The organism is Roseibium sp. AWQ4_254 (assembly GCF_056161025.1).
Window position 1 is genome coordinate 1 of sequence record NZ_JBSWYH010000023.1, and the last position, 57,671, is coordinate 57,671.

Annotated in this window: 47 protein-coding genes and 2 tRNA genes (1 of these 49 running past the window's edge); 15 read left to right on the forward strand and 34 right to left on the reverse strand. The window is 60.5% G+C overall.

All coding sequences use genetic code 11. The features are described from left to right. Positions 1–680: 680 nt before the first annotated feature. Positions 681–755 (reverse strand) — tRNA-Gln (locus ACXAIC_RS17380). A gap of 316 nt (positions 756–1,071) precedes the next feature. Here ACXAIC_RS17380 and ACXAIC_RS17385 point away from each other — a divergent pair. Beyond that, positions 1,072–1,148, forward strand: a tRNA-Pro gene (locus ACXAIC_RS17385). Between the two features lie 26 nt (positions 1,149–1,174). Here the strand turns inward: ACXAIC_RS17385 and ACXAIC_RS17390 are convergent. After that, positions 1,175–3,031 (reverse strand): putative bifunctional diguanylate cyclase/phosphodiesterase, encoded by a 1,857-nt coding sequence (locus ACXAIC_RS17390; RefSeq protein WP_475182795.1) that lies wholly within the window; start codon positions 3,029–3,031, stop codon positions 1,175–1,177. 354 nt (positions 3,032–3,385) lie between these two features. Here ACXAIC_RS17390 and ACXAIC_RS17395 point away from each other — a divergent pair, with 354 nt between their 5' ends. Together ACXAIC_RS17395 and ACXAIC_RS17400 are read left to right on the forward strand one after the other, a co-directional pair. Continuing rightward, on the forward strand, positions 3,386–4,876 hold the full coding sequence (locus ACXAIC_RS17395; RefSeq protein WP_475182798.1) for an aldehyde dehydrogenase family protein: 1,491 nt from the start codon (positions 3,386–3,388) through the stop codon (positions 4,874–4,876). Beyond that, on the forward strand, positions 4,876–5,607 hold the full coding sequence (locus tag ACXAIC_RS17400) for a sulfite exporter TauE/SafE family protein (RefSeq protein WP_475182802.1): 732 nt from the start codon (positions 4,876–4,878) through the stop codon (positions 5,605–5,607). The genes ACXAIC_RS17395 and ACXAIC_RS17400 overlap by 1 nt, the downstream gene beginning before the upstream one ends. A gap of 150 nt (positions 5,608–5,757) precedes the next feature. On the opposite strand, the gene ACXAIC_RS17405 is transcribed toward ACXAIC_RS17400, so the two are convergent. From ACXAIC_RS17405 to ACXAIC_RS17415, 3 genes are all read right to left on the reverse strand, one after another. Further along, the gene (locus tag ACXAIC_RS17405; protein WP_475182808.1) at positions 5,758–7,020 is read right to left on the reverse strand and encodes an ABC transporter permease; all 1,263 of its coding nucleotides are present in this window, start codon (positions 7,018–7,020) and stop codon (positions 5,758–5,760) included. A 1-nt stretch (position 7,021) separates the two neighbouring features. After that, the gene (locus ACXAIC_RS17410; protein ID WP_475182812.1) at positions 7,022–7,822 is read right to left on the reverse strand and encodes a taurine ABC transporter ATP-binding protein; all 801 of its coding nucleotides are present in this window, start codon (positions 7,820–7,822) and stop codon (positions 7,022–7,024) included. 64 nt (positions 7,823–7,886) lie between these two features. Beyond that, on the reverse strand, positions 7,887–8,867 hold the full coding sequence (locus ACXAIC_RS17415; RefSeq protein WP_475182817.1) for a taurine ABC transporter substrate-binding protein: 981 nt from the start codon (positions 8,865–8,867) through the stop codon (positions 7,887–7,889). A 285-nt stretch (positions 8,868–9,152) separates the two neighbouring features. On the opposite strand from ACXAIC_RS17415, the gene ACXAIC_RS17420 reads away from it, so the two are divergent. The 3 genes from ACXAIC_RS17420 to ACXAIC_RS17430 all read left to right on the forward strand — a co-directional run bounded on the left by ACXAIC_RS17420 (position 9,153) and on the right by ACXAIC_RS17430 (position 13,942). Continuing rightward, entirely contained in the window at positions 9,153–10,532 is a 1,380-nt protein-coding gene (locus ACXAIC_RS17420; RefSeq protein ID WP_475182821.1) for an aminotransferase family protein, read from the forward strand. Positions 10,533–10,703: 171 nt separating this feature from the next. Continuing rightward, positions 10,704–12,179, forward strand: a complete 1,476-nt coding sequence (gene pdxR / locus ACXAIC_RS17425; protein ID WP_475182825.1) for a MocR-like pyridoxine biosynthesis transcription factor PdxR — start codon at positions 10,704–10,706, stop codon at positions 12,177–12,179. A 143-nt stretch (positions 12,180–12,322) separates the two neighbouring features. Then, entirely contained in the window at positions 12,323–13,942 is a 1,620-nt protein-coding gene (locus tag ACXAIC_RS17430) for a thiamine pyrophosphate-binding protein (protein WP_475182830.1), read from the forward strand. A 32-nt stretch (positions 13,943–13,974) separates the two neighbouring features. Here ACXAIC_RS17430 and ACXAIC_RS17435 read toward each other — a convergent pair whose 3' ends face one another. Continuing rightward, positions 13,975–15,156 (reverse strand): MFS transporter, encoded by a 1,182-nt coding sequence (locus ACXAIC_RS17435; protein WP_475182834.1) that lies wholly within the window; start codon positions 15,154–15,156, stop codon positions 13,975–13,977. Positions 15,157–15,212: 56 nt separating this feature from the next. Beyond that, positions 15,213–15,905, reverse strand: a complete 693-nt coding sequence (locus ACXAIC_RS17440) for a type 1 glutamine amidotransferase (RefSeq protein WP_475182838.1) — start codon at positions 15,903–15,905, stop codon at positions 15,213–15,215. Between the two features lie 370 nt (positions 15,906–16,275). On the opposite strand from ACXAIC_RS17440, the gene ACXAIC_RS17445 reads away from it, so the two are divergent. Continuing rightward, positions 16,276–16,602 carry a hypothetical protein gene (locus tag ACXAIC_RS17445; protein ID WP_475182841.1) on the forward strand — a complete coding sequence of 109 codons (327 nt, stop codon included), beginning with the start codon at positions 16,276–16,278 and terminating at the stop codon, positions 16,600–16,602. A 26-nt stretch (positions 16,603–16,628) separates the two neighbouring features. Here the strand turns inward: ACXAIC_RS17445 and ACXAIC_RS17450 are convergent, their stop codons facing one another. Both ACXAIC_RS17450 and ACXAIC_RS17455 read right to left on the reverse strand, forming a co-directional pair. Then, entirely contained in the window at positions 16,629–17,099 is a 471-nt protein-coding gene (locus ACXAIC_RS17450) for a DM13 domain-containing protein (RefSeq protein ID WP_475182844.1), read from the reverse strand. Positions 17,100–17,260: 161 nt separating this feature from the next. After that, a complete protein-coding gene (locus tag ACXAIC_RS17455; RefSeq protein WP_475182848.1) occupies positions 17,261–18,736 on the reverse strand; it encodes a helicase HerA domain-containing protein in 1,476 nt (491 codons plus the stop codon). A 448-nt stretch (positions 18,737–19,184) separates the two neighbouring features. On the opposite strand from ACXAIC_RS17455, the gene ACXAIC_RS17460 reads away from it, so the two are divergent. Next, the gene (locus tag ACXAIC_RS17460) at positions 19,185–19,841 is read left to right on the forward strand and encodes a cupin domain-containing protein (protein ID WP_475182852.1); all 657 of its coding nucleotides are present in this window, start codon (positions 19,185–19,187) and stop codon (positions 19,839–19,841) included. Here the strand turns inward: ACXAIC_RS17460 and ACXAIC_RS17465 are convergent, their stop codons facing one another. The 3 genes from ACXAIC_RS17465 to ACXAIC_RS17475 all read right to left on the reverse strand — a co-directional run bounded on the left by ACXAIC_RS17465 (position 19,842) and on the right by ACXAIC_RS17475 (position 22,150). Then, positions 19,842–20,384 carry a DUF2867 domain-containing protein gene (locus ACXAIC_RS17465; RefSeq protein WP_475182855.1) on the reverse strand — a complete coding sequence of 181 codons (543 nt, stop codon included), beginning with the start codon at positions 20,382–20,384 and terminating at the stop codon, positions 19,842–19,844. 148 nt (positions 20,385–20,532) lie between these two features. After that, entirely contained in the window at positions 20,533–21,117 is a 585-nt protein-coding gene (locus tag ACXAIC_RS17470) for a nitroreductase family protein (RefSeq protein ID WP_475182859.1), read from the reverse strand. A gap of 100 nt (positions 21,118–21,217) precedes the next feature. Continuing rightward, positions 21,218–22,150: a DMT family transporter gene (locus ACXAIC_RS17475; RefSeq protein ID WP_475182862.1), complete on the reverse strand. Its 933-nt coding sequence runs from the start codon at positions 22,148–22,150 to the stop codon at positions 21,218–21,220. 80 nt (positions 22,151–22,230) lie between these two features. On the opposite strand from ACXAIC_RS17475, the gene ACXAIC_RS17480 reads away from it, so the two are divergent. Then, positions 22,231–23,172, forward strand: a complete 942-nt coding sequence (locus ACXAIC_RS17480) for a LysR family transcriptional regulator (protein WP_475182865.1) — start codon at positions 22,231–22,233, stop codon at positions 23,170–23,172. Positions 23,173–23,198: 26 nt separating this feature from the next. On the opposite strand, the gene ACXAIC_RS17485 is transcribed toward ACXAIC_RS17480, so the two are convergent. Together ACXAIC_RS17485 and ACXAIC_RS17490 are read right to left on the reverse strand one after the other, a co-directional pair. Continuing rightward, on the reverse strand, positions 23,199–25,028 hold the full coding sequence (locus ACXAIC_RS17485) for a tetratricopeptide repeat protein (protein WP_475182868.1): 1,830 nt from the start codon (positions 25,026–25,028) through the stop codon (positions 23,199–23,201). Positions 25,029–25,371: 343 nt separating this feature from the next. After that, a complete protein-coding gene (locus ACXAIC_RS17490; protein ID WP_475182871.1) occupies positions 25,372–26,391 on the reverse strand; it encodes a VWA domain-containing protein in 1,020 nt (339 codons plus the stop codon). Between the two features lie 697 nt (positions 26,392–27,088). Here ACXAIC_RS17490 and trhA point away from each other — a divergent pair. Continuing rightward, positions 27,089–27,733 carry a PAQR family membrane homeostasis protein TrhA gene (gene trhA, locus ACXAIC_RS17495; RefSeq protein ID WP_475182874.1) on the forward strand — a complete coding sequence of 215 codons (645 nt, stop codon included), beginning with the start codon at positions 27,089–27,091 and terminating at the stop codon, positions 27,731–27,733. A gap of 44 nt (positions 27,734–27,777) precedes the next feature. Here trhA and ACXAIC_RS17500 read toward each other — a convergent pair whose 3' ends face one another. Beyond that, positions 27,778–28,509, reverse strand: a complete 732-nt coding sequence (locus ACXAIC_RS17500; RefSeq protein ID WP_475182879.1) for a L,D-transpeptidase — start codon at positions 28,507–28,509, stop codon at positions 27,778–27,780. 157 nt (positions 28,510–28,666) lie between these two features. Between ACXAIC_RS17500 and ACXAIC_RS17505 the strand changes: the two genes are divergently transcribed. Continuing rightward, complete coding sequence (locus ACXAIC_RS17505; protein ID WP_475182885.1) at positions 28,667–29,734, forward strand: dipeptidase; 1,068 nt, start codon at positions 28,667–28,669, stop codon at positions 29,732–29,734. A gap of 398 nt (positions 29,735–30,132) precedes the next feature. Then, positions 30,133–30,861, forward strand: coding sequence for a GntR family transcriptional regulator (locus ACXAIC_RS17510; RefSeq protein ID WP_475182888.1), 729 nt, complete (start codon positions 30,133–30,135; stop codon positions 30,859–30,861). A gap of 157 nt (positions 30,862–31,018) precedes the next feature. Here the strand turns inward: ACXAIC_RS17510 and ACXAIC_RS17515 are convergent, their stop codons facing one another. From ACXAIC_RS17515 to ACXAIC_RS17535, 5 genes are all read right to left on the reverse strand, one after another. Beyond that, positions 31,019–32,644: an ABC transporter ATP-binding protein gene (locus tag ACXAIC_RS17515; protein ID WP_475182893.1), complete on the reverse strand. Its 1,626-nt coding sequence runs from the start codon at positions 32,642–32,644 to the stop codon at positions 31,019–31,021. Positions 32,645–32,654: 10 nt separating this feature from the next. Beyond that, a complete protein-coding gene (locus ACXAIC_RS17520; protein ID WP_475182894.1) occupies positions 32,655–33,779 on the reverse strand; it encodes an ABC transporter permease subunit in 1,125 nt (374 codons plus the stop codon). A gap of 13 nt (positions 33,780–33,792) precedes the next feature. Then, a complete protein-coding gene (gene oppB, locus ACXAIC_RS17525; protein WP_475182899.1) occupies positions 33,793–34,716 on the reverse strand; it encodes an oligopeptide ABC transporter permease OppB in 924 nt (307 codons plus the stop codon). 85 nt (positions 34,717–34,801) lie between these two features. Further along, positions 34,802–36,388 (reverse strand): peptide ABC transporter substrate-binding protein, encoded by a 1,587-nt coding sequence (locus ACXAIC_RS17530; RefSeq protein WP_475182903.1) that lies wholly within the window; start codon positions 36,386–36,388, stop codon positions 34,802–34,804. Between the two features lie 223 nt (positions 36,389–36,611). After that, positions 36,612–37,130: a BA14K family protein gene (locus tag ACXAIC_RS17535; protein WP_475182906.1), complete on the reverse strand. Its 519-nt coding sequence runs from the start codon at positions 37,128–37,130 to the stop codon at positions 36,612–36,614. Between the two features lie 289 nt (positions 37,131–37,419). Here ACXAIC_RS17535 and ACXAIC_RS17540 point away from each other — a divergent pair, with 289 nt between their 5' ends. Next, on the forward strand, positions 37,420–39,228 hold the full coding sequence (locus tag ACXAIC_RS17540; protein ID WP_475182910.1) for an ATP-binding cassette domain-containing protein: 1,809 nt from the start codon (positions 37,420–37,422) through the stop codon (positions 39,226–39,228). Positions 39,229–39,422: 194 nt separating this feature from the next. On the opposite strand, the gene ACXAIC_RS17545 is transcribed toward ACXAIC_RS17540, so the two are convergent. The 4 genes from ACXAIC_RS17545 to ACXAIC_RS17560 all read right to left on the reverse strand — a co-directional run bounded on the left by ACXAIC_RS17545 (position 39,423) and on the right by ACXAIC_RS17560 (position 42,554). After that, positions 39,423–39,965, reverse strand: a complete 543-nt coding sequence (locus ACXAIC_RS17545) for a GNAT family N-acetyltransferase (RefSeq protein WP_475182915.1) — start codon at positions 39,963–39,965, stop codon at positions 39,423–39,425. Continuing rightward, entirely contained in the window at positions 39,962–40,519 is a 558-nt protein-coding gene (locus ACXAIC_RS17550) for a helix-turn-helix domain-containing protein (protein WP_475182919.1), read from the reverse strand. Before ACXAIC_RS17550 ends, ACXAIC_RS17545 begins: the two co-directional genes overlap by 4 nt. Positions 40,520–40,769: 250 nt before the next feature. Continuing rightward, a complete protein-coding gene (fabF, locus tag ACXAIC_RS17555) occupies positions 40,770–42,032 on the reverse strand; it encodes a beta-ketoacyl-ACP synthase II (RefSeq protein ID WP_475182923.1) in 1,263 nt (420 codons plus the stop codon). A 102-nt stretch (positions 42,033–42,134) separates the two neighbouring features. Next, a complete protein-coding gene (locus tag ACXAIC_RS17560; protein WP_475182927.1) occupies positions 42,135–42,554 on the reverse strand; it encodes a MarR family winged helix-turn-helix transcriptional regulator in 420 nt (139 codons plus the stop codon). 139 nt (positions 42,555–42,693) lie between these two features. Here ACXAIC_RS17560 and ACXAIC_RS17565 point away from each other — a divergent pair, with 139 nt between their 5' ends. Then, positions 42,694–43,257, forward strand: coding sequence for an HdeD family acid-resistance protein (locus ACXAIC_RS17565; RefSeq protein ID WP_475182930.1), 564 nt, complete (start codon positions 42,694–42,696; stop codon positions 43,255–43,257). Positions 43,258–43,284: 27 nt separating this feature from the next. Here ACXAIC_RS17565 and ACXAIC_RS17570 read toward each other — a convergent pair whose 3' ends face one another. The 7 genes from ACXAIC_RS17570 to katG form a co-directional block, all read right to left on the reverse strand. Then, the gene (locus ACXAIC_RS17570; protein ID WP_475182934.1) at positions 43,285–43,983 is read right to left on the reverse strand and encodes a pseudouridine synthase; all 699 of its coding nucleotides are present in this window, start codon (positions 43,981–43,983) and stop codon (positions 43,285–43,287) included. Between the two features lies 1 nt (position 43,984). Then, the gene (locus tag ACXAIC_RS17575) at positions 43,985–45,028 is read right to left on the reverse strand and encodes a class I SAM-dependent methyltransferase (protein ID WP_475182937.1); all 1,044 of its coding nucleotides are present in this window, start codon (positions 45,026–45,028) and stop codon (positions 43,985–43,987) included. Positions 45,029–45,087: 59 nt separating this feature from the next. After that, complete coding sequence (locus ACXAIC_RS17580; RefSeq protein WP_475182939.1) at positions 45,088–45,678, reverse strand: GDYXXLXY domain-containing protein; 591 nt, start codon at positions 45,676–45,678, stop codon at positions 45,088–45,090. After that, positions 45,675–47,027 (reverse strand): DUF2157 domain-containing protein, encoded by a 1,353-nt coding sequence (locus ACXAIC_RS17585; protein ID WP_475182942.1) that lies wholly within the window; start codon positions 47,025–47,027, stop codon positions 45,675–45,677. Before ACXAIC_RS17585 ends, ACXAIC_RS17580 begins: the two co-directional genes overlap by 4 nt. A gap of 387 nt (positions 47,028–47,414) precedes the next feature. Further along, complete coding sequence (locus ACXAIC_RS17590; protein WP_475182946.1) at positions 47,415–50,003, reverse strand: DUF3141 domain-containing protein; 2,589 nt, start codon at positions 50,001–50,003, stop codon at positions 47,415–47,417. A 9-nt stretch (positions 50,004–50,012) separates the two neighbouring features. After that, a complete protein-coding gene (gene fabI, locus ACXAIC_RS17595) occupies positions 50,013–50,777 on the reverse strand; it encodes an enoyl-ACP reductase FabI (protein ID WP_475182950.1) in 765 nt (254 codons plus the stop codon). Between the two features lie 447 nt (positions 50,778–51,224). Next, positions 51,225–53,399, reverse strand: a complete 2,175-nt coding sequence (gene katG, locus ACXAIC_RS17600; RefSeq protein ID WP_475182954.1) for a catalase/peroxidase HPI — start codon at positions 53,397–53,399, stop codon at positions 51,225–51,227. A gap of 290 nt (positions 53,400–53,689) precedes the next feature. On the opposite strand from katG, the gene ACXAIC_RS17605 reads away from it, so the two are divergent. Then, the gene (locus tag ACXAIC_RS17605) at positions 53,690–54,592 is read left to right on the forward strand and encodes a LysR substrate-binding domain-containing protein (RefSeq protein WP_475182958.1); all 903 of its coding nucleotides are present in this window, start codon (positions 53,690–53,692) and stop codon (positions 54,590–54,592) included. On the opposite strand, the gene ACXAIC_RS17610 is transcribed toward ACXAIC_RS17605, so the two are convergent. The 3 genes from ACXAIC_RS17610 to ACXAIC_RS17620 form a co-directional block, all read right to left on the reverse strand. Continuing rightward, a complete protein-coding gene (locus tag ACXAIC_RS17610) occupies positions 54,589–55,764 on the reverse strand; it encodes an MFS transporter (protein ID WP_475182962.1) in 1,176 nt (391 codons plus the stop codon). The two genes, ACXAIC_RS17605 and ACXAIC_RS17610, sit on opposite strands and share 4 nt — an antisense overlap. 332 nt (positions 55,765–56,096) lie before the next feature. Continuing rightward, positions 56,097–57,227, reverse strand: coding sequence for a serine hydrolase domain-containing protein (locus ACXAIC_RS17615; protein ID WP_475182966.1), 1,131 nt, complete (start codon positions 57,225–57,227; stop codon positions 56,097–56,099). Positions 57,228–57,400: 173 nt separating this feature from the next. After that, on the reverse strand, positions 57,401–57,671 hold the final stretch of the coding sequence (locus tag ACXAIC_RS17620) for an alpha/beta hydrolase (protein WP_475182970.1). It continues 653 nt past the right edge of the window; the window shows 271 of its 924 coding nt (coding positions 654–924); its start codon lies off the right edge, out of view; its stop codon occupies positions 57,401–57,403.

The window sequence follows — 57,671 nt, forward strand, 5'->3', positions numbered from 1 at the left end:
GCGTCTGCGATAGACGCAGTCACGCCCTCAGAGGCAAGAAACTACTTCGCTGCCGCAGGATATGAGCCGGAGTAAGCGGGAAACGCTCTAGATACACTTTCCGGGAAAATCGAGAATTACATCGAACCTCGTAAACTCACTGAAGAGCAACGAGAAGCGTTGATAGAATACCTATTGCCGCGCCCAAAAGGGACGGTAGCAGTGTGTTGCTTAGTCGGCGATGAAGAAGCGACGGCTTACGGAGTTCAACTACGCTCTGCGCTCATTGAGGGCGGCTGGAAGGCATCTTGGCACCAAAAAGCGGAACGGACCCCACGCGGCCTACAGATAACCGATGGACTTCGTACGCACCACTGGAGGGCCCAAGGCGAAGGCCCACGAAGCCTCTTGGCATCAGCCTTGACAAAAGCAAACATCAGAACAAGTGGCGGCGGTAGCCATCCTACAAACGAAGAGGCCTGTGAGTACGAACTTGTAGTGGGTAGAAGGCATCTAAGGTTGGACAAGATGGACGGCGTTTAAACAAACCCTTTCGCATAAAAACGCGAACTAAAACTGGCGAAAACTGGATGCCAAGTGAAGTTGCGCGTTTTGCCAAATGAAGTTGCGCGCTACAACAGACAGCCCCACCAAAATCACTTGGTTCACCGGCGAAATCAAAACTGACACGAAAAGAAAACTGGCTGGGGTGGCTGGATTCGAACCAGCGCATGGCGGTACCAAAAACCGCTGCCTTACCGCTTGGCTACACCCCAAGGCCGTGGGGATGCTGTATAGCGAGGTCGTTTCGGAAGCGCAAGCCTTGCCGCCCCCATTCTCTCCGGCGCACAGCCTAGTTTTCCCCAGATCTGCCTGACGGCATCATGTCTGTTGTCAAAAGTCCTGTCTTTTCCGGGACAATACGGGCCGCCGGACAAGCTATGCGGCTGGTCTTGTTCACAGTTTCAAAAAAATGGCGGGCGGACCGGCAAATCGCTTGCGGGATGAGATGAGCTTTGCTAAATGACCCTCCACACAGCGAGGCCTTGCCCGCTGTTCCCGATGGATTGAGCTAAAATCCAAACAGCAAGTCGGAGTGTAGCGCAGCCTGGTAGCGCACCTCGTTCGGGACGAGGGGGTCGGAGGTTCGAATCCTCTCACTCCGACCATTTTCTTCTCTTTGACACCCCTACTTTTAATGCGCGTTTGCGGTCTGGCGGACCCAGACCTGCCCCTTTGAGGCGGCCAGCAGACTGCTGAGATCGGACGCAGACATGGGCTGTCCGAAGTGGTGGCCCTGCAGCAGATCGCATCCCATATCCGATGCGAATTGCGCATGGCGTTCGGTTTCAATCCCTTCCGCGACGATGGTCATTCCGAGGCTCTTGCCGATCCCGATGATCGAGGCCACCAGCGCCCGGGCGGTTGTGTCGCCGACAATGGGCTGAATGAACTGGCGGTCGATTTTCAAAACGGACGGGCGGATCTTCAAGAGCCCCTGTACGGACGCGTGCCCCGTTCCGAAATCATCAAGCGCGATGGTCACGCCCAGCTCCCGGAGTTCGCCCAGGGTCCAGTGAACCACGTCGCCAATGCGCTCCAGATAGACCGATTCCAGAATCTCGATGGCGAGCCTCTTCGGAACGATACCCGAATTCTTCAGATCATGGATCAAGGTCGGGTCGGCCAGCCGCCCAGCAGACACATTGATCGAGATATTGGGCAGGTCCACGCCTGAACTGTCCAGAATCTTGAGCCCGTCCGGCAGCGCCCGGAACACGAGTTCATCAATACGCTTCAAGATGCCCACGCTGGCAGCCGTTTCCAGAAACGCACCGGGGGACAGCAGCCCCAGGCGGGGATGGTCCCAGCGCACCAGAACTTCAGCGCCGGTAACACAGCCGGTCTCGGCCTCCACAAAGGGTTGAAAATACGGCACGAACTCGTTCTTCTCGCAGGCGAGCAAAAGCTCGGTCACAAGCCGCTTGCTGGCCAGAGCCTCCGCATGCATGTCTTCGGTGAAAAACGACCACCGCCCCCGCCCATTTGTCTTGGCGTGATAAAGAGCCGTGTCCGCATCCGCGACAACCTGCTCCGGGCTTGCCATATGGGCATTGGCAATCGCAACGCCGACACTTGCACTGCAAAAGGTCGACTTGCCCTCAAAGGCAAAGGGGGCGTGCATTTCCTGCACGATCGCATCGGCCAGCCTGCTGATGTCCAGCGCACTTTTGCTGAGCGGCCTTAAAATGATGAATTCATCGCCGCCGATGCGGGCAACAAAGTCGCCATCCTTGGTCAGGCGCCGGAACATCTGGGCGACCGAGACCAGCAGCCGGTCCCCGGCATCATGGCCAAGCGTATCGTTCACGGATTTGAACCGGTCGAGATCAACATAGAATACAGCAAATTCCGGTCCGCCCTGCTGTAGAGCTCCGATCCAGGACTTCAGCTCGACTTCAAAATGCCGCCGGTTGGACAGCCCCGTCAACGCGTCTTCCTTGGATTCGCGTGTCACCGTTTTTGCAAGCTCATGCAGGCGCGCGTTTTCCCGCTCCAGCTGCTCAATGCGCTCCCTGCAGTCCAGCAGCTCCCGGTCGGCGGCACGGGCTCTGCCGGATGGTGCCACAGAGGCGAGAGGCTCAGCCCCGGGCAATGCTGGCGTCTCGTCCAGTTCAATCAGCGAACACAGCCACCACCGGCTGCCGCTGTCCGGATCCGACAAGGGGGTCCAGCTCATCTTCTGCCAGTATGTTTCGCCCGTCTTGCGGTTGTTGTGGGTCTTGATGGAGAAGCGCTCCCAATTCATCAGCTTTTCGATGATGAGGAGATGGTTGCCCTGCTCCGTGCTTGCGCCGATCAGCAAAGTGCCCCGTGCACCTATGACCTCTTCGCGCTCATATCCGGTGATCTGGGTGAATGTGCTGTTGCACCATTGCAGATACATCACGGCGCCGTCGTCGTCCGACGCCAGAGCCAGTGCCAGGCCTTCAACGCATTTGTCCGAGACCTGGTTCAGGATATGAGGTGGTATCGCGGGTAAGCCCTTCATCTCCCGGCAGTAAAAAGACCCTGCCGAGTTTAGGCAATTGTCAAATTCACCATGCCCAGGCGTTTCAAGGTGGAAATCGGGGACTGTGCGCTAGATCCCAGACCGTGGCCAGCGCGTGTCGGCTTGAACACCTCTCAAAAACTATCCGTTCTCGATCACCAGACCCTAGACGCCCGGTCTTGTTCCGCAAACGCGCCGCCGGAACGTTCAGACAGCGCCCTGCCACCCCTCGCTTTTTCGTCTCCCAGAACCAGCACATTTTGGTCTTATCAAAGCAGATTTCTGGCCCTATAGCCCCTCCCCGCGCGCCGGATAGGGTGCTAGTCTGACCAGTTACGGTGGAGGACCCTTTTCATGATCACCCCTTTGACGCTTCCGGCAACGCCGGACGCCGTGTTCGAAACCTATCGGCAAGTGCATTTGATCGGCGGTGGACGGGTCCGCGCCGAAGCGTCACTCGATGTCAGAAACCCTGCAACCGGCAAGGTCCTTGGACAGGCGGCAGCCGGAACCGAAACAGACGTGGCAGCGGCAGTTGCTTCGGCAAAGGAAGCCCAGCTGTCTTGGGCGCAGATGCCTGCGCGCGCGCGCGGCAAATGCGTTTCCGCCGCAGCCCGGGCCCTCTCCGAGCAGGCCGAGCTGATCGCCCAGGTTCTGGCCCGGGAAACAGGCAAGGCGATCCGCACGGAATGCCGGGGAGAAATCGCCGTTGCTGCCGATATCATCGACTTTTACGGAAATCTTGGCTCCGAGCTGAAGGGTCAGACCATCCCCTATGACCCGCGCATGCTCACCATGACCACCCGAGAGCCATTGGGTGTTGTGGCGGCGATTGTGCCCTGGAATGTGCCTTTGGTGCTGTTTGCCCTGAAGGTCGGCCCGGCCCTTGTGGCGGGCAATGCGGTGGTCGTGAAATCCTCCGAAGAGGCGCCCTTTGCAACCTATCTGCTGGCAGACATCCTGCGTCAGCACCTGCCGGAGGGGGTGCTGAATGTGGTGAACGGCACCGGTTCAGACTGCGGCGCAGCCCTGACCCGGCACAAGGATATTGCCAAGATCACCTTCACGGGCTCGGAGGCCGTTGGCGAGACAATCTACAAAATCGGCGCCAGCCGCATCATTCCTGTCTCCCTGGAACTGGGTGGAAAATCCGCCATGATTGTCTGCGAAGACGCCGATCTGGAAAAATCTGTCGCAGGCGCCATTTCAGGAATGCGTTTCACCCGTCAGGGCCAAAGCTGCACCGCCGCCAGCCGAATCTACGTTCATGACAGCCTGCTGGAGGCTTTTCTGGACCGGCTGGGAGAAGAACTCGACAGGCTGAAAATCGGAGATCCTCTGGACGAGGCAACCGATGTCGGCACCATTATCAATGCGCGGCAGGCCAACACCATCAGGAGCTATATTGCCCAGGCCGAGGCAACAGGCGGAGCGACGGTCAGACGCTTCAGCCGGTTGCCAGACAGTCCGGATCTTTCGCCGGGCCTCTTTCTCCAGCCAACCCTTCTGACCGGCTTGCCCGACGATCACCCCTGTGTTCTGGAGGAAATCTTCGGACCCGTCGCGGTGGTGAAAGGCTGGAGCGACTATGAAACGGTTATCGGCCTTGCCAACAGCACCCATTACGGCCTCGCCGCCTCGGTCTGGACAACAAGCCTGTCGACGGCGCTCGACAGCACGTCCCGGCTGAATGCGGGCTATGTGCAGGTCAATCAGAACCTGACCATTCAGCCCAATGTGTCCTATGGCGGGTTCGGGCGCTCCGGCCTGGGCAAGGAAGCCTCTCTAGAGGCCATGGTGGAGCATTTCACCCGGTCGAAAACCATCGTCATGAATTTCGACTGATGGAGATCTTTGCAGGTTTGGCTGCGGCCACATTCTCGGCCGGGTTTTTGCGCGGGATCACCGGGTTCGGTTTTGCCCTTGCTGCGGTGCCGCTGTTCAGCCTCAGCATCTCGCCGGTCCACGCGGTCATTCTGGCCCAGATCCTGCAAATTGCCGCCGCCCCCCTGGATCTCTACCGCCACCACAACAGCCTGGACCGCAGTGCTCTTATGCCACTGTGCGCGGGCGCGGTCCTGTTGACGCCCATTGGCGCGGTTTGCGCCACGCAGCTTGCGCCGGATGTGATGCGTCTGGCGATTGCCCTTGTGGTGCTGTTTGGTTTGGCGGCGCTTCTGTTCAACCTCCGGATTCCGGTGGGCCGGGGACCTGCGGTGGCCGCAGGTGCGATGGCCGGGCTTTTGGGCGGTCTGGCCGCCATGCCCGGCCCGCCAGCCGTCGCCTATTTTCTCGGTCGCGGCCTTGATAAATCCACCAGCCGCGCGTCGCTGCTGCTGTTTTTTGCCTTTACGGCAGCGCTGGCGCTGCTTTCCATTGCCGCCGGATCCGACCTTCTGGACTGGCCCCTCTTGGTGAAGGGGACGCTCTGCTATCCGGCCCTTCTGGCCGGGACCGCGCTTGGAGGGCTCGTCTTTCAGCGTCTTGGCGAAGGGCATTACAGAATGGCCGCGCTTGGCGTCCTGTTCCTGTCTGCTCTTGTCACCGGCCTCAAGGGACTTACCGGTCTTCTCTGAACGGCCCTCTTCTCAACCCCAAGGTTTTGCGCGAAATGAGGCCCGATTGATTTGGCTTCTGACGTTGCCCACGCAACAAAATAAGACGCCGCCCGAAACGGGCAGCGCCCTTGGACCGGCGCCAGCGGACAGAACAGTCAGCTCACGGGGTCAGGAACGCCCTTGCCAGGGCACCAGCACCTTTTCCAGCTTGCGCATGAGGATATCGATGCCAAAGCCGATCAGGCCAATCAACACAATGCCCATGATCACAATGTCTGTTGCCTGAAATTTGGAGGCGGCCACAATCATCTTTCCGGCGCCCTTTTCTGCAGCCACCAGTTCTGCCGCAACCACTGTCCCCCAACACACGCCCATCGCCACACGTGCGCCTGTGAAGATCTCCGGCAGCGAGTTCGGCACGATGACGTGGCGCAGCACCTGCCATTTGGAAGCGCCAAGCGAATAGGCCGCATGAACCTTGGTGATATTCACCCCTGACACACCCGCCCGGGCCGAGATGATCATGACCCAAAGGGCCGCCAGAAAGAGCAGCACGATCTTGCCGTTCTCACCAATTCCGAACCAGATGATCACAAGTGGAATGAGGGCCAGCGGGGGAACAGGGCGCATGAATTCGACAATGGGGTCGAACCAGCCCCGAGCCCAGCCCCACAGCCCCATGGCATAGCCAAGCGGAATGCCGATCAGCGACCCCAGAACAAACCCGGCCAGCACCCGCCACAAGGACCAGCCGACATGATCCAGCAGCGCGACATTCTGATAGCCTTCGCGCGCGATCTGCACCAGCTGGCTGACAACAGCTTCCGGCGGCGGCATCCAGATCGCTTCCATCTGCAGGCCCTTGTCAGGTGAGAAATTCAACGAGCCCTTTCGTGTCATTGTAACCGATCCGTGGGGAACACTTACCGTCTCGCCGGGAACAATCGGCTTGCCTTCAACGGCAATGACCTTGGCCCCGTCTCCATCATTGCGCTTCGCCCGGATCAGAACCGAGCGCCATGCGGCGACCGTGGCGCTGTCACTTTCAGCAAAGCCAGTTGCAGGCTTCGGCGCCGGCTGCTCGACATCCGCACCCATCTCATGAACCAGAACGGTGACTGTGGCCTCTGCCGTCTTGCCATCGGGAGCCTCTGCCTCATAGATGAAGGACGTTGTGCCCGTGAAAGGGCCCGGAACGTGAAACGGCACCAGTTTGGAGCCCGTGAAAGCCCCCCAAACCAGAAACACCACAATGATCGAGAGCACCGAGGCGGCCCGGTCGGCGGAGACCGCGCTTTCGTCCCCAAACGTGACCGTCTTCAGCGACGTGAAATCCGTCACCTTGTTCATGGACGAGCGGACGAGCCGCAGGGCCAGATAGGCGCCGAAGAACAGGACGGCATAGACCGCGAGAATAACCAGACCCGTCATGTTATGCCTCAGCTCCGCTCATGATTTCCTCTTCCATCTCCCAGATCATGCCGAGAATTTCCTTCTTGGTGTCCCCAAAGGCCGGGTCTTCCTTCACGCTGCGCAGATCAGCGCCGACCGCGCGCTCCGCAAAGGGAAGCCTGTATTCCTTGTGGATGCGCCCGGGCCGCGGCGCCATGACAAGCAGGCGCTCTCCAAGAAGCAGGGCCTCATCCACCGAGTGGGTGATCAGGATGATCGTCTTGCCGGTCTTTTTCCAAAGGTCGAGCACCAGACCCTGCATCTTCTCGCGGGTCAGCGCATCCAGCGCACCAAGCGGCTCGTCCATCAAGATGACATCCGGCTCGTTTGCCAGGCAGCGCGCCAGGGCAACACGCTGTTGCATGCCACCGGACAGCTCGTAAACCGCCTTGTTCCTGAAGGAGCGCAGACCCACCGTGTCGAGAAGGTTCTCAACAATCGTATTGCGATCTGCCTCCGGCACGCCTTTCATGCGCGGCCCAAACTCGACATTCCGGCGCACATTCATCCACTCAAACAGCGCCCCTTTCTGAAACACCATGCCCCGTTCCGCTCCAGGTCCGGTCACCGGGGCCCCGTTCAGCGTGACAGTCCCCTCGGTAGGAGCCAGAAAGCCGGCAAGGATATTTAGCAAGGTCGACTTGCCACAGCCTGACGGACCCAGGACCGACAGCAACTCGCCCTTTTGAATGTCCAGAGAGACATCCTTGAGCGCCTGCACATGCCCACCGTCCGGAAGGTCAAACCGCATGGAAAGGTTTTCAATGCTCAATGAGCCCATGGTGCTGATACCCGTCTGAGTGATGAGAAAAAGGCGGGTTTGCACCCGCCTTTGAAAACCGGTCTCACTGTGCGGCTGCGAGCGGACCTGAGTTCACGCTGTCCTCGTAGCTGTCGAGCGCGCTTTCGATGCTGCCCGCCTCAACGAAGACATCAGCGACACCTTTCATGAATGCCTGTGCATTGCCGCCCAGCCATTTTTCTGACAACTGTTCTTCAATCGTCGGGAACGTGAAGGTTGAAATGGAGGCCTTGGTGGCGTCAAGATCCATGCCGGATTCCTTGGCGATCTTCTCCAGCATCTCAGGCGGCTGACTGGCGGCCCATTCCGCATTTGCCGCAGCCGTCACGGCCAGGAATTTCGAAACCAGCTCCGAGTTCTCAACCGCGAAGTCGGCTGGCGCGGAGGTCACATCAAACACCAGAATACCCAACTCTTCCTTCTCGGCCCCGCTCAAAAGAACATTGCCATGTTCCTTCATCCGCGACAGCCCTCCGCCCCAACCACAGGCAAAATCAACCTCGCCCTGAGCCAAGGCGGCCGCGCCATCCGTCGGCGCCATGTCAACAACAGTCAAGGAAGACACATCGACCCCGAAATGCTCCATCTGACGCAGGAACCCGTAATGGGCGGCCGTCCCGATCGGAACGGCAACCTTCTTGCCAGCAAGCTCCGAAGCGCTGTCCTTGTCGATCTCCAAATCGGCCGCGACGACGCAATTGTCATTTTCAGAATAGCTCACCGCCACATCGAGCACTTGAAGCGCCTGACCGGCAGACGCTGCCACGACAAAGGGAGGCACCCCCTGGGAGACAGAAATCTGCACATCTCCGGACGCCATGGCGGCCGACATGGCAGTGCCGGTCTCAAAACTCACCCACTTAACCGGCATGCCGAGGGCCTTTGCATAGGCGCCGTCGGCTTTGGCTGCCAGAAATGGCATCGGCCATTCCAGGAAGTAGCCGACTGTCAGCTCTTCGGCGGCGGCGGCTTGCGCGCTGAACAAAAGCGCCCCACCGGCCAGAAGTTTCGCAATCATCTTCATCCCATTCTCCTTCGATAATCCCGCCGGACGGGCTGGTCCGATCGGCTCCGCCCATTCGTCAGATCCGTGCAACCTTTTTCTTGAAACGCTGCAGCCCTTGTCATGAAGATCAGTATTTCGCTGGCTTTCAATAGAATTGGAACACTGGTCTTAAGACTTGAGCCGATCTGGCTCTACTCGCGCTGAATTTTTGAGCAGAAAGTTTAGGCAACTGCACCGAAAAGAACCTCTCCTTTCGCGGTTGGATCCTTGTGCCCCTCGAGCACGCCTTACGGAGCGATACCAGTGACTTTCTCTGCCCCAGCCAATCATCTTGACGATGTTATCCGCGCGGACCGCGCCCATGTCTGGCACCATCTGACCCAGCACAAGGCCTATGAGACGAGCGATCCGCGCGTCATGGTCGAGGGCAAGGGGATGCGGGTGTGGGATGCATCCGGCCGGGAGCATCTGGATGCCGTGTCTGGCGGTGTCTGGACGGTAAATGTCGGCTATGGCCGCAAGAGCATCGCGGACGCTGTCAGTGAACAGATCACGCGGCTCAATTATTTTGCCCAAAGCGCCGGGTCCATTCCTGGCGCACTTTTCGCCGAGAAGCTGATCGAACGCATGCCGGGCATGAGCAGGGTTTATTTCGTCAATTCCGGCTCCGAGGCAAACGAGAAAGCCTTCAAGATGGTGCGCCAGATTGCGCATAAGCGCTATGGCGGCAAAAAGCACAAGATCCTGTTTCGCGAACGGGACTATCACGGCTCGACCATCGCAACCATGTCGGCGGGTGGCCAGCCGGAACGCAACGCCCAGTATGGTCCCTATACGCCCGGTTTCGTAGAAGTGCCGCACTGCCTTGAATACCGCGCCCAATGGGACACGGAGACCTATGGCGAGCGGGCGGCCCGGGCGATAGAAGAGGTCATCCTGCGCGAAGGCCCCGACACCATTGGCGCCCTGTGCCTTGAAACGGTGACAGCCGGTGGCGGCGTCATCACTCCGCCCTCAGGATACTGGGACCATGTCCAGCATATCTGCCGCAAATACGACATTCTGCTGCATCTTGATGAGGTTGTCTGCGGTGTCGGCCGGACCGGAACCTGGTTTGGCTACCAGCATTATGGCATCCAGCCGGACATGGTGACCATGGCAAAGGGGGTTGCCTCGGGCTATGCGGCAATTGCCTGTCTGGTGACACGCGAAGAGGTCTTTGACATGTTCAAGGACGATGCATCCGATCCAATGAGCCACTTCCGGGACATCTCAACGTTCGGCGGCTGCACCGCCGGTCCGGCTGCGGCGCTGGAGAACATGAGGATCATCGAGGACGAAGGTCTTCTGGAAAATACGCTGGCCATGGGAGCCCGACTGATGGACAACCTCGGTGCCTTGAAGGAAAAACATGCAGCCGCGGGCGACGTGCGCGGCCTTGGCCTGTTCTGCGGTCTGGAACTGGTTACCGACCGCTCAGACAAAACACCGGCAACGGAAGCCCAGGTTCAGGCTGTGATCGCAGACTGTATGAAACAGGGGGTCATTATTGGCGCGACCGCACGGGCATTGCCGGGGCTGAACAACACGCTGTGTCTCGCCCCCGCCCTTATTGCGACGGCCGATGATATTGACGCGATCACTGAAGCGATTGACGGCGCCCTGACGCGCGTTTTTGGTTGAGGGCCTTAGACAATCTTCAAACAGCCGTCCGGCCGGGAGTGGTGTCGAGAGCGTACGGCCCTGCGCTGGCCAGGGAAGTGAGGGCTGCGGATCTTTCCCGCCTGAAGATTGCGCCAGGAACCGGTTGGACATAGCCTAAGGCAAACGAAATCGGGTGACAGGTTACGGAATTTGGCTATTCCTCCGGAAATCTTTCTGCTTCCCCAAAACAGCAATGCGACCTTACAGCAACAAATTCATCAAATGGTTGCTGAAGCTATTGTGTCCGGCCATTGCGCGGCGAATGAGAAAATGCCGTCGTCCCGCAGGCTGGCCGAGCATCTGAGCCTGTCCCGGACAACCGTGACGCTGGCCTATGCGGAGCTGGTCTCCAATGGCTATCTGGAATCCCGGGACCGGTCCGGCTATTTCGTTGCCAGCTCAGCGCCGACGCTGCCAGTCTTCACCGCCACGCAAATCCCGGAGACAGCCGGTGTTGACTGGGATCTCAAGCTCGCCCAGCGCCCGCAATCGCGCAGCGACATTCTGAGGCCGCCCAACTGGTCCGATTACCGCTTCCCGTTCATCTACGGACAGTCAGACCCGGATCTTTTTGATCATCTGAACTGGAGAACCTGCGCCTTGCGCGCAGTCGGCCGCAAGGATTTCGACACGCTCACCCATGATCATTACCAGAATGATGATCCGATGCTGGTGGAGTACATTCTGCGTTACATTCTTCCGCGCAGGGGCATTCGCGCGCATCCCGATGAACTCCTTATCACCCTGGGCGGGCAAAATGCGCTTTGGATGATCGCGCAACTGCTGCTGTCGGACGGCCAGAACGCCATCGTCGAGAACCCGTGTTATCCGGGGCTTCGCAAGATTTTCGACCAGATGCGCTATGTCGCCACGTCCATCGATGTCGACCAGGACGGCTTGCCGGCGGATCTGATTCCCACCGGTGCGGACGTCGTCTTCACCACGCCCAGCCATCATGCGCCCACAAACGTCACCATGCCACTTGAGCGGCGGCAGGCCGTGCTGAAACGGGCGGAACAGGATGGCTTCGTGATTGTCGAGGACGATTACGAGTTCGAAATGACCTATACGAGCCCGCCCGCCCCTGCCCTGAAATCCATGGATGAGATTGGCCGTGTGATCTATGTCGGTTCCTTTTCCAAATCCATCTTTCCCGGGCTGCGGCTTGGGTATGTTGTCGCCGCAAAGCCCCTGATCCGGGCAATGCGGGAGCTTCGAAGTGTCGTTTTCCGGCATCCCCCCAGTCATATCCAGCGCACCACAGCTTATTTTCTGTCCCTCGGCCACTATGACAGCCAGATCACTCGCATGGCCCGCGTATTCGGGAAACGGCGTGCGATCATGGAACAGTGTATCCGGGACTTCGGCCTGACCCCGGATGTGCGGAACGTGAACGGCGGCTCCTCCTTCTGGATGCGCGCACCCGACGGTGTCGACACCACACAGCTTGCCGTTGACCTTCGGAAAAAGAGCGTTCTCATCGAACCGGGCAATGCCTTCTTCGCCCATCGCTCTCCCGATAAATCTCATTACAGGCTGGCCTATTCCTCCATCCATGCCAATCTCATCCGGGACGGCATTGCCCTGGTCGCCGACGCGATTGAAGAGGCGTGCAAAGCCACCTGACCCGCCGGACCGTCAAACACACTGCACCGCTCCGGCAATCTTGATAGCGCGTGCTGCGGGTTTTGATTGCCAGTTTCTGTTTGCCGTGCAAGGTCTCTCGCCGGGACCGGCCAGCAAAACGATTTTGGAGTGCGGGAAGACAAATGCCAGAGATTGAGACGATGCGCGCGGCGGATTATGTGGCCCGGCGCCTTTATGAAGCCGGGTGCCGGTTTGCATTCGGAATGCCCGGCGGCGAGGTTCTGACGATCGTGGACGCGCTGGAGCGGGCCGGAATCAGGTTTATCCTGTGCAAACATGAAAACAATGCGGGCTTCATGGCCGAGGGCGTGATGCACCGCACCGGCGCTCCGGCCATCCTTGTGGGAACGGTCGGTCCCGGTGTCGTCAATGGGTATAATGTGGTGGCCAACGCCTTTCAGGACCGGGTGCCGCTGATTGTCCTGACCGGCTGCGTTGATGCCCATGAGGCGGAAATGTACACTCATCAGGTGCTGGACCACCGGGCCGCCTTTGCCGAGGTCACCAAAGCCACCTTCACCCTGACAGCCAAAGCCGCCGATGTGATTGCCGACAAGGCGGTCGGCATTGCAAGCGACGGCCGCGCAGGGCCGGTGCTGATTGATGTACCGATTTCCGTTGCCGATGAGAGGATCGCCCTGCCCCCACGGCGGCGCCCGAAGGCGAGCCCGAGCGCTCCGGCCGGGACTGATCTGGAAACCGCCCGGGGCTGGCTGGCGCAGGCAGAACGCCCCGTCATGGTGATCGGGCTGGATGCGGTGGCCGATCAGGCCGGGCCGCAAATCCAGGCGTTTTGCGAAACCTTCCAGGTGCCCTTTGTCACCACCTACAAGGCCAAGGGCCTTGTGCCGGAAACCCACCCACTCTGTCTTGGCGCGGGCGGCCTGTCGCCCAAGGCCGATGCGCTGCTCCTGCCCTTCCTGCAATCTGCAGATCTGATCCTTTGCGCGGGTTATGACCCGATTGAAATGCGCATCGGCTGGCAGGAAATCTGGGACCCGGCCCGGATCAATGTCATCGACATCACCGCCGAGCCCAACAGCCATTACATGCATCAGGCCACGCTGAATTTCGTGGCCCACACGGGCGCTGCCCTTACCGCCCTTGGCGGCGGCCTGACGGGCCGCAAGACCTGGGGGGGGGGTGAGATTGCACAGCTGCAAAAGGCCCTTGGCGAAGCTTTTGCGGATGGCGGCACCTGGGGACCGGCGGCAGTCATAGATGAAGTTCGCAAGGCCTTGCCCGATGCGGCACTGGCAACGGCCGACAGCGGCGCCCACCGGATTCTGCTCTCCCAGCAATGGACCTGCCATGAGCCGAGAGGCCTGATCCAGTCCACCGGCTTGTGCACCATGGGCTGTGCCATCCCCATGGCGATCGGCCTGAAACTCGCCTCCCCGGACCGGCCGGTCGTGTCCTTTTCCGGAGATGCCGGCGCCCTGATGGTGATTGGTGAACTGTCAACCGCCCAGGAACTGGGTGTTGCGCCCATCTTCGTGGTGTTTGTCGATTCGTGCCTCTCCCTGATTGAACTTAAACAGCGCTCGCGCCAGCTGACCCGCAAGGGGGTCGATTTCGGCCGCCATGATTTTGCAGCCCTTGGCCGCGCCTTTGGTGGAGAAGGACATATGGTTGCAAATCGCGCCGAGTTGCGGGCAGCGCTGGATCTGGCCCAGACAGTAGACACATTCACCGTGATTGCCGCCGTGATCGGCGAACACGCCTATGACGGCGTGATCTGAACCGCTACTGGCCAACCTCTGCTTGCCTCCGTTCAGGTGCTGCCGGGGGCTGGTCGGGCCGCACGGGCCCGGCTGAGATTCATCAGGCCAAACAGGGCCCCTAATCTGAGCAGTGACAGGCTCGCCAGCACCATTTTCGGGCCTGCGGCGACCAGCAATCCGGCCAGCGCGGGCGCGGCCAAGGCATTGATCAGATTCATGGGCAAAGCAATGGCAGACATGGCTGCCGCATAATCCGCCTTTCGATAAAACACCAGCGGCATTGTTGCCCGGGCCACTGCAAAGGCCCCGCTGCCAGTACCGAACAGGAACAGAAAAGCCCCCATGGGGGCCCAGCCAGGGCCGAAAAACGCCAGCATGCAAAGCCCCAAGGGAAGTGCGGCCCCTGATACCAGCGCCGTTGACAATCCGTCCCAGCTCCTGCCCCCGGCAAGGTCGATCACCCGGCCGCCCAGTTTGAAGACACCGAGCAAAGACGCAATCGTGACGGCCAAAGCGGTTTCATTGCCAAGCGCCTTGAAAAGCTCAATACCGACCGCTTCAATCCCGAAGGTCACGAAACTGTTCAGCGTGACCACACTCACAATCAGCCAGAACACCTTGTCCTGGCCTAGGGAGGCAGGCGGTGTGGCCGCTTCACCTAGATCCGTGTGATTATGCGTTTCCGGCAGAGCGAACAGCACCAGGGGGCTGACAAAGAAGATCATGGCTGCAGCATAGACCAGCACTGTGCAGCGCCAGCCGGAAAGTTCCTGCAAATTGGCCGTCACGGGCCAGAACACGCTGCCTGCAAGACTGGTGACCAGCATCAAGGTGCCGATCTGTCCCCTGGCCTTGTCTCCGGCAAAATCGGAGAGATAAACATAGGCAGCCGTAGTCAGAAACAGCGCTCCGCCAATGCCGGTCACACTCCAGCTGCCTAGAAAGACAATCAGGCTATTGGACGCTGACACAGCAAAGAGACCGGCGCCGATCAGCGCAGCTCCGGCGGTCATGACTTTGCGGGCGCCAAAACGTCGGAACCCGCGCCCGGCAAACGAGGCAGATAGGGCCATGGCCACGAACAACATTGATGTGCCCAGAAAGACAGATGGCAGGTCACGGTTCAAATCGCGGGCAATGGCTGAAGCCAGCACCGCCAGGCACCCGGTGGCGCCCCAGCCTATAATCTGCGTGATAGCAAGCGTAAGGAAAACAAGAACGGAACGTCTCATTTTCCTTGTCTAATCTTGCGCGATGACGTTTTAGCGACAGTGGACGGATGAGAGGATCAGGATGAAACTCCGGAAGCTGCTTCACTGAGGAAAAACGCACTGATTTCATCGGCCAGACGGGCATTGCCGTTGGCTTTTTCCGGGTTTGCACTGATCCGTGCCTTGACATCTTCCGGCAGGAGCGCGCCGCGCACTTGCAAGAGCCCTTCGATAAAGGACCCGTCATATTCGGGATGGGGCTGCCAGGTCAGGATCTGATCGCCATAGGCAAGGGCGGCGAATTTGCAGCCCTCGGCGGTGGCCAGGACCTCTGCCCCCTCCGGAAGTTCGACAATCTGGTCCTGATGCCAGGCATTCAGCACCACGTCTTCCCCCCCTGTGCGGTAGCGTGTTGCGCCGATCATCCAGCCTTCCTTGGCTTTTGCCACCTTACCGCCAAGCGCCTGGGCGATGATCTGATGACCAAAGCAAATCCCGAGCAGTTTCTGCCCAGCCGCTGAAATCCGGCGGATCAGATCTTCCAGAGGCGCGATCCAGGGGTGGTCTTCATAGACCCCGAATTTGGACCCGGTTATGATCCAGCCGTCCTGTTCGGTGACCGACGCGGGAAACTCCCCGTCCAGGACCCGGTAGGTGGTGAATTCAAATCCGTGCCCGTCCAGCAATACGCGGAATCTTGCATCATAGTCGCTATGGTCAGCCGCAAGCTCTTGCGGGACTTCACCGGTTTGGAGAATTCCGATCTTCAAGGGTCACTCATTCATGTTGGCCCGGGTGCCGGTCTCAGAACCACTGCCCGGGAAAAGACTATCTGGCCGCGTTCAAGATGGCGAGCGCCGACGCCTTGTCAAGCAAAACCGGCGTGCCGCTTGCGCACATATCGCCCGCAGCCGCCCCCACAAGGTCCTCAAGAACCCGTCCCGCACGGCAAACAAGAGCAGTATTTCTGAAATTTTTCACACCCGGGCGACTCCCTTCCAGATCTGATTGATCCGATTGCCAAAAGCCCTGGCCACAAAGGAGCTGAGAGCGCTACAGCGGAAAAATCCGCAGCGACATCTTGATCCTGCGCACCGCTTGCGTTAAATAAGAACAAAATATGAACATTTGAGATCAGCGATGCAGTTTGTCAGCCCGTTACAAGAGCAGCTTTCCGTGATGCGCGCGTCTTTGCCGAAAGCCCCCCGCGCCGTCACGGCGACTGAAGTGACGGCCCAGGATGTGCGTCAGATGATCCTTTATTTGCGCAAGGCCCGCGACCGGGCCGAGGCCATCCGCGAGCGGGCGCCCGCAGGCAGCTATATGGAAAATGTGCTGGCGCGGACCATTGACGGCATCACGCTTGAATTGTCCCAGCTGGACTATCTGCTCGCCCGCACTTCCGCTCCTAAAGCGCAGGGCGCCTCGCACAGTCGGGCGCCCGGCCGCATGCACCCTGCAATCTGACCACCAGCCTTGCAAGAAGCCGTGCTTCAACGGTATTTGGCGGCGGTGATGAATTCCCCGAAAGCCTCGCACCACACAAGCACTGTCGTATAGTCTTCAAGGCGAACGCCCTCCGGAAGATCGACGACGAAGCCGTCGAAAGTCTTGATATCCCCCAGGCGGAGCGCGGTGTCCTTCACCTCTTCAAATCCGGCCTCATCCTCCACAAAGGATTTCAGCAGATAGAGCTTGTAATCCGGGCCCGGCGCAAGCGCGCCCTCATGGGTGATCCGGGTTCGCGAGAGACTGACTTTGCCCTCGCCCCAATGGAGAAAGTCACTGCCTTCAAGATCCCGGCTGAACGTGGCCTGATAGCGCGCCTCCCCCGCCGCGGCGGCCAAAAGGGCTGCATCCGGCCCCTTGGGGGCCGTCAGAATGGGCAGCATATAAACGCCGAGGGCAAAGCCGAAGCCGAGCACTGCCCCATGGGAAAACAGAAGAATGATCAGCCGCCGCATCGGCACCTCTTTTTGCCCAACCAGAGCCGGTCGCATGTCACCGGTTTGAAGCCAGATGAACGCCGCACACTCTTGAGTCCCCAAAAGATACGCAGGCCGAAAGCATGATCAACACATCTTGCATAACATCTGTGTCAGGCTTTGTTGATGGCCTGGCCGCGTCAGGCGGCAGCCTCATCACCGGGGGCGGTCTGCCAGCCAAGATCGGTCAGCGTGACAATCCGGTTGCCGCGCAGATCCGTCGCGCAGACCAGGAAGCCGCGCTCTTCCATATGGCTCAAAAGCCAGCGGGCCCGGCCCGGAGAGCGCGTGCCATAGGCAGTGGCAATCTCGATATTTCCCGGACACGGCGCCTTGGCCAGGGCGGCCTTGGCCAAAAGCAGATAGACACCGCGCATATCTTCCGGCAGTTCGGCCGCAATCAGTTCGGCCTGCGCCCAGGCGCCGTCATCCATCTCGCCCTTTTCCACCCCGGCCCGGGCGACCGAGAGCTTTTCCCGGAAGGTCTGAAGGTCAGGGGTTCCGCCAGCCAGTTTGGCAATCCGGCAGCGCACCTGAAAATCCTGGTAAAGGGTGGCAATCGGCTGAAAGGCCGCTTCGTCATCCTCCAGAATCCCGGCGATGATCTCAGAGATCTTTTCTTCGCGCTCACCGAAATCCAAAAGGCTTTCGGCAGGCGGCTCTGCCGCTTCATTCGCCCGTTCGGCACTTGTGAGCTGATCCAGCACCTCTCCCGTGGAAACAACCGGCTCCACAAACCTCTGGCGCGCCGGCGGCATCTCGTCGGCAGACGGCGTGAAAATGAGATCCTTGGCGTCTTCCTTGGGCTGTTCGGGCAACGGCATCAGTTTCGGGCTGCCACCGCGCCCCATGGTTTCCACCGGTCCGATCTTGATAGGCACGGGACGCCGGAACAGGGCGGGTCCAAGTGCGATGAAATTGCCCCGGTCCAGATTGCGGAAACTCTCCGCCTGACGCCGCTCCATGCCCAGAAGATCGGCAGCGCGGGCCATGTCGATGTCCAGAAAGGTGCGGCCCATGAGAAAATTCGAGGCTTCAGCGGCCACATTCTTGGCCAGCTTTGCCAATCGCTGGGTGGCAATGATCCCGGCCAGTCCGCGCTTGCGGCCCCGGCACATCAGGTTGGTCATGGCCCCAAGGGACCGTCTGCGGGCCTCTTCGGTCACCTCTCCGGCCGCAGCAGGCGCGAACAGCTGGGCTTCGTCGACCACCACAATCATCGGATACCAGAGATCCCGGTCCGCATCGAAAAGGCCGTCCAGAAACGTGGCGGCGGCCTTCATCTGCCTGTCCGCATCCAGTCCCTCAAGATTGAGAATGACCGAAACCCGGTGCTGGCGCACCCGCCCGGCAATCATCTGCAGGTCCTTTTCCGTGCCAACCGCATCGACCACCACATGGCCGAATTTTTCGGCAAGAGAAACAAAATCCCCTTCCGGATCAATGATGGCCTGCTGCACCCAGCTGGCCGATTGTTCCAGAAGGCGGCGCAGCAGGTGGGATTTTCCCGAACCGGAATTGCCCTGAACAAGAAGACGCGTTGCCAGCAACTCTTCCAAGTCGAGTGCGGCGCGCGATCCCCCCGTCATTTCCCCGATATCGATCTCAACCGTCATGCGTTCCTGGCCGACACTTTATGAGCACGTTGCGTTTCATCGGACCTGCCAACTGCTTTTTGAAATCAAAGACTTCACCACAAGCGGCAGATCAAGTTGACCCTTCAGAAACGCGGCACACGCCCGGGCGCCGTGGCAACTCCACCTCATCTTGCATCTTCAGACCCGCAGTCAGCACGATTCCGCAGCCAATGCAAAGTCTGCAGCGCCGTTTGCCGTCGTTTTCCCTGAATTCCACGGGCTTTTCCAGCCCGCTTATATGCGCTTGGCCGTCGCAGTTTCAAGCGCTGCGCACACCGTTCCCAATCCGGCTTTCCGACGCGCCCGTTTCGTTTGGGGCACCGCTTTCGACCATCCGGATGCCGTTTGGGTAAAAAACGCCTTATCCCCTTCAAAACGGGTCCGGCCGCGCCATTTAGTGAAGGAAAGGAGGAGCGGGAGAGACATCATGCAGATTCACGCGGACCTGACAAAAAGAGTCCATGTCGACAGCGCCACTCTGGACTGGGTGCCCTCGCCCATGGCCGGCGTTGAACGGCGCATGCTGGAGCGGGACGGTGCGGAAGTTGCCCGCGCCACCAGTCTGGTGCGCTATGCGCCCGGCTCAGCCTTTTCCGCCCATTCCCACGATATGGGCGAGGAATTTCTGGTGCTTGACGGTGTCTTTTCCGACGAAAGCGGTGACTTTCCCAAGGGCATGTATGTGCGCAACCCGCCCGGCTCCCGCCATGTGCCGTCCAGCGATCCGGGTGCGGTCATCCTGGTGAAGCTGCGCCAGATGCAGCCTGAGGATGACAGTTTCGTGCGGGTCAACACGCTTGACCCGTCCGGCTGGCAATCCGGCCGCCCCGGCGAAACAATCCTGCCTCTTTTTGTGCGTCCAGAGGAGGAAGTCGTCATGCTGGACTGGGAGCGTGGCTCGAAATTCTCAAAACAGACCTTTCCGGGCGGCGCGGAATATTTCGTACTGGAAGGCAGTTTCGAAGACGATGACGGCCGCTATGACCAGGGCACCTGGCTGCGCCTGCCCGCCGGCAGCACACAATCGGTCCGCACCACCCAGGGCACACGCGTCTGGCGCAAGACCGGGCACCTTCTGACCTGATCACGCGGCTTTGGAAAGGTCAAGCTCCTGCCGGACCGCGTTGTCCAGAACGGCAGAGGCAATCAGTTTGTGAAATGGCAGGATCGTGGCCAGATAGGCGCGGCCGAACAGGTTGTGGCGCTTGCAGCAGGTTGACACATAAAGACGCGGCACCGTTCCCCCGGTCCTGAACACCGACAGGCGGAAATCCTGATGCCAGTCATCCTCTCCAAGGATGATTTCGTTCTGATCAATCTGGTAAATCTTGAAGAAACCGACCCGGTCGCCCGGTTGCCTGTCATGAAGCGGCAAGCCGGATTGCTCCTTTGCGAGCGTTGCCGTTGTTTTCAGACCAAGCGGGCCGGTGATCTTGTCACGGAGGCAAAGCAGTGTGTTCATCCAGCCTAAATCCGCCATCAGAATATGGTCGGCCAGCACACTCATATCAGCGCGTTCCAGATCCGGCCGGCCGTCAATCGGTACGGAAAAGACGTCCAAATAATCGCCGGGCGCGTGGTAGCTGTTGAGGCGGCTTGCGGCGGGCAGACTGTCGGACTGGCTCATGGGGCTCCCCTTGTGACCATTGAAGCAACCGAACCCTACCCGCTTTCACCAAGCCCCGCCCTGCGCAGATTGACACAGCCTGCGCCTTGGACGGGCCCTTCAGAACGCGGCCAGCCAAAGCCTCCGCCCCGGCTGGCCAGGTCTCGTATCAGCGCCAGCTGCCCGGAAAGGCGATCTCGTCCAGGGGCATGCGGCCGCTCGGGGCTTCACGCTCCTGCAGGCTTTCCGGCAAGCGGCTGGCCTCTCCGCGAATTCCGATGGCAAAGGCGATTTCCGCCTTGAACCGGGCCGGTACGCCAAGGCGGTCATGAATTTCGTCTTTCAGAATACCGGCCATACCATGGGTGTGATAGCCGAGTTCGGTCGCCTGAAGCGCCGCATTGGCCCAGGCTGCCCCCGCATCGAAAGAATGATAGCTGCTTGGCCGGTTGGGTTTGCCGTCGGTGCCGTCCACTTCGGTATCGGAAAAGAGATAGACCAGCGCGGACGCATGCTGAGCCCAGTCCAGATTGAACGGATTGAGCAGGTTCACCAGCGTTTCCCAGGCTGCGTCGCTGCGGCGGGCATAGACAAAGCGCCAGGGCTGGATATTGAACGCGGAGGGCGCCCAGCGGGCGGCTTCCAAGATGGTCCTAAGGTCGGCTTCCGGCATATCCGACCCGTCAAAGGCACGGGGTGACCAGCGGTCGACAAAAAGTTCTTTCACCGGATGGTCCGGGGTACGGGCTGTCATAAAGTATCTCCAAAGCTCTCCCGGGAGGCCGTCCACCCGGGCGGTTTGGACATAGAAAGGATCGACCCTGATATCCAGATCGTTTTTGGAAAATGACTGTTTATTCAGCAGGAACGGCTTGTCTACCGCTGCGGCGGTCCAGGTCCGCCGGCGGTTTAAGCGCCGGAGCGACCAGGATCGCGGTGACCACCATCAGCGCACAAAGCAGCTCCACCCGTCCGAAGGCTTCCCCAAAGACAAACCATCCCACCAGAAACATGGTCGGCAGCTCAAAACTGCCCGCCGCCGCCGTACGCATAGGGCCGATTTTCTGGCATGAGACCGTATAAAGCACCTGCGGGATCAGAGCCGTGACCAGACCCATCAGGCCAATCACCCAAAGCAGGTCGAGAGATGCTGGCACGATCGATCCGCCCCCCTCTTTGAGGGCGAGCGGCAACAGCCCGATGACGGATCCGGCAAGGGTGCTGACCGTGCGCTCCAAGGAGGACAGGCCACCGGACAGACCTGTCAGAAGAACAATCAGAAATCCGAAGGCAACCGGCGCCGGGATGGCCCAGATCAGGGCGGAAAAGACCTCATGCGCCAGCACCGACGGGTCGAGCAAAAGGAGAGCGGCCCCGAGCACCAGCGCAATGGCTGCCAGACTGCGCGCGCCCGGAGCCTGACGCAACAGGACCCAGGCGAACAGGGCTGCGAAGGCCGGGTAGGACATATATACCACCCCAACGGCCGCCAGCGGAGCTGCCTTGATGGCTTCCAGATACCCGATCAGGCTGAGACCAACAGCGGCCCCGGCCCCGGCAAACAGCAGCGCCCTGCCGCGTTTGTGTTTTTCAATGGGCAGAAACGGCAGCAGGACAATCACCGACAAGCCATAGCGGTAGAGCGCAATTGTAGCCGGACCGGTTCCATAGCCCTGAAGCTCCCGCACAAAAACAGGCGCCAGGCCAAAACAGACCGCAGTCACAACAATCGTGAGCGTGGCTGCGGCAGGTGTGGAGACGAAAGGAAGGAAGGAACGTCTGGACATGCCCCTGAAACTACAGCCCCTGATTTCAGAAATAAAATTCCTAGTTTTCATTCTTTGCATGAAATGTTTTCATACAGCTCATGATCCCGAAACTCGCCCTCCACCACCTGACACTTCTCTGCGCCCTTCAGGAGACCGGAAGCATGACCCTGTCCGCCACCCGGCTCGGCATCAGCCAGTCGGCGGCCTCCCACCGGCTGCGGGAGGCGGAACGACGTCTTGGAGTGCCCCTGGTGTTGAAGGCGGAAACCGGCCTACAGCTGACACCGGAGGGAGAGCGGCTCAAGACATTGGGGGAGCGGTTCATCTCCGAACTGGCCCGCCTTGAGCAGGACCTGGAAGCCAGCGCCCAGAACAAACGCCAGCTGGTCCGGCTGGGCCAGGCCACCTACAGCCGCTATCATTGGCTGCCCGCGTTCCTAAGCTATCTGGAAAACAAAGCCCCGCAGCTCGCCGTAGACCTGTCGGGCAGTGCAACGGCCCGCCCTCTGGCCTCCTTGAGTGACGGTTCGGTGGATCTGTCCCTGGTCTTCGGGCGGCAGCCGGTTCTGTCCCGCTTCAAATCCGTGAAGCTGGGGTCAGACCCCATTGTTGCGGTGATGGCCAAAACCCATCCGCTGGCCGGGGAGGCGGTGGTCAACAGCGTCAACATGGGCGATGAGCGCTTTTTCGTCTATCCGCTGGCCGCCGAACCCGGCTTTGAATGGACCACGCTTTTGGGCAACCCCACGGTCCCGTTCCGCCGCCTCACCGCCATGCCCACACCGGAAGCGGTAATCGACCTCGTCAGGGCCAGTTTCGGCGTTGCCCTGTTCAGCCAATGGGCCATCGAACCGGAACTGGCCGACGGCACGCTGGTGGCCCGCCCCATCAGCGATGAGGGCATTTATCTGGACTGGTGGTGCGTGCGCAGGGCGTCCGATCCAGACGACAGCCCGGCCGCCCGGCTTGCCGCCGCATTGGTCGCCTGGAGCGGCCGCTCCGACCGGGCTCTGTCCACCCTCGCCTTCGGAACGGAGTGAGCCGGGCGAGGCCCGGAACGGTCATTTCAATTTGCGCTCTCAATCTCTGCTTTTTCAGCCAGAGCAGCGATCTGCTCTTTCAAGGGACTTGTGTCCTTTTCGGCATAAAGCGGGCGCAGCGCCGCGCGGGCCTGGTCCCCCTGCCCGGCCTGCAAAGAGACTTCTACAAAATGCAGGACGATTTCCGGCGATCGCCCCTGAGCCGCAGCCACCGCCTGCTTCAACAGATCCAGAGCTTCCTCCAGATCCCCGCGCTTATAGGCGGCCCACCCAAGCGTATCCAGAATGGCGGCGTTGCCAGGTTTCAATTCCAAAGCCGCTGCCGCCAGCTTCCTGCCTTCCGTCAAAGCCGCTGCATCACCGCGGCGGCTGACCAGAAACCAGGCCAGCTGATTCAGGGCAATATAGTTCTTCGGAGCAATCTGCGCGAAGTGCCGCAATGCGGCTTCGGCCGTATCCAGCTCGCCGATCTGTTCTGCCAGAACGCCGGTCCGCAGCAGAGTTTGCGGTTCAGGCAGAATACCAGCCGCCGTACCATAGGATTTCAAGGCCGCCTTGAAGTCCCCCTGCTGCAAAGCGATATCCGCGCGAAGCAAATGCGCCGCCAGAAAGCGCTCGTTGCGGGAGAGCCCATTGTCCAGCGCGTTCAAGGCTCCCGGAACATCTTTCGCCTCGGACAAAAGCGCCTCCGCCTGTAAAAAGCTAATCACTGCTGAAGAAGAGTGGTCTTTCGACAGGTCATCCAACATCTCCGCGATGCGCCCACGGGTAGAGGTCATTTGCAGGAAAAGCGGGATGGCCAGCGCCCGTGCGGCTTGCGGTGGTATGTCTTCGAACAGGTCCTTGTCTGTCAGTCCAACACTCCGGAACCGGTTCAAGGCCCCCTCGCCCTGCGCAAAAGCCTTCCGCACGGCCTCCGGGTCCGGCGCTCCTGCCGCCAGTAGCGATAAACCCTGATAGAGAGCATCCACGTTTTTAAATTTCCCGCCGGAGGCCGGGCCGGCAGCCTGCCTGCCTTGGGAAAGTGCCAGCGCGTAAGCGCCCACTCTGGCAACAGGGTCAGCCGGATTAAGCTCCAAGGCCCGTTGAAGAGCCCCTTCCGCAAGATGACTTTCACCAAGAGCGAGGTTCAGACGTGCTTTTGCCCGTTGCACCTTCAAGCTGTCCTGATTGGCCACAAGGCCAATTTCTCTTTGTACCCGGGCCAGGTCTCCTTCCCGGAGCCCGATTTCGACCGACAGCAGATCTGCGTCTTTGAGCACGGTCCGGTGCCTGTCTACAGCCTGCCTTGCTTCCTCAATCCGGCCGGTCTCCAGAAGCGCATCAACAAGGCCCGTTGCCGCTTCTTCGTTTTCCGGTTCACGCTGCAGACAAGCCTTGTAGCGCTCTGCGGCGGACGCTGGATTGCCTTCACCACTTTCAATGGACGCAAGGGCCAGGAGGGTCGGACAGGCTGGCGGCGCCAGATCAACCGCATGGGCCAGCGCCTTGTGCCCCGCTTGCCTTTGCCCGGTCTCGATCAAAACCGCCGCCAGGTTCGACCAATAAGTTGCTCCTTTCGGACCAGCCTCGGCAGCGGCCGTAAAATAGGGCAAGGCGGCTTCGGCCCCGTTCATCCGGTACGTTATCGTCCCCCTCAAGTTCTGGGCATAGGCGTGATCCGGATCCTTGTTCAGCACACTGTCCACTAGGCCGGCCGCCTCGGACAGCTGCTGGCGCTCCCTGTAGATCAGCGCTTGTGCGATGGCCCTTTCCTGATTGGGCAAATCTGTGCGTCCTGAAGCCAGAAGCGCGCTTTCCGCCTTCAGCAGCTCTCCGTCGAGCGCGTATCTGATGGCTGCAAGCGCAGCGGCCAACGGCCCTTCCCCGGCCCTGAAACCTTCCAATGCGCCGATATGAGCTTGCTGGCGCAAAAGCCTGCTTGCGGCCGGGGCCTCCAAACTGCGCCCCCCTCCGTCACCCGGGCCGCCAAGTTTCGGCGACCAATTCGCCTCCGGAGACAAAACAACAGCCGCTTTGAGAGGGCTGGAAAGAAAAGACAGGCAAATCAGCAGAGCCGGAATGGTGGCCCACCGAGCGCTTGAAACGCTGTAAAACATCATCAAAAACCTGGATTATTCTCTAAAAAGACGGCTCGGGGGTGTCCCCGAGCCGAATGTTTGAACCTCGCGTCTGCCTCATGAGACAGAGCGCCCGGCTTCAGTTCTTTTTACGGCGGAAGCGCGCAGCCCCCAGGCCACCGACTGCGGCAATCAGGAGCAGACCGGACGCTGGAAGCGGAACCGGCGTCGTGCCGCCGCCAGCCGTTCCGTAAAGCGTCAAAGACGCCGTGGCCGTTGAGCTATCAGTAAAGGTTGCCAGGGCAGTCCAGGTGTTCGCACCCGCCTTGAGGTTGAAGCCGGGGACGGTAAAGTTGCCAAGGGCATCCACCACAGCAGCAAACGTGTTTCCGTCCGGATCAGTGATCTGCACATCGGAAACACCGACAAGAACACCGCCGACGGAACCGCTGAAGACATCAACAATGTCCTGCGGATTGTCAGAGAAGTTCACGAATGTGCCCCCGCCGGCATTTGCGATGGCTTCCATGGTGCTTGTAGAGCTGCCCGGGAAGCTGACGGTGTTCACGGTATACCCATCTGCCAGCGCATTTGCGGCAGCTGTTTCAGCAGCAGAAACCGATGACCCCCCATCCGAGATCACAAGAATCTGCTTGGAGGTGCCACTCCGGCCGTTGGCGTCCAGCTGATTGTCAGCAGCGACGATCCCATCACGGATATCCGTTGTGCCTGACGCATCGACACTGTTGATGGCCGCCTCCACAGCAGCGGTGCCGCCTGGAAGGGTTGTGAGCGGCTGGACCACGTTGGCGTTGCTGTCAAATTCGACAATGCTAACCGCCGTTCCAGTCGGAAGGCTCCCGACCAGGCCCAGAGCGGCCTGCTGCTGCACTTCGCGGCGCGTCGGACTACCAAGAATTGGAACGCTGCTCCTCATGGATCCGGACGAATCCATAACGATCACAAGATCCAAGCCGCCTCCGACAGACCCGGACGCATTGGCTTGCCCTGTCGGCGACACCAGTGTTCCAACCGGATAGGCACTCCCGTCAGCCGGGCTCAGCCACGCGACCGAGCCAGCGGCTTGAGCAGCCCCAGCCCAGCCAAGAGCGCCAATAGCAATGACACCCGCCTTGGTTATTTTGGTAAAGTAGGACATGAATAAAAACCCCATTTCAAAACAAAACGCACGTTAGGTTCGTGCGGCGCGATATCGTTAAAAATTCACAAACGACATGTCAAGATACTGAATTCATCAGATTTAATCAAAATTTAATTCAATTTTTTTGATATTATTTTTCAAATAACAAAACTATACACCAACATTGAAATAATCAATCTACAAACTTTAGGTAAATTTAATTTATCCGTCCAAGTGATTGATATTTCGTCCAAAAGTATCTTCAGCCTCTCGCCTTCCTCGACGAATGCCCGAATGCGCTACATCCTGAAAGGGCGCCCGCAAAACCTGTTAGACACTGCTGCAGCGTCGCCCTCGACAGGCAAGAGGGGCACGAAAATTCTGGATGCCAGAGACAGAGTTTAACCTGTGAGACAGCTCATCAACGGCTCACGCAGTCTTGAAGGGCTGCCGCAAAAAGGTCTGAGCGGCACTCAGGAAGGTGACCTATGCTGGGCGGGAAGCAATTTGCCGAATGGGCTCGTAGCAAGCGCGATTGATGATGACCTATTTGACCGCACTCAGGGGACATCGGACGATGTCGCACGTCTGGCCAGATCCCCAGCCGGGCAAAAGCAGCGTGACACAGCCCGGCGGGTCTCATGACCGCCGCAGCTGGCGCCTATGCATCTTTCGCCCTTGAACGGAACGCCCATGCCAGACCGGGAGCAAACATATGGCTGATCTCCGCCCGCAGACGCTTGCCGAACTGATCGCCGATGGTGCCGTGCATGTGACCGGGATCTGTCTTGGCCTGACCGCCTGCATCATCCTCGCTGTCAGTCTTTGGCATGCGGACGATCCGGCCCGGCAGGTGACCGTCATGATTTATGCGGCCTGCTTGATGGCCATGTTGATCTGCTCCGCGCTCTACAACATGCTCGCACGGGACCAGCGCTCGGGTATTTTGCGGCGGCTGGACCACGCGGCCATCTTCCTGATGATCGCCGGAACCTATACGCCGCTGGCCGGAGTGATCATCGGCGGCTGGACCGGTGGAATTCTGCTGGCCGTGGTCTGGACCGGCGCGGTCTCGGGCGCTGTTGTGAAGTTATTCCACCTGACCGGCCTGGACCGGCTGACGGTGCCCATCTATCTGGGGCTCGGCTGGGTGGTTGTCTTTGCCGCAGGCCCGCTGATCGAACGAGCCTCCCCTTTCGGCTTTTTCATGATCCTGGGCGGCGGCCTGCTCTACACGGTGGGCACCGTGTTTTACGCCTGGAAACAGTTGCCGTTCCAGAATGCGATCTGGCACGGCTTTGTGCTGGCGGCCGCCATTTGCCACTTTGGCGCCGTGCTGCATGATGTTGCGATGATCTGACACCATATATCAACCAGCGCTGGCCCGCCGCAGCTGCCGGTGTCTCAGGCTTCCCCGTCAGGGTCCTCGCTGAGTACCACAACCTTGGTGCGCAAGGGCACCCGGTTGAACAGGTCAATCACGTCCTGCTGCCACATGCGGATGCAGCCCGAGGACACGCTTTTGCCGATGGAGGACGGTTTGTTGGTGCCGTGGATGCGGAATAATGTGTCCCTCGAACCTTGCCACAGATCCATGGCCCTGGCCCCGAGCGGGTTTTTGAGCCCGGGCGGATAGCCCTTTTCCCAATAGCGCTCCAGGGACGGTTTGCGGGCAATCATTTCCCGTGGAGGGCGCCAGATCGGGTGTTCCCGTTTCACCCGGATCAACGCCTCGCCGGACCAGGCAAATCCCGCCCGGCCAACACCAATCCCATAACGCAGGGCCTTTTTGTTGCCCAGCGTCCAATACAGGAAGTTGTTATAGGGATCGACAATGATCGTGCCTGGCCGTTCCCGTGTCTTGTAATCCACCACCTGGCGCCAATATGTTCGGTCAAAGGCCTTGTAGTTGATCGCAGGCCAAGTGAAATCCCCGTCCGGCAAGGCGGCATAGGCCGACGCATAATCAAAGGTTTCATCCGGCAGGTCTGCCTGATCCGGCAATCCGACCACGGTCTGGCATCCGGCCAGGGCGCTTCCAACCAGAAACACCCCCCCTGCCAGAAGCACACGCCTGGAGACCGGGGCAGCCTCCTCCGGGTTCACCTTGATCCGGTGCGGCACATCATGCGTCATGGAACCTCCAAAAAACTGGACCTCTTCTTGCGTCAGCTTTTCAGGTGTTGCAAGTCACATTCGCAAAAGCCGCCTTACAATCTCCGTGACAGTGTTTAAATAGAGACGGACCGGTCTGCATCGGCCCATCTCTTCCCCGCTTTGCCAAGGACCCTTTATGCCCACCGCTCCTGCCACCTGCCCCTTCCCTGTCTTTGATGGTCATAACGACACGCTGCTGAAGCTTGAAACCAGTGCCTTGAAAGGGGAGCCGCGCTCCTTCTTCGACCGCTCTGACAACGGCCATATCGATCTGGAGCGCTCTAAGGAAGCCGGGTTTTCCGGGGGGCTTTTTGCCATGTTTGTGCCCTCCAATCCCGAACAGGACTTCGCAAAGCCGTTCGATCCCCGTGATCCGGCCAATTTTCAGGAGGTGCCCCAGGACGCGGCCCACGCCTTCACCTTGCGCCTTCTGGAGCGCGCCGAGCAGATCGAAGCCGAGGCCGGCGGCGATGTCTGCATCTGCCGCACACCGGAGGAAAACACACAGGCTGTGGAGGCGGGCAAGCTGGCCGTCAGCCTTCACATTGAGGGCGCGGAAGCCATCGATGCCAATTTCTATGCCCTTGAGGAGTTCTACAAGCGCGGCCTGCGCTCCCTCGGGCTGGTTTGGAGCCGTCCCAACGCCTTTGCCGAAGGCGTGCCCATGGCCTATCCGGCCTCCCCCGATACCGGCGCGGGCCTGACCGGGGCCGGACGCGATCTGGTGCGGGCCTGCAACAAGCTGGGTGTGCTTCTGGACGTCTCGCATCTGAACGAAAGAGGGTTCTGGGATCTGGCCCGGATTACCGAACGGCCGATTGTCGCCAGCCATTCCAATGCCCATGCGCTGTGCGCCAACAGCCGCAACCTGACCGACAAGCAGCTTGATGCCATCAAGGAGAGCGACGGTCTGGTCGGCATCAATTTTCATGTGGCCTTCCTGCGCCCGGATGGCACCCATAACCGGGACACGCCTTTGGAGGTCATTGCCGATCATGCCGCCTATCTCGCCGACCGCATAGGAGAAGACCGGGTGGCCCTCGGCTCGGACTTTGACGGCTGCCTTGTGCCTAAGGATCTGGGCGATGTCACTGGCCTTTACCGTCTGTTCGAAGTGCTGGAGAGCCGTGGCTTCTCGGAAGCGGCGATGCGCAAACTGGCGCATCAAAACTGGCTTTCGGCGCTCAAAAAGGCTGCCGCCTAAGATCAAAATTGAGCCAGATCCGGCAGAAATGCGCGTCTTTTTTCTGACTACTCGCAATTTTGTGACCAGATCTGTCAATTTCGCGATTGAAATTCAAGCAGATAGACTAGACTATAGTCTGATAAGTTAAATTGGCAGTCGCTAAATTACCAATCCCGGCGCTGCATCTCACGAGTGTTGATTGGCAGGCCAGCTCCGGCAGACCTCAAATTGACGTGGATGAGATGCAAAAGACCGGAAGGCAGCTGCAAAGGATAGGCGTGCCCCATTGACCGTTTTCCCGGTGCTGTCGGAGAATTCGGAACCCTTGCGCTTCATTCGGGCTCCGTATGCGGACGGAACCTTGCGTTGGGGTATTGAGCGCAAGGCCACTTCGATGTCTGGGACGGGGGAAGGACGTGACGTTAAGTTTTGCTGCCGCTGAAACGGCCCAGACCAACGGTCAGGCTGGCGACAAGCGCCCGCGCAAATCCGCGGCCGTTTTTCAGGACCTGAAACGGAAGATCATCACCGGTGAGCTGACCCCTGAATGCCCGATGACCGAACAGGCCCTGGCCGCAGAATATGGCTGTTCGCAAAGCACGATCCGCGAAGCGTTGATGCTGCTTCAGGAAGGCGGCCTTGTGGTCAGGCGGGGCTATCAGGGCACCTATGTCACCGACCCCAGTCTCAATGAGGCCCTTCTGTTGCTGCGCATGCGGATTGACATTGAAACCGCCGGGGCGGCGGAGGCGGCCCGCAACATGACCCCTTGCATGGCGGAAACCTTACGAGATCTGGACACCCATTTCCAGGAAGCCCGTGAAGGCCGGGACCTGTTTGCCTGTGCGGAAATCGACCGGCATTTTCATCTTCAGATTTTCAGACTGGCGGACATGCCCGCCCTGGAGCCGATCCTCGTGCGCACCTCGATGATGCTCCAGCGGGTGCTGCTGCCCAATCCGATTTCCGACTCGACCTGGAGCAGCAAGAACCGGGTCACCCATGCGCAAATGATCTGCGCCCTGGAGGAGAAAGACGGTCAGAAGCTGGCGAAAATGACGCGCTTCCACATTCTGTCCAGCGCTGTTCAGCTCGCGCCGGATTTTTATGGCTCCAGCGTGGAAGGACTGATGGGCGAAGGCTGACACGGCCGCTAAGCTCATGCAACTGCGACACATCCACCTCTCCGCTCCGTCAGATCATCTTTCACCGGATGAGTGTTGCGCTGCCTGAACTCAGAAATGTCAGCGCACAAGGCAAGCCGGTTCGCATCCATATGAACACGGCACGTCCGAATCCTCTTTAGCCGGTCTCCCTCATCTGCCTTTTGGCCAGCATTGCCGCACCGATCAGTTCCCGCGTATAGGCGGACTGCGGGGCTTCGAAGATGTGTTCAGCCGTTCCCGCCTCCACCACCTTGCCACGCTGCATCACCATGACCGTGTCGGAGAGGGCCCGCACCACCGCCAGATCGTGAGAAATGAACAGATAGGTGAGGTCGTGGGCCTTCTGCAGATCGCGCAGAAGCTCGACCACCTGCTTCTGGATCGTACGGTCGAGGGCTGACGTGGGCTCGTCCAGCACCACCAGTTCCGGCTTCAAAACCATGGTCCGGGCAATCGCGATGCGCTGGCGCTGGCCGCCGGAAAACTCGTGCGGGTAGCGGTTGCGCATCACCGGATCCAGTGACACTTCTTCCAGGGCCAGGCAGGCGCGGGCCTCCCGCTCCCGGGCACTCAGGGACGGTTCATGCACCAGAAGGCCCTCCGCTATGATTTGCCCGACGGTCAGGCGCGGGCTGAGCGATCCGAACGGGTCCTGGAAAATCAGCTGCATGTCCTTGCGCAGCCCGCGCATGGCCGCCCGGTCCAGGCCCGAAATCTGCTGTCCCTGAAACACGACCCGGCCGCCGGCAGGCAGAAGGTTCAACACCGCCCGGCCGAGGGTCGACTTGCCCGATCCGCTTTCCCCGACAATGCCGAGCGTCTGGCCCTTGCGCAGGGAGAAGCTGATATCGTCAACGGCCCGCAAGATGTGCTTTGGCTGCAGAAAGCCCGTATCCAGCTGGAATTCCACGTTGACCTTTTGCGCTTCCATCAGCACAGGGGCATCGTCCGGCACCGCAGGTTTGCGGCCCGATGGCTCCGCATCCAGCAGCATGCGCGTATAGGGATGTTCAGGGGCAGCAAAGATCCTGCCCGTGTCGCCGCACTCCACCACCTCACCGGTTTTCATCACATAGACCCGGTCCGAAATCCGGCGCACGATGCCCAGATCATGGGTAATGAAAATTACCGCCATGCCGAGCCGCTGCTGCAGCTCGCGCAGGAGATCCAGAATCTGGGCCTGGGTGGTTACGTCCAGCGCCGTGGTCGGCTCGTCGGCAATGAGCACATCGGGGTCATTGGCCAGCGCCATGGCAATCATCACACGCTGGCGCTGCCCCCCGGACATCTCATACGGATAGGCTTTGATCTTGCGCTCCGGCTCAGGAATATTCACCAGCTTGAGCAGCTCCAGCGCCTTGGCCTGGGCCGCTTTCCATGACAGGCCGCCATGAACAACCATCGGCTCTGCCAGCTGGCGGCCAATGGTGTAAAGCGGATCGAGCGACGTCATCGGCTCCTGGAAGATCATGGTGATCCTGGCGCCGCGCACCCGGTTCAGCTCCCGGACCGGCAGGCCCAGAAGATTGCGCTCTTCATAGACCACGCTGCCTTCGGTGCGGCCATTGGTGGCCAGAAGCCCCATGGCCGCCATCATGGTCTGGCTTTTGCCCGAGCCGCTTTCACCCACAATCGCGACCGTCTCACCGGCCTTGACGGTGATATCAACACCGCGCACGGCCTCCACCGGGCCGGTGGCCGTGTCAAAGGTGACTTTCAATCCGTTGATGGACAGTACGTCCTGGCTGTTGTCCTGCGTCATGCCCGTCTCCTCACCTGTCTTTCGGATCCAGCGCATCGCGCAGCCCGTCGCCAATGAAGTTCAGCGCGAACAAGGTCGATGTCAGGAAAATGGACGGGAAAATCAGCATCCACGGCGCCCCTTGCAGGTTGCGTGCGCCTTCGGAAATCAGAACGCCCCAGCTGGTCATCGGCTCTTGAACCCCAAGGCCCAGAAAGGACAGGAAGCTCTCCAGCAAGATCACCTTGGGCACCAGCAGCGTCATATAGACAACCACTGGCCCGAGCGTGTTGGGAATGATGTGCCGGCGCAAGATGCCGCCATCGCCAACTCCCATGGCTTCGGCGGCCTGCACATATTCCTGCCGCTTGATAGTCAGGGTCTGGCCGCGCACGATCCGGGCCATATCAAGCCACTCCACCGCCCCGACGGCAATGAACATCAGCACAAAGTTGCGGCCGAAAAACACCACTAGCATGATGACAAAGAAGATGAAGGGCAGCGAATAGAGAATGTCCACCACCCGCATCATCATCTGGTCGATGCGCCCGCCGAGATAACCGGAGGCCGCGCCATAAATCACGCCGATGGAAATGGCCACCACCGTTGCCAGCAGCCCGATGGTCAGCGACACCCGCCCGGCAATGAAGGTGCGGGTCATCATGTCCCGGCCATTGGCGTCCGTGCCGAAGTAAAAATGCTTGTAGTCAATCTCAGCCCGCACAACTGCCGATTTTCCGTCTTCGGACAGATCACTCACCTGCGCATTGTGGAACAGGTCGCTGCGGTCAAAATACCGGCCCGTACGCGGATCGATTTTGCGGCGGGAGGTGACCTTGGCCACCACGCTGCCGCCCTCCAGCGCATAGGTTTCCACCGTGACCCGCGCCCGTTTGGCTGCCGCGCGGAAACCCGGCTCAACCTGATCGGGCTTGGGATAGGCCGAGAGGCTTGCCGGGACTTTCACATAGTCCCGGTAGACGGTCTTGAAGCCATGGGGCGACAGCTCCGGCCCCAGGATCGAGATCAGGGTGATCGCCAGGAGAACCGCCATGCTGGCCACCGCCGCCCGGTTGGCCAGAAGACGGTCGCGGGCATCGTCCCAAAGGGACCGCCCCTTGCCGGGTGCGCCATTGCCGGTTGCAGTCACTGTCATGTCCTGCCTCCCCTCAGTCGTAGCGCACACGCGGATCAAGCAGCGCATAGAGAAGATCCACGATGAGGTTGAACAGGATGACAAAACAGGCGACCACCACAACCGTGCCCATCACCAGCGTATAGTCGCGGTTGAGCGCTCCTTGCACGAAATAGCGGCCAATGCCCGGAATGCCGAAGATCGTCTCCACCACCACGGACCCGGTCAAAAGCGCTGCGGCCGCCGGGCCCAGATAGGAGACAACGGGCAGAATCGCGCCGCGCAGCGCATGCACGACGATGACCAGATAGGAGCTCAGGCCATAAGCCCTGGCGGTGCGCACATGGTTGGAGCGCAGGGCCTCGATCATCGAGCCCCGCGTCAGCCGGGCCACCACAGCCACCTGCGGCAGGGCCAGGGTCACCACCGGCAGGATAACATTGACAAAGGCCCCGCCATTCCAGCCGCCGACCGGCAGCCAGCCAAGCCAGACCCCCAGCACCAGTGTGAGGATCGGCGCAACGACAAAATTGGGAATGGTGACACCGAGCGTCGCGGCCGCCATCACCGTATAGTCGGTCGCCTGGTTCTGCCGGAGTGCGGCAATCACCCCCATGGTCCCGCCCACTACCAGGGCAAGGCACAGTGCGGACAGGCCGAGCTGGATGGAGATCGGCAGACTCGCGGCAAACAACTCGTTGATGGTGAAATCGCGGAAATAGAAACTCGGCCCGAAATCCAGCCGGGAAATGCTGTGCAGGTATAGCAGATACTGGTTCCAGAGCGGCTCGTCGAGGTGATAGATCCTGTTCAGGTTCTCCATCACCTTGGCCTCAAGCGGCCGCTCCAGATCGAACGGCCCGCCGGGCGCGATCCGGATCAGAAAAAACGAGAGTGTGACAATCAAAAAGAGGGTCGGGATTGCGCCAAGCAATCGGCCGAGCACATATCGGTGCATGGAGGTCCCCTGTCATCCTTCCGGCGGTCTTTTGCTGGCCACCTTGAGAGATACCGGCAGGAGGGTCCTGCCGGTTCCGGTGCTCTTATTCGGAAATGCTCATCCAGCGGCTCGGATGGACGTTGAGAAGATTGTCCTCAAATCCGGAGACCTTGTCCGACACCAAGTTCATGGACCCGTAATACATGAGCGGAATGAAAGGCAGATCGCGCATGAACAGCTCTTCGGCCTGTTTCAGCACGGCAGCGCGCTTTTCCAGATCGATGGTCTGGGCAGCCTCATCCATCAGCGCGTCATATTCGGGATTTTCATACCGGGCATAGTTGAAGCCGGTATTGTCGCTTTCTACCATGAACAGGAAGTTCTGCGGATCGGAATAATCACCGATCCAGCCGGCCCGGGCGATGTCGAAATCCCCGCGGTCGCGCAGCATGGCGTAGTGGGTCTTGGTGTCCGTGTTGATCATCGAGATTTCGACCCCCAGCGGGGCCCACATGTCGGCAATGGCAACAGCCGTGTTCTTGTGATTTTCGGACGTGTTGTAGTTGATCGTCAGTTTCAGCGGATTGTCCGGGCCATAGCCGGCCTTTTCCAGAAGTTCAAGCGCCTTGTCCTCCCGGTCGATCTGGGACATGTCCTTGTAATCCGCATAGGCGGGCTCGCCGTAATTGCCGATGCCGGGCGGCACAAAGGAATAGCCGGCCACCATGGTGGAGCCCCAGATCTCGTCTGCCAGGAATTCCCGGTCTATGGACATGGACAGCGCCTGACGCACATCCGGATTGGACAGCGCTTCATCCTCATGGTTCAGCGCGTAATAATAGGTACCGAGATAAGGCGCGACGCGGAACTTGTTGCCCAGTTCCTCGCGCATGAAGGCGACCTGCTCGGTCGGCGCATCATCGTTGGTGTCCAGCTCACCGGCCTGGAACCGGCGCAGGGCCGCGCCCCGGTCTTCCGTCGGATAGAAAAAGACCGTGTCGATCTTCACATTGTCCGCATCATGAAAATAGGGGTTCTTGGTGGCTTTCACGTGAGCGTTCGGGATGAACTCTGCCAAGGTGAACGCGCCATTGGTAACAATATGCTCCGGTTTGACGAAATCCTTGCCATAAGCTTCAACCGTGGCTGGATGCACCGGCAAGCCGGTCTGGTGGGCCAGGAGATCGACAAAATAGGGCGTTGCCGCTTCCAGGGTGATTTCGAGCGTCTGGTCATCAAGGGCCTTGACGCCCAGCGTGTCCGGGTCTGCTCCGCCCTTGTTGATCTTTTCCGCGTTTTTGATCGGATAGAGCACAGTTGCATATTTCGCGCCGGTTTCCGGCGTCATGATCCGTTTCAGGGAATAGACAAAATCTCCCGCGACAACCGGATCACCATTCGACCATTTGGCATCATCACGCAGTTTGAAAGTATAGGCCGTGCCGTCGTCCGACACAGTCCATTCGCTGGCAACACCCGGGATGATCTTGCCGTCAGCACTATAGGCCACCAGGCCTTCATAGAGATCGCGCAGGATATGTGCTTCATAAACTGTAGACGTAATGTGCTGATCCAGCGTTTCCGGATCAGCCGTATTGCCGCGATGATACACTACCTCAGCAAAGGCAGTCAGTGAGGTGGCCGCCATCAAGGCTGCCGCAAGCGCCGTTACACGCATCGACTTCAACATTCTCGCTCTCCCCTCTTGGATTATCTTTGGAGCTACGGAAACGATAGAAAAACAGAATTCCACGCTCCATGCGCGCAATCAACCTTGCCCTTAGGGCATGTTCCTATTTTTGTCGAAGAAAGGCGATATTTTTACACACTTCAGCCTAAATCAGGAAAATTATCCCGCATTTAATGACCCCGCCGCATAAAGATCGGCAGCGTCACGAAATAAAATTACCCAATTAGCGGCAAAAACGATATTTTCCACTGTAAGCCAGATAGGTGCCCGTATTGGGGTTGAAAGATTTGTACTTCCGGGCGCAATAGGCTGCCCATTGGGGCGTGAACGGGGCCAGGCCTGTCTTGGTGTAGGGCACGCGCTGCGGCTGTCCCACATAGGCGCGCGGAGCAACATAACGGCGCGGCGCAATATAGCGTGGGGCCACGTACCGGCGGGGCGCAACGTAGACCCTGGACCGGTAAGGATAGGCCCGCCGGTCATACGGATGATAGTAATAGGGCGGCCCATATGGCAGGAAGGGTGGCCCGGTGAAGTCGCGCGCGCCATAAAAGACACCGCTGCGATAGCCGCCCGTGCCGAAACCGAAGGTTATGCCGCCGCCGCCCACATAAAACCCGTCCGCCTGGGCCCGGTCCGGCAGGGCAAGGCCCGACAGAACGGTCACGGCAAGCGCAAGACCTGCCGCAAGACCAAAGACCCGGCAGGCCGAGAGAGACGAAGTCCTGATCAGATCATACATTTCTGGCTCCTCCCGGCCGCCCGGCGCGCGCGCCCGCATCCGGACTGGCCGGTTTGTGTCCACAGCCCACTGACCCAACGGCAAGCCTACACCAGCCCGGCGCAAAAATCCGCCCGGCCCCGATCAATTTTTCTGCGCGGATGGCGTTGCGCTGCTTGACCGAGCCAGCGGGCCGTCCTCCACACCGCGCCTTGCCTGCAAATTGGAAAATACCATCAGACCGGTTTCTATCAGGTGAGATTGGTATTAAGAGGAGCCGTCCAATTCACCGACGCGTTCAAAGGTTTTCATGGCCCCGCCCCTGCTGACACTGCGAGACATTCATCTGACTTTCGGCGGCACGCCGCTTCTGACCGGTGCCGAGCTGTCCGTCTCGGAAGGAGACCGGATCTGCCTGGTGGGCCGCAACGGGTCCGGCAAGTCGACATTGTTGAAAATCGCGGCTGGACTGGTGGAAATGGACCGGGGCGAACGCTTTTTCCAGCCCGGACGCACCGTGCGCTACCTGCCCCAGGACCCGGATCTGAGCGCCTATGGCTCCACCCTCGACTATGTCAATGAGGGCCTGACCGAAGGGGATGATCCCTATCGCGGCGCCTATCTGCTCAACGTGCTCGGCCTGAGCGGCCAGGAAGACCCCAAGGCGCTGTCCGGCGGTGAGGCCCGGCGCGCAGCGCTCGCCCGCACGCTGGCGCCGGAACCGGACATCCTGCTTCTGGACGAACCCACCAACCATCTGGATCTGCCCGCCATCGAGTGGCTGGAAGAGGAGCTGAAAAGCCTGAAATCCGCCCTCGTTCTGATTTCCCATGACCGGCGTTTTCTGGAAAATCTCTCCCGCGCCACGGTCTGGATCGACCGGGGCACCTCCCGGCGCATGGATCGGGGCTTTGCCCATTTTGAAGCCTGGCGCGACGAGGTGTTCGAGCAGGAAGAGATCGACCAGCAGAAACTGGCCCAGAAGATCAAGCGCGAAGAGCACTGGATGACCTATGGGGTGACCGCACGGCGCAAGCGCAACATGCGCCGGGTGCGGGAACTGGCCGCCCTGCGCCAGCAAAAGCGCGAGCACCGGGGGCCACAAGGCACGGCAAAGCTGGCCGCGAGCGACGCAGAGGTCTCCGGCAAGCTGGTGGCCGAGGCCAAGGGTATTTCCAAGTCCTTCGGCGAGCGGGTCATCGTGAAGGACTTTTCCACCCGCATCCAGCGGGGCGACCGGATCGGCCTTGTGGGGCCGAACGGGGCCGGCAAGACCACCCTTTTGAAAATGTTGACCGGAGAGCTCGCCCCCGATGTGGGCACCACACGGCTCGGCACCAATCTGGAAATGGTGACGCTGGATCAGAAGCGGGAAAACCTGGACCTGAATGACAGTCTGGCCATGGTGCTGACCGGCGGGCGCGGCGACATGGTCATGATCGGCGACGAGAGCAAACACGTCATGTCCTATATGAAGGACTTCCTGTTCTCGCCCGAACAGGCCCGCACCCCGGTCGGGGTCCTGTCCGGGGGCGAGCGCGCCCGCGCCATGCTGGCCCGGGCCCTTGCCAACAAGTCCAACATGATGGTGCTCGACGAGCCGACCAACGATCTCGACCTGGAAACCCTCGACCTCTTGCAGGAGCTTCTGGCCGATTATCCGGGCTCCGCCCTGATCGTCTCCCACGACCGCGATTTCCTCGACCGGGTCGCCACCTCCGTCATCGTTCATGAGGGCGACGGCCTGTGGCGCGAATATGCTGGCGGCTATACGGACATGCTGGCCCAGCGGGGAGAAGGCGTCACCGCCCGCGAGGCGAACAAGGCTGCCCCCCCCAAGCGCGGCAAACAGGCCCCGCCAAAGACCGCCGCCGAGACCCCCAAGGCAAAATCAAAGCTTTCCTTCACCCAGCAGCATCTTCTCAAAACCCTGCCGGAGACAATTGAAAAGATAGACGCCCGGCTGGCCAAGCTGCAGGCGGAGATGAACGACCCGCAACTCTACGCCCAGAACCCGGACAAATTCGCAAAACTCTCGCAGACCATCACGGACCTGACCGCGGAAAAGGATGCGGCAGAAGAACAGTGGCTGGAGCTGGAGATGCTGAACGAGGGGTGATTGCGGGTCGTGTGTGCGGGACAGGCGGCTCCCAATCGCCCTTGCCTTGCCGGACTCCATTGCGAGTAGACCCCCATCGGATCGGGGATGACCTTCTGAGGAGCAGCCGCAACGCTTTTTTCTCGCAGAGCCGCCACCCGCACTCCCTCATCCTGAGGAAGGTCTTCGCGTGGCTGGTGCAGGAGCGAAGTCCCTCACCTGAGGTCCTTGTAAAACACCGTGGTCGGGTCCAGAGATCCGTGGCTGTTATAGGCATAGTTGGGGATGATGCCGGTTTTCTGGTAGCCGCAAGTGGGGTAGAGCTGTTCGGCCCGGTCGCCGGTGACCGTGTCGAGAACCAGAAGCCACCGGTCGAGGGACAGGGCCAGGCCGTCAATGGCCGCCATCAGATTGCGGGCAAGGCCCTTGCGGCGGTGGGCCGGGTGGACCATCAGCTTTGCAACCTCGGCCCGGTGACCGCCATTGTCCTGGGGCGCGAGGGCAAGCATCACAACGCCCGCAAGGCCTTCTTGAGACCGCACGGCCATGAGAAAGGCCTCCCCCGCCTCCAGTTTCGGGATTTGAGAGGCCCAGAAGCGGTCCGCCTTGTCCTGTGACAGGGGCAGAACAAAGCCGATCCCGGCCCCCTCTTCCACACAGACGATTAGCAGATTGGAAAGGTCTGTCAGCGCCTTACGTGCGTCCTCGGCGGACAGAAGGGTGACCGGCGGCGCGGGGCAGAAGAGCGTTGTTGTCATGGGGTGATCACCGTCAGCAGGTAGCGGGCCGGGCCCGGGCCCGGTGCATGGTAGGAATTGGGAGTGTTGAGCTGGAAGCGCAGGCAGTCTCCGGGCTGAAGCGTGTGATGCTCGTCCCCAAGGGTCATCTCCAGCGCCCCTTCCAGCAGCACCAGATGGTGCTCCAGATCCGGAAGCGGCGGCGCCGCATAAGAAAGGGTGGCTCCGGCAGGCAGCTGCCCTTCTATGACGCTGCCGCGAAACCCGCTTGCGGCCGGGGATATGGACCGGCGGCGGAACCCGCTCACCGGGTCCTGCCAGACCAGCTGATTTTCCCGGGCGATCCTGGCCTCCCGCACCGGGGCGCCGAAGCCGAAGAGATCGGCCATTGTCACCTGAAACGCCCTTGCGATCTGGCCGAGCACCACTGCTGTCGGGCTGGTGTCTCCCCGTTCGATGCGCGACAAGGTGGCCCGGCTGACACCGGACTTTTCCGCCAAACGCTCCAGCGGCCAGTCTCGTGCGCGCCGCAGACCGGCAATCCGCCGGCCAATCTCTTGATCCAGACCAGACATGAAAATCCCTAATTTGAGATACATCTCATATATGAGATTTCTCGAACTGCCAAGACCTTTCCTTCAGAGCGGCGGTTCTTCCAGTCTTGCCGCCTCTGCCACAAGACCGGTCTCCGTCGATTGAACCGGGAAGACGCTGTCAGAGCTGGAGCATAAAGGCTTCCAGCCTGAGCAGAGAGGGAAACACCGAAGGTGATGGGACGGGTGAGCGAAGCGGTCCGTTCCCCACCCCACTTACGCGCTTACACCCTTACGCCCTCGAGAACACCGCGCTGGCATTGACCCCGCCGAAGCCGAAGCCGTTGGTGAGGATGTGATCCACCTGCCGGGAGATGGCCTTGCCAGGCACCAGATCAAAACGGGTCATGGCCTCATCAGGCCGGTCCAGATTGCGCGAGGGTGGCAACTGGCCGGACAGGAGCGCCTTGATGCAGGCCACAGCCTCCACCGCCCCGGCAGCGCCGAGCAGGTGCCCGAACATGGATTTGGACGAGGAGACCGCCAGATCCTTGCCACGCCCGGCAAACAGCGTTGTCAGCGCTGCGATCTCGGCGGCATCCCCCACCGGTGTGGAGGTGGAATGGGCGTTGACATAGCCGATATCGTCCGCCTTCAGACCGGCTTGGGCAAGAGCATGGCGCATGGCCCGCAAGCCGCCTTCCCCGTCCGGCGCAGAGGACGTGACATGATAGGCGTCGGATGTGGTGCCATAGCCGGTGAGCTCGGCCAGAACCGGCGCGCCCCTGGCCTCTGCATGGTCCTTGTCTTCCAGCACCAGAATACCGGCGCCCTCCCCCATGATGAAACCGTCCCGGTCCTGATCAAACGGGCGGGAGGCTGCTTCCGGCGTGTCATTACTGCCGGAGGACATGGCCTTGGCGGCACAAAAGCCCGCATAGGAGACCCGGTCGATGCAGGCCTCCGCTCCGCCAGCCACCACGACATCCGCTTCGCCGCCCCGGATCAGCCGGGCCGCGTCTCCAAGGGCCTGCAGGCTCGCGGCACAGGCGGTCACAGGGGCGCCGATAGGCCCTTTCAAACCGTAGCGGATGGCGACCTGCCCGGCTGCCAGATTGGCGAGAAAGGACGGCACCAGAAAGGGCGAAGCCCGGCGCGGGCCCTTCGCGTCCACAAGACGGGTGCCCGCCGTCATGGCCGGAAAGCCACCAACACCAGTACCGATTACCGTGCCGGTGCGCTCCTTCTCCCGGTTTGTTTTCGGCGCCCAGCCCGCGTGGGCCAGCGCTTCCTGAACGGCGCCCATGGCATAGTGGATAAACGTGTCCGAGCGGCGCTGTTCGCGCAGCTCTAGCACCGCATCCACATCAAACCCATGCGGGTCTTCTGCCCGGGTCGGCACTTCGCCTGCGACTTTGCAAGACAGCCCCTCCGGATCAAACCGGCTTATGCTGCGAATGCCATTTGCTCCCTCTGTCACCCGTTTCCAGAATGCCTCCAGGCCGGTTCCCACCGGGGAGACCACCCCAAGCCCGGTAATCACGATACGCCGCATGTTTCACCTTTCTGCCGCTGCAAGTTTGCCCCCTTGCCCGGTCTGTGTATGTCCTGCGCTGTCACCGGCCAGGACTTGAGAGAGTGATTCAACACGGTGCGCCTACATCTCAGAAAGGCGCTTCAACGTCTTGATCGTGTTTAGAAAATCGATATCCGCAAGATGCGTCTTCACATCGTTCTGCGCTTGCCGCCACAGGGGCAAGGCCTTCTGCAGCAGCGCGTCGCCCTCTGCCGTCAGCCGGTAGGTCTTGCTTCTGGCGTTGCCTGAGACGGCGGACACCACAAGGCCCTTCTTTTCCAGAAGCGCCATATTGCGCACAAGCGTGGTACGCTCCATGGACAGGCGCCCGGCCAGTTCGCCCGTTGTCTCCTCGCGCCTCTGATAAACCGCGACCAGAACGGAAAACTGGCCCGCCGTCATGCCCGCTTGCCGGGCCAGCCGGTCATAATAGCGGCTCACCGCCCGGGCCGCCTTGCGCGCATTGTCCAGAACGCAGAGAGAAAAGTCATCTTCAACCATACGCTTAAAGTGTGCATATACACACACCATGTCAAGCCTTTCCTGTACGGCCTGCAACATTCCGCAATGTCATCAGTGCTTTGCCTTTTTCTGCGAAGCAGTTACGGTGCATGAATACCCGAAACGTGAGGAGATCAAGATGTCGGATGCGGTTCAGGCAGTCGAAACCATGAAAGCGAAGATCCAGGAGAATTGGGGCTGGTTCCTGGCACTTGGCATCGCGCTTGTGCTGGGCGGGCTCATCCTGATCGCCGCGCCCTATGCAACCTCGATTGCCGTAACAATCCTGATTGCGGCCGTGCTTGTCGTGGGCGGCCTCGTTCAGATCTACAATGCGTTCAAGACCCAGGGCAGCTCCAGTTTCCTCTGGAACCTGATCACCGGTCTTGTGGCGGTGATCGGCGGCATCCTGATCTATGTGAATCCGATGGTCGGGGCCTTCACGCTGACCCTGCTTCTTGCCGCCGTGTTTGCAGCCCAGGGCATCAGCCAGGTGCTGCTTGCCTTCAAGCTGAAACCCCATGAGGGCTGGATCTGGGTGCTGGTGGCCGGCATCGTCTCGCTTATTGCCGGGGTGATGATCTGGATGGAACTGCCGAGTTCCGCCACCTGGGCACTTGGCCTGATTGCCGGGATTTCGGTTCTGATCAATGGCTGGAGCTATATTGCCATTGCTCTGGCCGCCCGTGCCTCCAGGGGCTGATACCAATCTCCCCTGACAGAGGCCTGCCTATTGGAAAATCCGGGCCTTGGCGTCCTCGCTCAGGCAGATCCAGCTGCCTTCCTCAACGTCCTCCAGTCCCAGCTGACCGATCCGGCAGCGGGCCAGGGCCGTCACATGATTGCCCGTGGCCGCAAACATGCGGCGCACCTGATGGTAGCGGCCTTCATGGAGCGTGAGACGCGCGGATTTTTCGCCCAGAACCTCGAGCTCGGCCGGTTTCAACGGCTTGTCCTCGTTCTCCAGCATCATCTCACCGGAGGCAAACAGCGCGTCTTCTTTCCCGCTCAAGGGCCGGTCCAGCTCAACGTCGTAGATTTTCGGCACGTCGGATTTCGGCGAAATGACCTTGTGCAGAAAGGTGCCGTCATCAGTGAAGAGCAGCAGGCCCGATGTGTCCTTGTCCAGCCGTCCGATGGTCGAGAGTGCCGGTTTGCGCAGGCGGAACCGGTCAGGCAGCAGATCATAGACCAGTCGGCCCTGATCCTTGGCTGAACAGGTGTAGCCAACAGGCTTGTTTAAAAGGATCACCACCCCTTGCGCCGGGTCGAGCGGCTCGTCATCGAACAGAATGTCCTCATGGGGCGTCTTGCTGTCAGCCTTCAGCCGTGTGCCACCGGTGTCCGTCGCCCAGCCATTGCGGATCGCGATCTGCATTTCCTTACGGCTGCCATAGCCGAGATTTGCCAGCAGTTTCACCAGCCGCATGTCAGCGCCCTCCCTTGCCCTTGACCGCCCGGATGACCTTGTAGCCGCCCTCATCCGCCAGCTGGGTCACGTCTGCAAACCCTTCAGAGAGCGTATGCTCATAGGGCAGATGCCGGTTGGCGACCATGTAGAAGGTCCCGCCCGGCCGCAATCCGGCGGATGCCGCCCGGATAAAGCCCTGGCCGACATCGGCCCGGTCTGCCTTGCCCGCCTGGTGGAACGGCGGATTGGAGACGATGAAGTCGTAAGGCCCTTCCAGCCCTTTGGTCACATCACTCCAGATGCCGGTCATGGCGCGTTTGCCCTTGAAGGCGGCAAGGTTCTGCTCCGCCAGATCCAGCGCCCTCTTTTCCGCTTCATATAGGTCCATGCCGGTCACCGCCGGGGCGTTTTCAAAGACGGTGCGGGCCAGATAGCCAAAGCCCGCCCCCAGATCCGCGCCCTTGCCTTTCAAGGACGCAGGCAGATGGCTGGCCAGAAGCCGGGAGGCCGGATCAATCCGGTCCCATGCAAACAGGCCCGGACGGCTGACATAGGCCCCGTCCAGAACCGGGCGCGGCGCATCCAGCGCAGTCCAGGTTGTCAGGAGTTCCTGATTGAGCGTCTCTTTGTGGACAGCGCCCCAGACAACCCGGCACTTGTTTTTGGTCAGCCGCTCAGCCGTGCCCAAAAGGGCCTCAACATCGCTTTCAAGGGTTCTGGCGCCTTCTGAATTGGGAGCACAGGCGATCATCTGCCCGCCATCGCGTGTCTTCAACACCGCATCGGCCAATTGCGCCCGTGCCTCGTGCCGCTGGCGGGTGGGCAGCACAAACACTGCATCTGCAGCGCTTTCCTGCGTTTCGGGCACAACGGTCAGTCCGGTTTTGGCGAGAGCGTCCCGGTCCGGGGCAAAACTCTGGACGCAGGTCACCGTGAAACCGTCCAGGGCCGCCAGCGCCCGGCCGGCCCGTGCCCGTAAAAACAGCACTTTGGCGTTTGACGACATTTCCAGCGCCTCCGTTTCCAGAGGCAGAAACAACGTGTCGAGTGCAGGATCAGACATGAAAGACCTTTGCCGGAGCGTTCCAATTGCAGCGCTCATAGCGCCACAACGCTGATCCGTCAAAAGGTCCCGTCGGATTTGAAGGCCTTGCCGTCGACAAGAAGCTGCAAAGGCACCGCACGGCCATCTGCCGCGATGGCGACCTCAATCTGCATCCGGCTGGTGTCAAGTTTCTCGATCACCTTGCCCTGGCCCTCGGGCACATAAAACGCATCTATGCCATAGTCGGCCCGGATGGTCTTTCTTGTCACAGAGCGCACTTCTCCAGCCAGCAGAACACTGCCTGCCCCGCCCCCACTCTCAGCGCGGGCGGCCTCAAGGGATCCGGCGACTGCCACCGGCTTGAGCCCTCCGTCCGCCTGCCGGAGCTGAACGAAAATCCGGTCCCCCCGTTTGAGATCCTGCGCGCCGGGCAGATCCACGGGCAGCCGGTTGATGCTGAGATTCACGATCACATAGTCGCCGCGCAGCAGGTCCCTTGGATCCACGGGGGCAAGCTGCAGGCGTTCCACCTGACCAGTGGCCTGAATGTGCAACCGGTCGGCCAGCGGCATGACGATCAGCGCAAGCTGGATGAGCGCCAGGAGACCCCAGCGCCAAGCCCCTCTCGACGGCTGGGCGGGAGCAAGGGCAGCAGCGCGGGCACTCATTGTCCAGCCTCCTGACGGCGGGGCTCAGCCCCCCCTTTGCGGATCATCCGTCCCAATCCCAGCGCCAGCACGAGCAGCAGCGCGCCTGCGGCAAGGAAAAACACGGACTGGCCAAGCAGTGACCCGATGGTCTCATAGAGCAGCCAAACAGCAACGGCCGTCAGGCCCAGATACGCGCAGACCATCCAGAATCGGTTGTTGACCCATGTCGCCAGCCCGCACAGGCCGACGAGCGCAGCCATGGCAAATACGGCAAGCACAAGATCGTTGCGGGTCAGGACAGGCATCACCACGGCGGCAAGCGCCAGTCCGGTGATCCCAATCATGGCTGCGGCTTTTGCGGTCTTGAAGGACAAGAGCAGGCCCACCACCAGCAAGACAAGGGCCAGGCCAAAGGGAAGCAGCGCGGGAAGCTGAAGCAGACCGGCGGAGACACCAAGGCCCGGAACATGCTGAAAAAAGATCAATCCGGTGGCGGTCAGGCCGGACAGAACCAGAAACCCGGCATTTTGCAGGGAGCGGCCCATGAGCCAGTGGCCAAGCTTGCGGGCGGGAAGATCACTGGACCATTTCACGATCAGATCCGCCACAGGGTCGGCCAGCATCATGACGGCGCCCAGCCCGCCAGCACCGAAAAGCCCCAAGGCAACGATAAGACCGTCGGGCGCGCCGGTTGACGTGACCGTGTCGGCGAACCAGCGGCCATAGCTCACCGCTGTCAGGCTGACCGCGAGCCAGCGGGAGAGACTGGCCGGATAGAGCATGGCATGGGCAAAGACCGCTGCGAGCAGCGCCAGGCCGGTCAGATCCTGCACAAGCGTGGCTTCGCCGGGTTCGGCTCGTGACACCTGCCACACCAAAGCGGCAGCCACCGCAACCACAAGCCCGGCCCGGGCCCCGGTCAACCAGGCTGCTGCCAGCCCTCCCAGACAGACCAGAAAGGCCCCCCCGGGCCAATCCGCCGGAAGATGAAAGATCTGCCCGACCAGGGCCAGCCCTCCGACAAAGACCAGCGTGGCAAACCCGGTCAGAAGATCCGCCACCCCCTGCCGTCCCCTGGATGCGGCATGGGCGGCCGCAAAATGGCTCGCCAGCACCATAACGGCAATACCGCTCAGCTTGACCAGTTTCGGGATCGCGCCCCAATTGGCCGCAATGAAAGCAAACACTGCCAGCGCAACGCAGACCATACCGATCCCCGCCAGGGCCAAGGGCAATCGGGAACGGCCATCGGCGGGATATTGATCCAGGAGGATATTGGCCGCCCCCTCCGCGCTCACCCAACCTCTCTTGACCCAGATCTCCAAGTCTTCTTTCAGTCGCTTTCTATAGGTCCAGTCAAACATCATCTGCTGCCGGCTGCCGCCTTCCCGATCAAAATCATCTTAGCCTGCGAACCGTCGCCCACCTGCAGGCAAAGCGCTAGATATCTTGCAAAAGCGGAGCAACCAAGGCCACCGTGAGATTCTCGAAAGAAACCCGCTACATGGTATTCTGACGCTGCGTTTTCATGCACATATTATGCAATCTAGGCTTGCAGACAGTCGCAATCTTGCTATCTTGATAAGTGTAATTCTGGCAAAGTCAGGATTGCACAGCTCGCAACGGGCTGGTTGGACAATGTTTCGAGGGCACCAGCGGCTTCTGGGGACAGGGCCACACTCAAAATCAATCAATCCCGAGGGGCTCTGACAAAGGGCGTCCGAGAGGCCCGGACGCCCTTTCCTTTGACTGTCTCAGTCTGCCGGACTGTCTGAAGGCCCGGTTGCTGCGCGCGGTTTGCGGCGGGCTGCGGGTTTGCGCGCAGAGGCCTTCTGGGGCGGCTTGGCGGCAGATGCGGCAACTTCCACCGGCTTATCCGGTCCCTTGGCCCCCTTGCGTGCAGACGCGTCCGTTTTTTCCGGCGCCGCGACCATGTCCTTTGCCGGGGCCGCCAGCGGATCTTCCGAGACATCTTCAGACACCGGCGGCAAATCCAGGATCTTGTGGAAGTTCTGAAGGGTTTCCAGCGTGTGCGGCGTCATTTCCTCAATGGCGCCGGGAATGTAGCGCACCACCTTTGACGCGAGCTCCCGCTCTTCCCGGGTGCGCAACAGCTTGGGCAGGGTCGCAAGAGCCTGGTCCGGGGCAAATTCCACGATCAGGGTCTGTTCCTGCAGCATGAAGCTGCGCGCATCCGGCGTGAGGGACTTGAACGGCTCGTCCTGGGTCAGCACCCGGGACGACCGCTCCAGACGGTCCCGGCGCACATTGCCCCTGCTTTCGGCCAGAAGGATCAGCATGCGGATCACCGCTTCACAGAACCCGCCTTCCGCAATATGCATCAAGGCTGCCTGCACCGGCGGCAGGCTGCGCAATTCGTCCGTGCGCTTCAGGGTCCGGCCCGGCTGTTTGGTGCGGCCGAACCAGCGCATATAGGGCGAGCCCCAGACCGAATAGAACAGGTTCTCATAAAGCGTGTCGCGCACATCCCGGTAAAGATCGAGTGACTGTTCAAACAGCGCGGCATTGGCCTTTTCGAGTCCCACAAACGGGTTGGCCGCATCTGCCGGTGTACGCTCGCTGCGCACCCGCTCCGCCCAGCCCGGCAAGGCGCCCAGAAAGGGGTTAAGGCTTGACATCATGGCCCGCTGCATCCGCAAGGGATGGGTCTTGCGCCGCAACTCCGCCGACTGTTCCGTCACCCCGGCCTGCACAAAGGGCCGCACACAGACATCATAGAACTCAGCCTGCTGCTCGGACGCCCGCGCCACGGCCGCAAAAGGGATCTCGTCATCCCGGCCATCATCGATTGACTTCAGGTCTTCCATCTTGCGTTCATGGAAGCTGACTGTGAAGGACCGGTCCATGAGGTCGCCCTCATAGTCGTCGATCGACATTTCATAGAGACCCGGCGCCAGCGCTTCAATGGTCTTCAAGGTCGAGGTAACCTCAGTATGCTCCTTCTTGGCAATCTTGGAGGACACGAATATTCCGAGATGGCCGACCTGGTCGTGGACCATATAGATAATCCGCTGCCCGCGGATCGCGATTTCCCGCTCGTCCGCATAGGTGTCGATGATCCAGTTCAGCGCCTGTTGCGGCGGTGTGATGTTGTCGCCCCAGCTGGCAAACACGATGATCGGAGCGCGGATCTGCTTGATGTCCACATTGCGCCCCGGCTCCAGCTGCGCCTCGTTCTTGGCCAGCCGGTTACCGACAAAGAGCTGTTCGACAATCCATTTCATTTCCGCTTCGTTCAGCAGGAAATAGCCGCCCCACCAGCGTTCGAATTCCAGAAATCGCTTCGGCTCCGTGTCGACCTTGGCGTAAAGGTCGTAATATTTGCCGAAATAATTGCGCGAGGGGTTGAGCATCTCAAAATTCTGGACGATGTCGGCGCCGTCAAAAATCCCGTGGCCAAGATCCGAATAGAACATGGCATTGTAGGTGCCGCCCAGAACACCGCCATTATAACGCATCGGGTTTTCGCCGACCCGGCCCGCCCAGGTGGACACTGGCGCGCCGTTGAGAATGACCGGCCCGGTCAGATCCGGGTTGGAGGCTGCCAGCAGCAAGGTCGCCCAGCCCCCCTGGCAATTGCCGGTTACCACAGGGTTCGGGGCGTCCGGATGCAGCTCCATCACCTTGCGCACAAAAGCGGCTTCCGCATGCGTGACATCGGCCAGGGTCTGGCCTTTTTCCGGCATACGTTTGAAGGCGACAAAATAGACCGGATGTCCATCCTTCAGCGCAACGCCCACCTGGCTGTCCGGCTTGAAACCGCCAATCCCGGCTCCATGGCCAGCACGCGGGTCAATGATGATGTAAGGCCGTTTCCATGGCTTGGGCTCCCGGTGCACACCATCCGTCGGCTGTTTGATCTTCAAGAGCATGTAGCAGCAGGGACGCGGCAGGTCGGCCCCGTCCAGCACCACGTCATAGTCGTAGATGAGTACCGGCGGGCAGCCCGCCTCTTCGTGCTCCAGGAAGATATCGCCGCGATGGCGCAGCGTGTCCATGGTCAGGACCATGCGCTGTGCAGCGTCCTTCCAGTAGCTTTCAAAAGCACTGTAAAGACCGCCGCCCTTCTGGGCCTGTGTCAGGTCCTCAAGCGCCTTGCCATAATCGGCAACGCTTTTTTGCCAGCGGGCCTTGTGGGTTTCAGTTATCCCGGTCAGGTGCTTGGTCAGCCCCTTGCCCATGAGATCGGCCATGTTGGACACTTCCGTCGCCTGGGCCTGAAGGGCGGTAAAGCGTTCCGACGGCGACCAGGCCGTGGCATCATTCAGCGAGGCGAGAAACGCGTTCTGGCCCTTTTCAAGCGCGTCAAAAATGTCCTTCATCAGGACCTCCTATCCAACAATGCTGTAGCCACCATCAATAAAGTGAACGCCGCCGGTGACGTTGAACGCTTCCCGGCTGGCCAGAAAGGCCGCATAGGCGCCGACATCGTCAATCGTGGCAAGCTGGTGCGTGGGAGCCCGCTCGGAGGCGTCGTTCAACAAGGCGTCAAATTCGGCAATACCCGATGCGGCCCGGGTCTTGAGCGGCCCCGGAGACAGGGCATGGACAGAAATGCCCCTGGCCCCCATCTCCGTCGCCGCGTAGCGGGTGGCCGCTTCCAGCGCGGCCTTGACTGGCCCCATCACCCCGTAGTGATCGACGACTTTCTGCGCGCCCATGAAGGAGACGGTCATGCAGGTGCCGCCTTCCGGCATCAGCGGTTCAGCCCGTTTGATCAGGCGCAGAAAGGAATGAACGGAAATGTCCATGGCCAGCGCGAACCCGTCCGCCGAACAGTCGACAACCCGGCCCTGCAGATCCTCTTTCTTTGAAAAGGCGATGGAATGCAAAACCGTGTCCAGCCGGCCCCACCGTTCGGAAATTTCGGAAAACAGCGCGTCCTGCTGGGCGCTGTCACGCACATCCAGCGGCGCGATGATCTCCGCCCCCAGCTCTTCGGCCAGAGGGCGCACATACGGCTCAGCCTTGGCGTTCAGATAGGTGATGGCCAGTTCGGCCCCCTGCTGCCGGAACGCCTTTGCACACCCATAGGCAATGGACTGGTCGTTGGCGACCCCCACCACAAGGGCCTTGTACCCCGTCAAATCAAACATCTTGCTGTCAGCTCCCTGGCGCTGAGACAGAGCCTCCATGGAGGTTGCATATCGGAGGGAGACCGCCCGCCCACAAGAAGCTGCGGCAGCTCGAACCTTCATTGCAGTGCAGCATAAATGTTGTGACGTTAAAATGACTTTTCAAGAAAGTAGGTGGTCTTGCGGACCCGGAACCGGCACCCTTCCCCTCAAAATCCGAGAAGCGCCCCGGAAACCGGGGCGCTTCTCGCTGCTGCCAGATGAGACTGCGGGATCTTCCCGGCCGTTTGTGACTGCGCGCCTACTAAAGTCAGACAGCGAGCCCACAATAGGCTGTCCGGCTTTTAAGACGCCCCGCTCAGCGTCACCGGTCAGGAATGGCTGTGCGAGCAGACCCCAGGTCCATCGGCAGGCTCAAGCACCCCGGAAACCGGGGCGCTTTTGGTAAAGAGAGGCCAGTGAGCCTCTTCAGGCTGCCAGATCGAACCGGTCCGCATCCATGACCTTCGTCCAGGCCGCTACGAAGTCCTTGACGAACTTCTCTTTGTTGTCGTCCTGGGCATAGACTTCCGCATAGGCGCGCAGGATGGAGTTGGAGCCGAAGACCAGATCCGCACTGGTGGCGGTCCATTTCAGCGTGCCCAGCTGACGGTCGCGGATCTCATAGGTACCATCCGCTTTCGGCAGCCAGGTGTTGGCCATGTCCGTCAGATTGACGAAGAAGTCCGTGGTCAACGCCCCTTCCCGGTCGGTGAAGACACCATGCTTGCTGCCGCCATGATTGGTGCCCAGAACACGCAGGCCGCCGGCAAGAACGGTCATTTCCTGCGCGGTCAGGCCAAGCAGCTGGGCCCGGTCGAGCATCATTTCTTCCGCACTGACCGCATAGGCTTCCTTCTGCCAGTTGCGGAACCCGTCCGCCAGCGGCTCCAGAACGTCGAAGGAAGCTGCGTCGGTCTGGTCGGCCGTCGCGTCTCCCCGGCCCGCGGTGAACGGCACGGCGACATCGAACCCGGCCGCCTTGATGGACAATTCCAGGCCGATCCCGCCCGCCAGAACGATCACATCGGCAACCGAGGCACCGGTTTCAGCGGCAATCGGCTCCAGTTTGGCCAGAACGGCCGCCAGACGGGTGGGCTCGTTGCCTTCCCAGTCCTTCTGCGGCGCAAGGCGGATACGGGCGCCATTGGCCCCGCCGCGCTTGTCGGAGCCCCGGAAGGTGCGGGCGCTGTCCCAGGCGGTGGCGATCAGATCGGCAGCCGCCAAACCGCTGTCAACGATCTTGGCTTTCACAGCATCCACATCATAGGACGTGCTGCCAGCGGGAACCGGATCCTGCCAGATCAGGTCTTCCGCCGGAACGTCCGGGCCAAGATAGTTGGCCTTCGGCCCCATGTCGCGGTGGGTCAGCTTGAACCAGGCCCGGGCGAACGTGTCGCGGAAATAGGCTTCATCGGCGATGAATTTCTGGCAGATCGCGTTGTAGACCGGGTCCACTTTCATGGCCATGTCCGCATCGGTCATCAGCGGGTCATGGCGCACCGACGGGTCGGTGGCGTCCACCGGTTTTTCATTGTCCGGCATATCGACCGGTTTCCACTGCCAGGCCCCGGCCGGGGACTTGGTCAGTTCCCATTCATAGTTGAACAGGTAGTCGAAATAGCCCATGTCGAATTTGGTCGGCTCTTTGGTCCAGGCCCCTTCGATGCCGGACGTGAAGGCGTTGGTCGCCTTGCCGTCCTGACCCGGGTTGGACCAGCCAAGACCCTGGGCTTCCACGCCGGTTGCTTCAGGCTCGACGCCGATCTCGTTGACCGCGCCACGGCCATGGGCCTTGCCGACCGTATGGCCGCCGCAGGTCAGCGCTGCGGTTTCCTCGTCATTCATGGCCATACGGGCAAAGGTTTCCCGGATGTGATTGGCCGTCTTGGCCGGGTCCGGGTTGCCATTGACCCCTTCCGGGTTGACATAGATCAAGCCCATGTGAACGGCTGCCAGCGGGTTTTCCAGGGTCGCCGCGTCTTCCAGATTCTCATAGCGGTTTTCGGATGGGGCCAGCCATTCCTGTTCCGAGCCCCAGTAGACATCGGTTTCCGGGCCCCAGATGTCTTCGCGGCCAAAGCCGAAGCCGAAGGTTTTAAAGCCCATGGTCTCATAGGCCATGTTGCCAGCCAGGATGATCAGGTCCGCCCAGGACAGGGCGTTGCCGTATTTCTTCTTCACCGGCCACAGCAGACGGCGGGCCTTGTCGAGGCTGGCATTGTCCGGCCAGGAATTGAGCGGTGCAAAGCGGATGTTGCCGGACCCGGCGCCACCGCGGCCATCCTGCATGCGGTAGGACCCGGCGGAGTGCCAGGCCAGGCGGATCATCAGGCCGCCATAATGGCCCCAGTCCGCCGGCCACCAGTCCTGGCTGTCGGTCATCAGCGCCCGGACATCGGCCTTGACGGCTTCATGGTCCAGCCCCTTGACCGCGTCCCGGAAGTTGAAATCCGGATCCATCGGATTGGTGCGCGCACCATGCTGGTGCAGAATGTCGAGATTGAGAGCATTGGGCCACCATTTCGTGACCGGCTTTTCCATTGACGTGTTGCCGCCATGCATGACCGGGCAGCCGCCCGTGCGTTCCACCTTAGCGTCCATTTTCCTCTCCAATTCACTTCCTGGTGCAGAGCACCTGTCTCAATAACCCTGCCCCCTTGCGGCCTGTTGGCAGCACGGCCGCCTCTTGCCTGAAGATGGGGCGGACGGGCCGGATTTACGACAGTTGGCGGGGTACAAATTCAAATCTTTGGTGAAGCTGACAGGAGCGTCCGGTCCCGGGACCTGAAATCCTCGGGACCGGACCGCTCTTGTCTCTTCAAGATGGAAGCTAACAGAGGGCCTTCATCAGAAGAAGTTGTATTTACTGATAGTTGTGATAGTTTTTTCTTATGATAAACATCACTCTCAAACAACTCCGGTATTTCGAGGCCCTGGCCCGGCACGGGCATTTTGGCAAAGCGGCCGAGGCCTGCGCAATTTCCCAGCCGGCGCTGTCAATGCAGATCAAGGAACTGGAGGATGTGCTCGGCGCCGCGCTGATCGAACGCGGCCCCCGCCAGGTTCGCCTCACCCATTTCGGTGAAGTGGCCGTGGAGCGGGCCCGCAAGATGCTGCGGGCGGCAGAAGAGCTCGGTGATCTGGCCCGCGCCTCGCGGGACCGGCTGGTCGGCCGCCTGCGGATTGGGGTCATCCCGACCATTGCGCCCTATCTTCTGCCCAAGGTGATCGGGGCCTTGAGCGCGCAGCACCCGGAACTGGACATGCATGTGCGCGAAACCGTGACCCCGAAACTGATCCGGGAACTGCAGGACGGCCAACTGGACACGGCCATTGTCGCCCTGCCTGTCTCTGAAGCGTCCCTGACTGAGATTCCGCTGTTTCAGGAAACCTTCATGCTGGTGCGCCCGGCCGGTGACGCGAATGCCCCCATGCCCAGCGCCGACACCTTGCGGGAAATGCGCCTGCTGCTTCTGGAAGAAGGCCATTGTTTCCGCGACCAGGCCCTGTCCTTCTGCCACCTGCCCTCAGGCCCGCCCCGGGAGGTTCTGGATGCCAGTTCGCTCTCAACCCTTGTACAGATGGTCGGGGCCGGGATGGGCGTCACACTGATCCCGGAAATGGCCGTAGATGTGGAAACACGCTCCGCGCCCGTCGCCGTCACCCGCTTCCACGGTCCCGAGCCCACCCGCACCGTCGGCATGGTCTGGCGCCGCTCCAGCCCGCTCGCGGGACAACTGGGCGAGATTGCCGAGATTGTGCGGGGGTCGGCGCAAGCCCCACAAACCCGCTAAGATGATCCCGTTGACTTTCGAAAGGTCACAAACCCCATCACCGCCATCGCCCCGGCGAGGCCCAACAGCACAGGTCTTGCGTCATCGCCAGCAGCAAAGACGGCCACGAGCAGGCCCGCGAGGGGCTGTGACAGGTTGTTCAGGCAGATGATGACACCAGTGGTCTTGCCGAAATCGTCCGCCGGAATGATCTCCTTGCGTAAGGTACGCACATAGATGTTGAACATCTTGTCGAAGCCTGCAATCAGCAAAAATCCGGCCGCATAAAGCAGCGGATGCCCGCCTGCCCCGGTGAAGAGCGCGCCAAGGCAGATCAACCCATAGGCGGTGCGCCCCAGCACCGGCAGGCTCAAGGACACATGGGCCGTCAGGGTGAGCACGGCCAGCGTTACCACTGCGCCACCCACTTGCAGCCAGGCATAGGTCTGTTCGCTCTGGGCAAAAAAGCCGGTCACCATGGCTGCCGCTGTTGCCAGCGTTGCCCCAATGATCAAATTGACCCCTGCGGCCTGCAGGATCGCACGGGTGAGGCCGGGCAGACGCCAAACCAGGGCCAGGGCGGTTTTGAGATCCGCCAAAGGGTGGGCATGATCCCTTTGCGGCGCCGCGCTCAGGCGGTTCTGGCCCGGCCAGAGAAAAAAAGCGCCATCAGCCAGCAAAAACAGACCGGTCGCCACCAGAACGACCGCTTCCCAGGGCCAGACCGCCATCAGATAGGCGGCTGTCAGCGGGCCAAGCACCACCCCCATCTGGGAGGCCAGCTGGCTGTAGCTGGCAACTTTTTCAAACCGCTGATCGGAAAATGCCCGCACCAGCACCATTTCCAGGGCCAGCAGCCCCTGGGTTGTCAGAATGCCCACCAGCGCCGACAGCCCGATCAGCCACCACACCCCGCCAAAGACCACCTGACCCGAAATCCCGGCCACGCAGACAAAGGCACGCAGCAGACGGCTGATCCGCAACAGCGTGACCGGATGGAACCGGTCACAAAGAATACCAGCCAAGGGAAAGGTCAGGTAACGCGGCAGGGTCTCGAAGAAAAAGGCCAGCCCTGACCAGGCGACGTTGCCGGTGATCTGGAAGATGACCAGAGGTACCAGAAACAAGAGAATCTGATCGGCCAGGACCGTCAGAAACATGGACGCGAAAAACGCGCGGTCGCGAATGAGCATGGGGGCTTTCAAAAGAGCTGGTCAGGAAGCCCCTGTCTGGTAGCACCTGCCCGAAAGGACGGCAAGGCAACTGACTTTGCCTGAATGCCCCTTTCGCGCGCGGCCCCTCCTCTCCGACCAGCGCCCGGGCCGATGGCAGGGTGCGCCGCCTTTTAAGGATGTCACACCGCTTACCTTTCCGGTCTGGCTGATCACCCAGCGGGGGCTATACACCAGCCGCCGGATCAGAAGGTCGTCCAACCATCTGGCCGAATAGGTGCTGTCCCGCAAACCCGGATCCGGCCTCAAAATTGTGTCCTTTCCGGCAAAGGGCACCGTACCATCAGTCGGTGTCAGGGCGTGTGCAGGCTGTTCCACGCCGCATAGAGTGTGGAATGGAGCAGCGCGTGCCGTTCGCCAAACCGCACCGCCACCAGATCTTTCTCCGGCATCATGTAAACAATCTGTCCGCCTTGCCCCATCATGTAGGCAAAGCGCCCCTGAAGGGCCTCCCCCTCCCGGTCCAGTCTATCGTGGCGCAGATGCAGCCGGTAGGCGCCCTGGGCGACGTCTGTCTCCGTCAAACTGTTCCCGAAAAAGGCCCCCCACAAGGGATCGGGCAGAAACGGAGCCTCCGTGGTCCCGTTTTTCATCAGGAACCGGCCAACCCGGGCCCAGTCGCGCGCTGTGGCGTAAAGGCAGCAATAGGCCGTGACAGCGGCGGTTTCCCGGTGACGCAGCCAGAAGGCATCGGCAGCGCCGGACGGCTGCCAGATCTTGCGCGAGAGCAGGCTGGACAAGTGCTCGCCGTAGATGTCGCTCAGGAGATGCCCGAGCAGGGCCGTGTTCACGTTCTGATAGGAAAACCGCCCTGCCCGGTCCGGCTTCACGCACAGGCGGCTGGCCACGGCCTCGATGCCCTCGCCGTGGAGCCTTGCCAGGTTGCCAAAGGGATTGACGCTCGAAATTTGCTCGATCTTATCGGAACTGTCTGCTTCAAAAGCCAGCCCGCTGCGCATGTCCAAAAGGTCCCGCAGCGGCACATGATCGAGGCTTGCCGGCCCGAAGGCCGGCAGATAGGCGCCAAGCGGGTCGTCTAGGCTCTTGATCCGCCCCTCGGCCACCGCTTTGAGAACCAGCGCCCCAACAAGGCTCTTGACCAGGGAAAAGGAATTGAGCCTGGTTCCGGGTCCAAGGCCGTCCGCATAGGTTTCGAGCACGGTCCGCCCGCCCTCATTGACGAGCAGCGCGCGGCTTTGCGCGCTGTCAAACAGGTCCCGGGCCGTTCGGTTCAGCGGCTTCAAGACCGGGGCCTGCGCCGTATCCCCGTGACTGCCCTGAACCGTGTCAAAGCCGCCAAGCGCGGGCCAGACAGCGCGTGGATAGCCCGCAGACAAAAGACCCCATAGCCCCGTTGCATAGGAGGCCACCGCACCGGTGGAAAAAACGGAGAACACGATCAGGGACAGTTTCAAGAAGCGCATGCCGGACACTTTTGAAGTTGGAACTGGACGCTCCAAGACAACAGGACAATCATGGCTGCAGCGGGAGGGAATTCAGCAGATTTCGTGCAAAGACACAGCAAAGAGACGGGGCAACCGGACTTGCGTCAAGACCAAGACCGTCCGCACAACGCTGAGTGCTGAACGCCTGCGTCTCATCCCAGCATCCAGTTGAGAACCAGGCGCCAGTCGGTCATGCGGATCGGCGTGCCGTGCGTACCCGTGTCGAACAGAGTGAACTTGATTGGGTAGTTCGGCGCGCGCGATTTGATCTGTTTGAAGAAATTGGCCTGGCTTTCCCAGTTATAGACCCGGTCCAGCGTGCCCTGGCCCATATAGATGGGCACGTTGCGGGACAGCGCCCCGGAGGAAAACAGGTTCGGATCTTTTGGAGATCCCAGCAGCATGATGCCGCTCAGGAGCTTT

Coding starts and splice junctions, on each gene's coding strand:
- ACXAIC_RS17390 (WP_475182795.1), bottom strand. CDS start 3,031: ATGAAGGGCTTACCCGCGATACCACCTCATATCCTGAACCAGGTCTCG.
- ACXAIC_RS17395 (WP_475182798.1), top strand. CDS start 3,386: ATGATCACCCCTTTGACGCTTCCGGCAACGCCGGACGCCGTGTTCGAA.
- ACXAIC_RS17400 (WP_475182802.1), top strand. CDS start 4,876: ATGGAGATCTTTGCAGGTTTGGCTGCGGCCACATTCTCGGCCGGGTTT.
- ACXAIC_RS17405 (WP_475182808.1), bottom strand. CDS start 7,020: ATGACGGGTCTGGTTATTCTCGCGGTCTATGCCGTCCTGTTCTTCGGC.
- ACXAIC_RS17410 (WP_475182812.1), bottom strand. CDS start 7,822: ATGGGCTCATTGAGCATTGAAAACCTTTCCATGCGGTTTGACCTTCCG.
- ACXAIC_RS17415 (WP_475182817.1), bottom strand. CDS start 8,867: ATGAAGATGATTGCGAAACTTCTGGCCGGTGGGGCGCTTTTGTTCAGC.
- ACXAIC_RS17430 (WP_475182830.1), top strand. CDS start 12,323: ATGCCAGAGATTGAGACGATGCGCGCGGCGGATTATGTGGCCCGGCGC.
- ACXAIC_RS17435 (WP_475182834.1), bottom strand. CDS start 15,156: ATGAGACGTTCCGTTCTTGTTTTCCTTACGCTTGCTATCACGCAGATT.
- ACXAIC_RS17445 (WP_475182841.1), top strand. CDS start 16,276: ATGCAGTTTGTCAGCCCGTTACAAGAGCAGCTTTCCGTGATGCGCGCG.
- ACXAIC_RS17450 (WP_475182844.1), bottom strand. CDS start 17,099: ATGCGGCGGCTGATCATTCTTCTGTTTTCCCATGGGGCAGTGCTCGGC.
- ACXAIC_RS17455 (WP_475182848.1), bottom strand. CDS start 18,736: ATGACGGTTGAGATCGATATCGGGGAAATGACGGGGGGATCGCGCGCC.
- ACXAIC_RS17460 (WP_475182852.1), top strand. CDS start 19,185: ATGCAGATTCACGCGGACCTGACAAAAAGAGTCCATGTCGACAGCGCC.
- ACXAIC_RS17465 (WP_475182855.1), bottom strand. CDS start 20,384: ATGAGCCAGTCCGACAGTCTGCCCGCCGCAAGCCGCCTCAACAGCTAC.
- ACXAIC_RS17470 (WP_475182859.1), bottom strand. CDS start 21,117: ATGACAGCCCGTACCCCGGACCATCCGGTGAAAGAACTTTTTGTCGAC.
- ACXAIC_RS17475 (WP_475182862.1), bottom strand. CDS start 22,150: ATGTCCAGACGTTCCTTCCTTCCTTTCGTCTCCACACCTGCCGCAGCC.
- ACXAIC_RS17480 (WP_475182865.1), top strand. CDS start 22,231: ATGATCCCGAAACTCGCCCTCCACCACCTGACACTTCTCTGCGCCCTT.
- ACXAIC_RS17490 (WP_475182871.1), bottom strand. CDS start 26,391: ATGTCCTACTTTACCAAAATAACCAAGGCGGGTGTCATTGCTATTGGC.
- trhA (WP_475182874.1), top strand. CDS start 27,089: ATGGCTGATCTCCGCCCGCAGACGCTTGCCGAACTGATCGCCGATGGT.
- ACXAIC_RS17500 (WP_475182879.1), bottom strand. CDS start 28,509: ATGACGCATGATGTGCCGCACCGGATCAAGGTGAACCCGGAGGAGGCT.
- ACXAIC_RS17505 (WP_475182885.1), top strand. CDS start 28,667: ATGCCCACCGCTCCTGCCACCTGCCCCTTCCCTGTCTTTGATGGTCAT.
- ACXAIC_RS17515 (WP_475182893.1), bottom strand. CDS start 32,644: ATGACGCAGGACAACAGCCAGGACGTACTGTCCATCAACGGATTGAAA.
- ACXAIC_RS17520 (WP_475182894.1), bottom strand. CDS start 33,779: ATGACAGTGACTGCAACCGGCAATGGCGCACCCGGCAAGGGGCGGTCC.
- oppB (WP_475182899.1), bottom strand. CDS start 34,716: ATGCACCGATATGTGCTCGGCCGATTGCTTGGCGCAATCCCGACCCTC.
- ACXAIC_RS17530 (WP_475182903.1), bottom strand. CDS start 36,388: ATGTTGAAGTCGATGCGTGTAACGGCGCTTGCGGCAGCCTTGATGGCG.
- ACXAIC_RS17535 (WP_475182906.1), bottom strand. CDS start 37,130: ATGTATGATCTGATCAGGACTTCGTCTCTCTCGGCCTGCCGGGTCTTT.
- ACXAIC_RS17540 (WP_475182910.1), top strand. CDS start 37,420: ATGGCCCCGCCCCTGCTGACACTGCGAGACATTCATCTGACTTTCGGC.
- ACXAIC_RS17545 (WP_475182915.1), bottom strand. CDS start 39,965: ATGACAACAACGCTCTTCTGCCCCGCGCCGCCGGTCACCCTTCTGTCC.
- ACXAIC_RS17550 (WP_475182919.1), bottom strand. CDS start 40,519: ATGTCTGGTCTGGATCAAGAGATTGGCCGGCGGATTGCCGGTCTGCGG.
- fabF (WP_475182923.1), bottom strand. CDS start 42,032: ATGCGGCGTATCGTGATTACCGGGCTTGGGGTGGTCTCCCCGGTGGGA.
- ACXAIC_RS17560 (WP_475182927.1), bottom strand. CDS start 42,554: ATGGTTGAAGATGACTTTTCTCTCTGCGTTCTGGACAATGCGCGCAAG.
- ACXAIC_RS17565 (WP_475182930.1), top strand. CDS start 42,694: ATGTCGGATGCGGTTCAGGCAGTCGAAACCATGAAAGCGAAGATCCAG.
- ACXAIC_RS17570 (WP_475182934.1), bottom strand. CDS start 43,983: ATGCGGCTGGTGAAACTGCTGGCAAATCTCGGCTATGGCAGCCGTAAG.
- ACXAIC_RS17575 (WP_475182937.1), bottom strand. CDS start 45,028: ATGTCTGATCCTGCACTCGACACGTTGTTTCTGCCTCTGGAAACGGAG.
- ACXAIC_RS17580 (WP_475182939.1), bottom strand. CDS start 45,678: ATGAGTGCCCGCGCTGCTGCCCTTGCTCCCGCCCAGCCGTCGAGAGGG.
- ACXAIC_RS17585 (WP_475182942.1), bottom strand. CDS start 47,027: ATGATGTTTGACTGGACCTATAGAAAGCGACTGAAAGAAGACTTGGAG.
- ACXAIC_RS17590 (WP_475182946.1), bottom strand. CDS start 50,003: ATGAAGGACATTTTTGACGCGCTTGAAAAGGGCCAGAACGCGTTTCTC.
- fabI (WP_475182950.1), bottom strand. CDS start 50,777: ATGTTTGATTTGACGGGGTACAAGGCCCTTGTGGTGGGGGTCGCCAAC.
- katG (WP_475182954.1), bottom strand. CDS start 53,399: ATGGACGCTAAGGTGGAACGCACGGGCGGCTGCCCGGTCATGCATGGC.
- ACXAIC_RS17605 (WP_475182958.1), top strand. CDS start 53,690: ATGATAAACATCACTCTCAAACAACTCCGGTATTTCGAGGCCCTGGCC.
- ACXAIC_RS17610 (WP_475182962.1), bottom strand. CDS start 55,764: ATGCTCATTCGCGACCGCGCGTTTTTCGCGTCCATGTTTCTGACGGTC.
- ACXAIC_RS17615 (WP_475182966.1), bottom strand. CDS start 57,227: ATGCGCTTCTTGAAACTGTCCCTGATCGTGTTCTCCGTTTTTTCCACC.